Source organism: Scopulibacillus darangshiensis (assembly GCF_004341035.1).
GTDB classification, from domain to species: Bacteria; Bacillota; Bacilli; order Bacillales; family Sporolactobacillaceae; genus Scopulibacillus; species Scopulibacillus darangshiensis.
Genome location: NZ_SLXK01000011.1, coordinates 57,672 through 112,469, shown reverse-complemented (window position 1 = coordinate 112,469; position 54,798 = coordinate 57,672). Strand labels below are relative to the sequence as shown.

Here is a 54,798-nt window from a genome sequence, read left to right as displayed (position 1 = left end):
GCTAGAAAAACACCTTCAAATTCCGAAATAAATGAAGGCGTTTGCCAATTTTCATCCAAATTGCTTCTTCGGTTAGTCCTATGAATAATCCGGGTTTGGTCTTATTTTTTTTTGAACAAAGTTGTAAGACATAGCCACTCATAAGACCGAGCCGGGCAATCATACCTTGATAGAAAAAAGGAAAGCGGGTATGTGTTTATGGAATGGCTTGACCAAATAAAAAGGCATTTAAAAGGGACCGTTGAGTATTGGGTTGATAAAAGCTATGACCGTTATCATTGTGTTACTGATGAAGAAAGAAATGCGATGACACGTAAGAAGCAGGTCTTAAAGGACCGTAAAGCAAGAATAGAGAAAAGCATGATTGATGGAAAATTAATAGATGTGGAGGAGAACGGGAATAAAAGAAAGGTTGATTATCTGCTTCACATGAAATTGTTAATCAAACAGAAACAACATTTCTATGTCGAAGAGCAAATTGAAGAAAGGCAGGCCATCTTTGAGGATTCAAAATTGCTGCTTGACCGCCCCCTTGCTCAGGAACCACTTGATGGCGGGGAGAAATATCATATTGCCGTTCAGGAAGAGAGGAGCAAGAGCATGGCTTATAACCGATTGGAAGCCGTGAAGTACGCGGACCGTTGGTGGAACAGCCATAACCCGCAATTTAAAGAATTCGATGTGGATTGCACTAATTTTATTTCACAATGTATTCATGCGGGTGGTGTGCCAATGTCAGGGAAATATAATAAAACATCGGGCTGGTGGTTTGAAGGAAAAAGTTGGAGCTACAGCTGGACTGTCGCCAACGCCCTTAGGTGGTACTTAAGCAAAGATCGAAACATCATGGGGGCTGTTGCGGTCGAGCGCCCTGATCAGCTTGTCCCGGGGGATGTTATTTGTCTTGACTTTGAAGGGGACGGGAAATGGGATCACACCACATTTGTGACCGAAAGGGATGCTAATGGTATGCCGCTTGTTAATGCACATACCGTGAACTCTAGACATCGCTACTGGTCATATGAGGATTCAACAGCTTGGACCGAAAATATAAAATACAAGTTTTTTCATATCAAGGATTAGGGGTCTGACCCCTCGGGGTCAGACCCCATATGTTATAATCAAACAAAAAGAGGTGCACTTAATCATGGGGTTACATATCGTACTATATCAACCAGAGATTCCATCAAACACAGGAAATATTGCCAGGACGTGCGCGGGCACCAATACGGCGCTTCATTTAATCCGTCCGCTAGGTTTCTCTACAGATGATAAAATGTTAAAAAGGGCTGGCTTGGACTATTGGCCGCACGTTGATGTCAACTACTATGACTCATTGGATGAATTGTTTGCCAAATACGAAAATGGAGAGTATTTTTTTCTTACTAAGCATGGTGAAAAAGCTCACTCAACTTTTGAATACAGTGATTTATCTAAAGACTACTTCTTCGTATTTGGCAGGGAAACAAGCGGGCTGCCTGACGATTTACTAAAGGCTAATAAGGACCGCTGTCTAAGGCTTCCAATGTCACCTGTCATGCGGTCACTTAATCTGTCTAACACTGCAGCGGTTATGGTTTATGAAGCGCTGCGCCAGCAAAACTACCCAGAGCTAACTTAAACAAAAAAGCAGCCTGATATCAGGCTGCTTTTTTTAAATACAAATACCGCTTTTCGTATTACTTATTTGCTTCAGGCTTATCATTATATCCCGCCGTGAAAATCGATACAAGAAAAGAAATAATGACGATTAGAATCACAAATGTTTTCACTTAACGGCACGCCTCCTTTATGACTGTTACTTACAAGCTGATCTTTGTCCACCTTTATTATAACGAAAGACCACTGCATTGTGAATGTCCCTCTTTGAAATATTCGGAAAAGGATATCAATTTATCTTTCATATTTTTTTCTTATAAAAAATATATACTTGTGCGTTAACAGCCCTCCACGAGCTATTTCTGACTCCTAATTCTTAAGGATGGTTACATGTTTTATGAAAAGGTTAGGCGCATCTTGCATAGGATGTAATACACTCGCTGAAACCTTTTGGGGGGATTTTAATGAACTTTCTTGATAAAGTGAAAAATAACCGTGAACATGAGCGAAAGCTTGAGTGGCAAGGCACTTTTTCGGAGTATCTTGAATTGGTGAAAGAGCGTCCTGAAATTGCGCAATCCGCCCATGCCCGTCTTTATAATATGATTAAACACGCCGGTATAAGAGATGAAGACGGAACGAAGAAATTTCGTTTTTTTGAAAACGACATTTACGGATTAGAGGAAGCGATTGAACGGCTTGTAGAAGAATATTTCCATCCGGCAGCAAAGCGTCTAGACGTCAGAAAACGTATCTTACTATTAATGGGGCCGGTGAGTGGCGGGAAATCAACCATAGTCACATTGTTGAAGAAAGGTCTTGAGCAATTTTCCAAAACAGATGAAGGAGCGATTTATGCCATAAAGGGTTGTCCCATGCATGAAGATCCCATGCACCTCGTGCCTGATGAAATGCGTGAGGAATTCTATGAGGAATATGGGATTCGAATTGAAGGGCATTTGTCACCGCTTAATACGATGCGTCTTGAACAAGAGTACGGGGGATGCTTGGAAGATGTCATGGTCGAACGGGTCTTTCTTTCCGAGGACAAACGGGTTGGGATTGGAACCTTCAGCCCTTCTGACCCAAAATCACAAGATATTGCTGATCTAACGGGAAGCATTGATTTTTCCACAATTGCCGAGTACGGATCAGAATCCGATCCGAGAGCCTATCGTTTTGATGGTGAATTGAACAAAGCTAACCGCGGTTTAATGGAATTCCAGGAAATGTTGAAGTGCGATGAGAAGTTTCTCTGGCATCTTCTTTCATTAACGCAGGAGGGGAATTTTAAAGCAGGCCGGTTCGCACTCATTTCCGCAGATGAATTAATTGTGGCTCACACGAATGAATCAGAGTACCGCTCTTTTATCAGCAACAAGAAAAATGAAGCGCTTCATTCCAGAATCATTGTCATGCCTATTCCTTACAATTTGAAGGTCAGTGATGAAGAACTGATTTACGAAAAGATGATTAGGGAAAGTGATATGGCACATGTTCATATTGCACCGCATGCATTAAAAACGGCGGCGATTTTCTCTGTATTAACACGGTTAAAAGAATCAAAAAGCCGCGGCATTGATCTTGTCAAAAAAATGAGATTGTATGATGGGGAAAATGTAGAAGGTTTTAATGCTGCCGATCTAACTGAATTGAAAACTGAATTTCAGGATGAAGGCATGAGCGGGATTGATCCCCGTTATGTAATCAATCGGATTTCGTCGGCGATTATTCGTAAGGATGTGTCATCGATAAATGCACTGGATGTACTAAGGTCGGTTAAAGAGGGGCTTGATCATCATCCATCTATTTCCAAAGAGGATAAAGAGAGTTATATGAACTTTATTGCTTTGGCACGAAAGGAATATGATGAGATTGCAAAAAGGGAAGTACAAAAGGCATTCGTATACTCGTTTGAAGAGTCTGCGAAGACATTGATGGACAATTATCTGGATAATGTAGAAGCCTATTGTAATAAGAATAAGCTTCGGGATCCAATTACTGGCGATGAGATGGATCCGGATGAAAAATTGATGCGGTCCATTGAAGAGCAAATTGGGATCTCCGAAAATGCCAAAAAGGCCTTTCGTGAGGAAATTTTGATCCGTATATCTGCCTATGCAAGAAAAGGCAAGCGCTTCGATTATCAATCCCATGAACGGCTGAGGGAAGCGATACAGAAGAAATTGTTTGCCGACCTTAAAGACGTCGTTAAAATCACGACATCTACCAAAACACCTGATGAAACACAGCTTAAGCGAATTAACGAGGTTATTGCCAGGCTAATTGATGAGTATGGATACAATTCGACTTCAGCAAATGAATTGCTGAAATATGTCGGCAGTCTGTTGAATCGATAATTTTTTTCAGGGGTCTGACCCTTTGGGGTCAGACCCCTGAATAATTTCATCCCAAAAAGGTGAAGCTAATGGTTATCATTTTGGGGGTGGAACGATTGAATGAAAGTTTGGTTGTTATCGTCAGAGGGATTATCGCCTTTTTTTCCTTGCTGTTTTTCACCCGTATTCTCGGCAAGCAACAAATCAGCCAGCTGACGTTCTTTGATTACATAGTGGGGATCACAATCGGCTCTATCGCGGCGACGCTGACGACTGATTTGACGAGCAGGGCATTGCCCCATTGGATCGGCTTGGTTGTATGGACAGTGCTGTCATTATCCATGCAATTGATAACGATAAAATGGCGGCGGGCTGGGAAATTTATCGGCGGAGAACCGACAGTTGCTATAATGAACGGAAAGATTATGGAGAGCACAATTAAAAAAATGAGATTCCGGGGAGCCGACCTTATGGAACAGCTTCGTGAAAAAGGGGTATTCAGTCCCCAGGAAGTTGAATTTGCCATATTAGAAACAGATGGACGGCTTTCTGTTCTGAAAAAGGCAGAAAATCAGCCGGTGACGCCAAAAGATTTGAATATGCCTGTTGGGAAGAAAGGCGTCAATACAGAGCTGATCTATGATGGCGTTGTCTATCATCAAAATCTAAAACAGGTAAATCGCGACCGCAAATGGTTAGATACCCAATTGCAGATGCATGGGATTAAGGATGAGTCGGAGGTGTTCCTTGCCGTCTTTGACCCTGAGAGCGGTCAGTTTTATATAGACAGGTATGAAGATAAGGTAAAGAATCTGACAGATATGAGTGATTATCCGGAGCATGAGTAAGGAGGCTAATGTATGTTGAGGCGGATTATTGTTATAGGGATACCAGTTCTCTTAATGGTTATTTTTATCTTTATCATGATGAGCGGCATATTTTTAAAAAAACCAATGGGCAAGGATGATCACGTAGTAAAAAATATCAATATCCTTTATAACGACATTCAACAAAGGAAATGGAAGGCCGCCTCAACCGATCGTGACGATTTGGAGTCTGCATGGAAAAGGGTCGTCCCGCGAGTCCAATTCAGCGCGGAAAGGGACGAAATGAATAAGATCAGCAACAGTCTTGCCAAGCTGGATGGTTTTATTGACGGCAAAGAAAAGGCTGGGGCGCTTGCGGAATTAAAGGATTTAGAAAATAACTGGAGGAACATTGGGAAATAAAATAATATAGATGATAGATGAAAACCGTTCCTGAACCTATCGGGAATGGTTGTTTTTTGGATCATTATGTTGGTATCCTTGTTAAATCGTTTATAATCATGTACATTTATTATAACGCGAGGACATTTGGAGGTACGCAGATGAAGAAAAAACAGAAGAACGAAGCTTTTGAATGGATCAAGGCCCTGGGCATTGCTGTCATCATTGCCGTCCTTGTCCGCAGTTTTATTTTTACTAATTATGTTGTTGAAGGGAAGTCAATGATGCCGACTCTCCAAGATGGCAACCGCTTAATTGTTAATAAAATCGATTACGATATCAGCAAGCCCGACCGATTCGATGTGATTATCTTCCATGCCACGAAAACTGAGGACTATGTAAAGCGGGTCATCGGCCTTCCGGGTGATAAAATTGTTTATAAGAATGACAAATTATACGTCAATGGCAAATATATTAAAGAACCTTATTTAAAGCCTTACAAGGATAAACTTGTAAGCGGGCAGCTGACACAGGATTTTACCTTAAAAGGAAACACTGGACGGGCGACAGTCCCTAAAGGCAAGCTCTGGGTCATGGGTGACAACAGACAAAACAGTGTGGATAGCCGCGTCTTCGGTTTTGTAGACATGGACCAGGTTGTCGGTAAAGTGGATCTCCGCTATTGGCCAGTTTCAGAATTTAATTTCGGACTATAATTCGGCAAAGAACAGAGAACATTATGTTTTCTGTTTTTTTGATTTTTGCAATTGAAGAAATGTGCGGCCGAACAGTTTTTTTAAGAGGCAGCAGCCATTTTCTTAATAAATCCAATCAATTCTCAGTTTGACGTGCATAGGATAGAGTAATCAACCCTCTTGACGAAAAATTTTGACTTATGGTACAGCTTTTTGACCCGACTGATGATTATAAGGAGGGAGTCCTATGAAGAACTTTCTGGTCTCTGAGGAATCTTGGGATTTGCACAGAAAAGGCCATCAAGATCAACAGCGTCATACAGAAAAGGTTAAAGATGCGATCAAAAATAATTTACCAGACCTTGTGAGTGAAGAGAATATTGTCATGTCCAACGGCCGAAGCATAACAAGGATCCCGATTCGGTCTCTTGATGAATATAAACTCCGCTACAATTATGATAAATCCAAACACGTTGGGCAAGGAGAAGGTGACAGTCAGGTTGGTGATGTCATTGGCAGGCTGCCGCCCAAACAAGGCAAGCAAGGAGCGGGTAAGGGCGAAGGCGCGGGTGAAAAGCCCGGCATCGATTACTATGAAGCGGATGTCTCAATGATGGAGATAGAAGAACTATTTTTTAAGGAGCTTGAGCTGCCTAACTTAAAGCAGAAGCAGGATGCCAATATTTTTACCGAAGATATTGAATACAGGGATATCCGTAAAAAGGGGCTAATGGGCAATATTGATAAACGGCGGACGATCCTTTCAGCTATAAAGCGGAACGCCATGAAGGGCAAAACGCAAATCAATCCCATACTAGAAGATGACTTGCGATTCAAAACATGGGAAACAATTGTTAAGCCTGAAAGCAGGGCTGTCGTCTTGGCATTAATGGACACGAGCGGCAGTATGGGGAATTGGGAAAAATATATCGCCCGAAGTTTTTTCTTCTGGATGACCCGATTTCTAAGAACCAAATATGAAAGCGTCGATATTGAATTTATTGCACACCACACCGAAGCCAAGGTCGTGACAGAGGAAGCCTTTTTCTCTAAGGGGGAAAGCGGCGGTACGATCTGTTCCTCGGCCTATCGCAAAGCTCTGGAGGTCATAGAAGAAAGTTACCCGCCATCAAGGTATAATATCTATCCTTTTCATTTTTCCGACGGTGACAATCTCACTTCAGATAACAAAAGATGTGTTAAGCTGGTGGATGAAATCATGTCGATCTCGAACTTTTTTGGATACGGTGAGATAAATCCTTACAATAGGAAGAGCACTCTAATGAACGCCTATCAGAATTTCAACGATGAAAAATTTCAGTATTTCATACTAAAACAAAAAAGTGATGTCTATTATGCGATGAAGCATTTTTTTGCAAAAAAGGAAGCGGAGCTGGTATAGCAGCCTAACATAAAACCGGTGCCAAATAATGGCGCCGGTTTTTTAACTTTGTGTTTTTTCTATTCATCAATAAATAAACATCAAACAAAATGGTGAACCTAACTAAAAAACACCCGGCAAAATTGAAAAGAGGTTGCACTGATGAAAAAATGGGTGATGCTCTTTATTTCAGTTTTTATACTTTTTGGTACGATTCGCCCTGTGAATGCTGAAGAAGAAAAATTAATGCGAGTCCATTTTATTGATGTCGGTCAGGCTGACAGCATTCTCATTCAAACCCCAAAGCACAAAAATATTCTTATTGACGGGGGTGACAAGCCGTCCGGGCCAAAGCTAGTTCAATATTTAAAATCACATGGGGTTGTGACCCTGGACGCTATTATTGTCACCCATCCGCATCATGATCATATCGGGTCAATACCCGAAATATTGTACAATTTTAAGGTGAAATCCTTTTATATGCCAAATCTCAATATCAAAACACACGCTTTCGGGCGTCTAAATAAAGCGTTAAAAGAAGAGGAAGTGATGGTCTTTAAAGCAAAGGCCGGTGACAAAATTGAAGTTGAGCCAAAAATTTGGGTAAAGATTATCGCCCCGCTTAAAGGGCGTTACGATATGTTGAATGATTACAGTTATGTGCTTAAATTGGTACACAAGGAGAACACCTTTCTGCTAATGGCTGATGCCGGCGAGCAAAGCGAAACAGCCCTTTTAAGCAATGATGTCAATGTGAAGGCTGATATTATTAAAATAGGCCACCATGGAGCGGATACGGGGTCAACGCTGCCATTTTTGAAAAGAGTCGATCCCGATGCCGCTATCATATCAGTGGGCAGGCATAACCGCTATGGCTTTCCGACAAGAGCAGTGATTAACCGCTTAAAGTATTTAAAGATCCCAACATACAGGACGGATTTGTTGGGCACGATTGTAGCGATCAGTGACGGGAAAAGAGTGTTGTTCACCTATGAAGATGATAAGAACACATTAGGGGTGCATGCACCTTATTTTGACCCATTTGGTCTTTAAGAGCGGAATAAATATGTGATGATGTCATAATGTACCTTCTGAAAATCTTGTCCTTTTTGTAATGATGTCCTCCTTTCCGGGTCAAAATATATCAGGAAAGGAGGCTTTTCTAATGACACAAAAACTCGGAAGCATTATGACATCAAACGTCATTTCAGTTGCACCTAATCAGTCGATTAAGGAGGCAGCGGAATTAATGAGCCAATATAACGTTGGTTCACTCCCTGTCGTTGAAAATGGCCAGCTAAGGGGTATGATCACCGACCGTGATATCACACTCCGTTCAACCGCAAAAGGCGGCCAAGAAAACACCTCTGTTTCACAATGCATGACAAGCCAAAACCTCGTCTCCGGTACTTCAGAAATGGACGTCCACGAAGCGTCAGAAATTATGGCTCAGAATCAGATTCGCCGCCTGCCTGTTGTTGACAATAACAAAATGGTGGGAATGGTCTCACTCGGCGACTTTGCAACGCAGAACGACTATCAGAATGAAGCCGGAGAAGCTCTGACAAACATCTCCACTCCTTCAGAGCCTAAATAAGGAAAAGAGAACCCGTTCCGGGTTCTCTTTTGGTTTTATCTCTGCCTCCGTTTTTTAACGGAGGTTCTTTTGTATTTTCTTTCGTTTTAACTAACATGATAAAATACAAGATAAGTCAGGATGTTAAGGGGCGCAATTATATGAAAGGCTTCAATCATTTGACGATGATCCTGATGGCAACATGATTGAGCTGCATACAAGTAACTTGACTGAACGCATGAGTGTATGGAAATAAAATGAAGGAGCAATTGCTATGCCAAAAATAGATACTTCTCAGTTTGAAACAAAGATCGAGCTGCGCAACCTGAAAGAAGATGATATAGCTGACGTGCTAACGCTCGGCAAGCTGTGCTTTCCAGGCATGGAGCCATGGAAGCGCGAGCATTTAATCAGCCACCTCAGTATTTTCCCTGAAGGCCAATTTTGTGTCACGTTTGATGGCAAGATTATCGGTACCTGTTCAAGTTTAATCGTTAATTTCGATGAATATGACAATGAGCATACATGGGATGAGATTACGGATAAAGGCTATATCACTAATCATGATCCTGATGGCGATAACCTCTACGGGATAGAGGTGATGGTCCATCCCGATTTCCGCCGCATGAAAATCGGTCGCCGCTTGTATGAGGCAAGGAAGGACCTCGCTCGCCGTTTGAACCTGAAGAGCATTCTTATCGGCGGCCGTATTCCGAACTACAGGGATTATGGTAAAGAGATGACACCGCGAGAATATGTTGCTGAAGTCATAGAACACAACATCTATGATCCTGTCCTGACTTTCCAATTAATGAACGGATTTACGGTCAAGCGGCTTAATTCTGACTATCTCCCAGATGATAAAGCATCGCAATCGTATGCCACGCTAATGGAATGGAATAACATGGAATATCGCAAAAGGGCGAGCAAACGTCAATTTAAGACGTCTTTTCCCGTCCGGATGTGTGTCATTCAATATGAAATGAAGAAGATCAACAGTTTCGATGAATTTGCTTCGCAAGTGGAATATTATGCTGATGTTGCCGCTGATTTCGGCTCAGATTTTGCTGTCTTCCCTGAAATCTTCACGACCCAGCTGATGTCTTTCCTAGATGAGAAAAGCCCAAGCGAGGCTATCCGAAAATTGACCGAATACACACCGCAGTACTTAGAGCTTTTCACAGGGCTAGCTGTTAAGTATAATATCAACATCATTGGCGGTTCCCATTTCGTTGAGGAGAACAATCATATCTATAATGTTGCCTATCTATTCCGCCGTGATGGCACGATTGACAAGCAATACAAAATCCATATTACACCGAATGAACGCAAATGGTGGGGGATTACCGGCGGTGACGAAGTAAAAGTCTTCGATACGGACTGCGGTAAAATTTCTATTTTAATTTGTTATGACATTCAGTTTCCGGAACTGGCCCGTTATGCCACTGATCGTGGGGCAAATATCATCTTCACGCCATTTTGTACCGATGAGAGAAAAGGGTACTTGAGAGTTCGCTATTGTTCCCAAGCCAGAGCGATCGAAAATGAAGTTTTCACTGTCATTTCCGGAACGGTCGGCAACTTGCCGCAAGTTGAGAACATGGATATTCAATATGCCCAATCCGGGATTTTCACACCGTCAGATTTCAGCTTCCCTAGGGACGGGATTATCGGTGAATGCCCGCCGAATATCGAAACCGTTGTCGTTGGTGATGTTGATCTGGAAATTTTGCGAAGGCAGCGTAAAATCGGCAGTGTCACCCAATTGAAAGACCGCCGTAAGGATTTATATGACATCCAGTGGAAAAAATAAGCCTCTTATGGGGCTTTTTTTTGTTGTCAGGATAACTGGTGCCAGATGGTTAAATTTATAGTGATTTTTGGATAAATTACAATGATTATTGAACAAATTATGATTTGGGTAAACACGTTCTGTTGAAAGCTTTTTTGGTCTTAAAACGTAAGATTCAGGAGGACTTCCGTAAAAATCGCATGTCCATCCGAAAAAAATGCGGGTTTGTCCGTAACTTTTGACTTTTATACAGATGGGAAGTTACTTCTCTTTTAAATTGTAAAAATTAAGGAGCCGACCATCTGCACATTACCGTAAGTTTATTGTTAGGAATTTTATCGGACTGTGGTTCCGTTATATTCGGTCATTCAAGAGGTCATTTGAGTTAATTCTTAGCAAATAGAGGAATCTGAGTCCTATAATGAATCAGTGAAGCTTCTTATTGCAGTTTGTACGTTCTTCCGCGCTCTTTTCCATTTGCTATAACTAGGATTTTCCCGTCAACCATATTATGCAAAATTCGTTTAGAATGGTGATTCCCGCATAAAAGATTTGATATAATAAATGAGTTGAAAAATAATTTGATACGGAAATGTAAGATTGATGTGATATTTTGGGAGGAATATGTATGGGTTGGGAAGCATCCTATAAAAAGTGGGCGCAAAAGGCGGATTTGGACGGTCATATGCGAAGCCGAATGGATAAAATGGCCGGCGATGACAGTCAATTAGAGGACTGTTTTTATAAAAATCTCGAGTTTGGGACAGGCGGGATGCGGGGCGAGCTCGGGCCGGGAACGAACCGGATGAACCGCTATACGATCCGAAAAGCTTCGGAAGGTTTGGCACAATATATTCTTCATCATGGGAAGGAAGCTATAAAGCGCGGCGTAGCGATCGCCTATGATTCCAGACACTTTTCACCGGAATTTGCCATGGAAGCAGCGAGAACGATAGCTAAGCACGGCATCCAAACATATGTCTTTGAATCTTTAAGGCCGACACCGGTCTTGTCTTTTGCGGTAAGACATTTATATGCGTTTTCCGGCATCGTGATTACCGCGAGCCATAATCCGCCCCAATATAATGGTTATAAAGTATATAACGACCAAGGCGGGCAGCTGCCGCCAAAAGAAGCCGATCTAGTCATCAACTATGTCAATCAGGTTGAAGATGAACTTTCGATCTCTATTGGCGATGAGGCTGAACTAAAGGACTCTGGTTTATTAAAAATGATTGGCCAGGAAATTGATGAGGCTTACCAGGAAAAACTAAAAACGATTTCGGTCAATCCCAATGTAATCAAAGATGCGGGCAAGGACCTGAAAGTTGTTTTCACTCCGCTGCATGGGACAGCCCTTCAGCCGGTAATGGACGGGTTTAAAAACTGGGGTTTTTCGAATGTGACGGTCGTCAGAGAACAAGCAAAGCCTGATCCGGAATTTTCAACCGTTGAATTGCCTAACCCGGAAGAGCATGAAGCCTTTACCTTGGCCGCTCAATACGGAAGTAAAATCGATGCGGATATTTTGCTTGCAACTGACCCTGACGCTGATCGGATGGGTGTTGCCGTCAAAAATAATGATGGCGTGTATCAGGTTTTAACAGGGAACCAAACCGGAGCAATTTTACTGCATTATCTTTTAATGGAAAAGAAAGAAAAGGGGCAGCTTCCGGACAATGGTGTTGTGTTAAAAACGATTGTCACATCTGAACTCGGCCGGGTTATTGCCGAAAGTTATGGCATGCAGGCTGTCGATACTTTGACGGGTTTTAAGTTTATTGGTGAAAAAATTCATGAGTATGAAGAAAACAAAGCACATACATTCCTTTTTGGCTACGAGGAAAGCTACGGCTATTTAATCGGTGATTTTGTCCGTGATAAAGACGCCGTTCAGGCGTGCCTCCTGGCTGCAGAGGCCGCGGCCTATTATAAAGGTCAAGGAAAATCACTTTTTGATGCACTGCAAGAAATTTATCAGGAGTACGGGTTTTTCCGTGAGGGCCTTGAATCACTGACCTTAAAAGGTATACAGGGATCAGAGCAAATTCAAGGGATTCTCCGGAATTTCAGGGAGGATCGGCCCGATGCGGTTGCAGGGATTGGTGTCGCTGTTTCTGAGGATTATCAGTCTTCCGAAAGACATGTCGTTCAGACTGGAGTAACGGAAAAAATTATTTTGCCGGTCTCTAATGTCTTAAAATATCATCTTGAGGATGGCTCATGGTTTTGTCTGCGGCCATCGGGAACCGAGCCGAAAATTAAGTTTTATTTCGGTGTAAGAAGCGAAAGTGCCGAAGACAGTGCACATAAGCTTGATACAATTAAAAATGACGTTATGACACGCGTCAAATCAGCTGTACAGTAAGAAAGCTACTTTTAGTAAAGAAAGGGAACTTGGCATGAGTCAATTAAAACAGGAAACACAAAGGCGACGAACCTTTGCGATTATTTCTCACCCGGATGCCGGGAAAACAACACTGACTGAAAAATTATTATTGCTCGGCGGGGCGATTCGTACGGCAGGGGCCGTTAAATCAAGAAAGTCAGAAAAGTTCGCGACATCTGACTGGATGGAGCTTGAAAAACAAAGGGGTATCTCGGTGACCTCGAGTGTCATGCAATTTTCTTATGACAATTTTAAAATTAATATTTTGGATACACCGGGTCACCAAGATTTTAGTGAAGATACCTACCGGACACTAATGGCGGTTGACAGTGTTGTGATGATTATCGATGTCGCAAAAGGTGTTGAACCCCAGACAATCAAATTATTTAAAGTTTGCCGTGATCGGGGCATTCCAATTTTCACGTTCATAAATAAACTTGATCGCCAAGGGAAAGACCCGCTGGAATTATTTGAAGAAATTGAGGACGTTCTTGGCATTGAATCTTTTCCGATCAACTTTCCAATTGGAATGGGCCAATCGTTCAAGGGCGTCTATGACCGGTTTGAACATAAAATTGAATGGTATAACGAGAAAAAAGAAAGACAGACGCTGGCGCTTGATTCTGCCGAAGAGCTTGGTGAGGCACTGAAGGATGTTGCCGATGAAGCGGCGATCAATCAGCTTGAAGAAGAGTTAATGTTGCTTGATGAGGCGGGGAATAGCTTCGATATTGAAGCGGTAAAAGCCGGGAAACAAACACCCGTGTTTTTTGGCAGTGCGATCTCAAGCTTCGGCGTTCCGTCATTCCTGGAACATTACTTACAAATGGCTCCTCCTCCGGCACCAAGGGAATCAAGTATCGGTACGATTGAGCCTGACCAAAAAGGTTTCTCTGGATTTGTCTTTAAAATTCAAGCCAATATGAATCCGGCGCACCGTGACAGAATTGCCTTTCTGCGCATCTGCTCCGGAAAATTTGAGCGAGGAATGTCAGTAACATTAGACCGGACAAAAAAGCAGCTTAAGCTTGCACAGCCGCAGGCATTTTTTGCCGACAGCAGGGAGATTATCGATGATGCTTACCCGGGTGACATTGTCGGTTTATACGATCCGGGCTTTTATCAAATTGGTGATACTGTTTGCGCTGCAAAGGATACCTTTAATTTCGGTGAGCTGCCGCAATTCCCGCCTGAGCATTTTGCCAAAGTCCGGGCAAAAAATGCTATGAAGCAAAAGCACTTTCTAAAAGGTGTAAACCAATTAGCGCAAGAAGGTGCGATCCAGGTCTATCGGACAAAATATGAGGAAACTATCTTGGGTGTGGTAGGCAAGTTGCAATTTGATGTGTTTATCTACCGGATGAAGGCTGAATATGGTGTGGATCTTGATATGCAACCGATGCCGCACCAAATAGCAAAGTGGATCCCAAACAAAGAGGATGCGGAGAAGCTGCAAAAATCATCAAACAATCTCATAGTAACGGACCATCAGGAGCGTCAGGTTATCATCTTCGAAAATGACTTCGGTCTTCGCTGGTTCCAACAGAAATATCCAGATGTTTTGCTTGCGGATTCTGGAAAATAAAATAAGGAGTGGTGTGAGTAGCAACACACCATTCTTTTTACTAGTTAATCAGAAAGTATAAACTTTCTGACGCACATAAGGGCATTGGCTAAAGGCGTAACATCCTGTTACAACGCCAGTACTAGCACGTCCTGTGCGTCGCAACTACGCCTCTGTCTTCGCCAATCGGCAAGTTTCCTTTAGTGGATAAAAGTGCCAACCAAACACTTGAAACCTTTTTTATGCCGCCATCGTAAATTAAACAAGCAAAAAACATGATATAGATACAGGAGGAAACAATACATGATGAAAAAAATCGTTGCAGCTCTTACTGTTCTGACTTTTCTTTTCACACCTGTCGGAAATGTTATTTTCCACGATGATACAACAACAGCGAGTGCTAAAGGATACAGATCCGGGATAAAATCCTTTAACACGAATAAAGGCAGCAACAAGTCAATTTTTCAAAACAAGTCACAAACAAATAAGCAAAAGTCAAACAGTCTATTTCAAAACAGGAAGACATCCAAAAAAGGCGGTTTGATGAAAGGCTTGCTATATGGCGGCTTGGCCGGTCTCCTTTTCGGGAGTCTATTAGGTAACCTAGGCGGACTTGGCTCAATCCTTGGTTTAATGGTTAATATTTTCGCAATTATAGCGGTGATTTCCATCATCCGCATGATCTTTACGAGCTTTAGGAAGAAGCGAAGGAGAGAAGATCCAACATGGAGAGGGTAAAAGTGTCCGAGCAGGACATTATTAATGCTTTATGCCTTTATATTGCCGACAAAAAGGGTCTACCACCGCAAGAAGTTGAGATCGAACTTATGTATGATGATAAATATGGGTTCTCAGCCGAAGCTTATGCGGGCGGAAGGAAGCAGATCCTCATTACGGCTAACATGATTGAAGCCCTCAGATTCTGGCTTGATACACAAATGGACATTGATCCTGTGGCCCCCGGAATTGAGCTTGTGCTTGATGACGAGGAAGGCATTATCGCTCTCGTAAAATAAGATATGTTATTCAAGCAAGCTGGCGAAGATCATCGTCAGCTTGTTTGCACTTTTCACCAATCTATTCATACATGTATAAACTATTCGTAACATACATTGTTCCTAAAGGCAGCTTACAAAGGAGCGGTTCACTGGTGAAGCAGGAGGAAATGTTAGAGCTAGATAAAGCGATCGATGAAATTACTGAAATTGCCAAAGGGTTTGGCTTGGACTTTTATCCGATGCGATATGAAATTTGCCCGGCTGATGTGATTTATACTTTCGGCGCTTACGGCATGCCGACACGATTTTCCCATTGGAGCTTCGGCAAACAATTCCATAAGATGAAACTTCAGTATGATTTGGGCTTAAGTAAAATTTATGAGCTTGTTATTAATTCAGACCCTTGTTATGCATTTTTATTAAATACAAATAGTCTTGTTCAAAATAAAATGATTGTTGCTCATGTGCTGGCACATTGCGATTTTTTCAAAAACAATGTCCGCTTTATGAATACCCGGAGAGATATGGTTGAAAGTATGAGTTCAACGGCAGACAGAGTCCGGCATTATGAAGAGGAATATGGAAAAGATGAGGTTGAAAAGTTCATAGATGCGGTACTGGCGATTCAAGAACATGTTGATCCAAGATTAATTCGCAAAGAAAGGCCGAAAGACGAGAAAAAAAGCAAAAAGAGAACACCGATCTCGCAATATGAGGATATGCTCTCCCTCGATCAGGAGGAAAAGGATGACGTTGATAAGGAAAAACTGAAGAAATTCCCGGAGCATCCTCAAAAAGATTTGTTGCTTTTCATTCAAGAACACAGCAAGGAACTTGACGATTGGCAGCGGGATATTATGACCATGCTGCGTGAAGAAATGCTTTATTTTTGGCCGCAGCTTGAAACCAAGATTATGAACGAGGGCTGGGCATCTTACTGGCACGCGAGAATTATGAGAGAACTTGATATTACATCAGGTGAAGCGATTGAATTTGCATCGCTTAATGCCAATGTCGTTCAGCCTTCCAAGCAGAGAATTAACCCTTACTATTTGGGCTTAAAATTGTTCGAGGATATTGAGGAACGGTACGATCATCCGACTAAAGAAATGAAGGAAATGGGTGTGGAAGAAGGCTCGGGCAGGGCGAAATTATTTGAAGTCAGGGAACTGGAGTCAGATCAATCATTTATCAGGAATTATCTAAATAAGGAGCTTGTTCAGCGAGAGGACCTCTTCTTATTTGAAAGAGAAGAAAATGAATATAAAATTACGAGTAAGAAATGGAAGGACGTCAGAGATCAGCTCGTATCGACCCGCGTCAACGGAGGCTTCCCGTATATCGTCGTCGAAGACGGTGATTATATGAAAAGCGGCGAGCTGTATTTAGCTCATCGTTACGAAGGAATTGAACTGGATATCAAATATCTTGAGAAGGTGCTTGAATACCTTCATCAGTTATGGGGAAGAACTGTACATCTAGAAACGGTAGTTGAAGACCATGCTATTTTATTCACAAATGATGGAAACAGAATTCATCGAAAAAAAATAAGCTAAGTAAGAGCAGGTGCGCTTTGACAGGCACCTTTATGTTTTCTCATTCGATAAATTTTTAGTGTATAACCGAAAAAAGTTTCGAATATTAATAATTGGGTATATCGCACAATAGAATTTCGTGGTACTCTAAGAAAGTGGTTAAAAAAGATACACTTTCAACAAATTTGACAATATCTGTTGATTAGTGTAAAATATAAAATTGACCTAATATAAATGCTCTAAATACATTTCTAAGTAACTTTTTTGGAAATGAACGGTAATACTGTCTTTTGAATTATAAGGAAGTTATGGCTTGGCCGCAACACAAGGATAACTCCGATATTTGCTCTTCTTAACAAGGGCACACCTTTAAGAATGCCAAAAATATAAGGGAAAAGAGGGATGGTATGAAAATAATATTGTTGATAAGCTAATTCTCACTGGCGCGGTCATTGGAGCCGTAAGGATGGAAGAGAGGAAGGGCTTTCGTTGTTTTAGTCGTCAAAAATATTTTGATTTAGATTTTGAAGTTTGTGTTAGGTCTTTATTTAATATGAGAACAATGAAGTATATAATTCATGTATTATAAAGAGTTATCACTTCGTTTGGTACTTTTTATAATATGTGAATTTTTTATTTTCAAGGATAAAACATGAGCATATTTAAAATTTTTAGGAGGTTTTCTTTCATGAAAACAGGTACAGTAAAATGGTTTAATGCAGAAAAAGGTTTCGGTTTCATCGAAATCGAAGAAGGTAACGATGTATTCGTACACTTCAGCGCTATCGAAGGCGACGGCTTCAAGACTTTAGAAGAAGGCCAAAGCGTTCAGTTCGAAGTTGTTGAAGGCAACCGCGGACCACAAGCAGCTAACGTTACTAAATTATAATTCGAAAAGATCTTTTTCTGGGACTGTCCTTTTATAGGACGGTCTTTTTCTATATAATAAGAAATGAAAGGGAGTGGGCAAATGACACAATTATCAGAAATGCTTCTACATAATAAGGCGTTTGTTGAAGGAGAGAAATATGTGACCCTCGAAGCAGGCAAAGTGCCGGCGAAGAAAATGGTTGTGCTGACATGCATGGATGCGCGGCTCATTGAACTGCTTCCAAAGGCTTTAAACATTCAAAATGGTGAAGCGAACATTGTTAAAAATGCAGGCGGAATGGTTGAAGAATTTTATGGCAATACCATGAAAAGCTTATTGACATCAATTTATGAACTTGGAGCTGAAGAAGTCTTTGTCATCGGCCACCATGATTGCGGTATGCTTGGATTAAAAGGGAATACGATGGTTGATCATATGGTGCAAAAGGGTCTTGAGGAAGAAATGATAAATAAGGCAAAAAAGGATGGCATCGAATTAGATCATTGGCTCAAAGGGTTTGAGTCGGTTGAGGACCAAGTTCAAAAGAGTGTTGAACTCGTTCGGTCTCACCCGTTATTACCTGAGTATGTTGTTGTTCACGGTCTTGCTATTTGTCCGAAAACAGGCAAGCTTGATGTTGTTTCGGACGGCAGTAAGGCATAACACTAAACTGGTCAAATCCCCCAGTAGATAAGCAAAAATTGGCATCCCGCCTCCGTCATATTACGGCGAAATGTGCACACAATATGATTACAAGGGAGGTGAATAAAATGCCAAACAACAACCAATTATTAGTACCCGGTGTGGAACAAGCACTTGATCAAATGAAAGTCGAAATCGCACGTGAATTTGGTGTTAACCTTGGTGCTGACACAACTTCCAGAGCTAATGGTTCTGTAGGAGGGGAAATCACAAAGCGTCTTGTTGCTCAAGCTCAATCACAATTCGGCGGACAACAATAACAACTGAAAAAACAAATAAATGGCTAAGGGAAGCAGCTCATGCTGCTTCCCTTTAACTTATTGTTTGCGACAAAGGCGCCTCGCGCTTTTCTTAGTTAATCAGAAAGTATAACTTTCTGACGCACATAAGTGGACTGGCTAAAGACGTAACATCCTGTTACAACGCCAGTACTAGCACGTCCTGTGCGTCGCAACTACGCCTCTGTCTTCGCCAAAGGCTCGCCAATCGGCGAGTTTTCTTTAATTGTTATCGAATTCTCTTTTCGGTTTCAACATCGAAGAAGTGAGCCTTGTTCATATCAAAGGCGAGGGTCAGGTTTTGACCGTTTTGAACATCGTTCCTGGAATCGACCCTTGCAATAAATTCTTGACCGCTGATCATTGAATAGAGAAAAGTCTCTGCACCCATAAGCTCGGCGACATCAATTGTCGCAGTAAATGTGCTGCCTTCGGAGGCATCGATGAAAACAGGTTCATCATGAATGTCTTCAGGACGGATGCCGAGAATAATTTCTTCGCCAACATACCCTTGATCACGGAGCATTTTCATTTTGCCCTCTGGAACATGCAACTTAATATCAGCAACGTTTACATAATTGTCTCCAAGCTTTGCCTGCAGAAAGTTCATGGCTGGTGAACCGATAAAGCCGCCAACAAAAACATTTTCAGGAAGATCATAGACCTCTTTTGGCGTACCCACTTGTTGTATAATACCGTCTTTCATAACAACGATTCTCGTCGCCATCGTCATTGCTTCTGTTTGGTCATGCGTTACATAAATTGTTGTCGTCTGAAGACGCTGATGGAGCTTAGATATTTCAGCACGCATCTGTACGCGAAGTTTGGCATCAAGGTTGGAAAGTGGTTCGTCCATAAGGAAGACTTGCGGATCACGGACGATAGCCCGGCCTAATGCCACACGTTGTCTTTGTCCCCCGGATAAAGCTTTCGGTTTGCGGTCAAGGAATTGTTCAAGCCCAAGTATCCGGGCAGCATCGTTTACACGCTTTTTAATTTCCTCTTTTTTAAACTTTCGCAGCTTCAGGCCAAAAGCCATATTGTCATAGACGTTCATATGCGGGTAAAGGGCATAATTTTGGAACACCATGGCAATGTCACGGTCTTTTGGGGATACATTGTTAACAATCTTTTCGCCGATATAAAGCTCTCCGTCGGTAATCTCTTCAAGTCCTGCAATCATCCGAAGTGTTGTGGATTTACCGCAGCCTGAAGGACCGACAAAGACGATAAATTCCTTATCTTTAATATCCAGATTAAAGTTGTCCACTGCAAGGGCATTGTTATCATATCTTTTATCGATGCTTTTCATTGTGATGCCAGCCATTTTATCTCCTCCGCTTTGTTGGTGTTTATATCATTGTAAGGGTTTCCATCTTAAAGAGATATTGACCGCATGCACAAACTTTTATCTTACTTTTGTGATAATTGAACAAACTGTTCGTATTTCTGATCTAAAATGAGAAGAGATATAATAACAGCATCATGAAAATGTTTCGGGTCAAGACGTGTAGCCTCATAAAAACGGTCGATACGGTACTGCAGGCTGTTGCGATGAATGAACAAAGCCTTCGAGGCCGTCGTTAAATTTAAATTATGTTCAAAAAAGACCGAGACACTGTGAATAAGTTCCGGGTCTATATGATCCATCTGATTATTTTGTCCGAACAAGACATTGCGTTTCTCGCTTGGGAGTGTTTGAATCAGCGATAAAGGCAGTAAGTTTTCATGATAAAAGACGTGCCTTCCAGGGTAAAGCCTGCGGGCTGCAAAAAAAAGCTTTTTTTGTTCAACGTAATAGGCATGACCATTTTGCAAGGATGTCACCTGGGAAACCATTATGCTGATATCGATATAAAAGTCGGTGGCAATAATATCAGCCATTTCCTCATGCCGAGCTCTCTCATGATGATGAACGACAATAACTCCCTGAATGTGGTTTTCCCATACAATCGTAAATGAAACAGATAATAATCCATTGATGGCTTCTTCAAAATCAGCTTTATCATCCGGAGCTTCTTTTAGAAAGAAATGGATCATATAAAAAAAGTTAGAGAAGATCGTGTCGCCCTTATCCCGATCTAATATCTTGCCTTCAAGCAATAATGATGACCAGATCCGCTCCGCCTTCGTTTTTTTCAGATTTTCTGCCTCCATGGGAATAAAGGCGATTGAAAGGAGGCGTGCCTCTTTATTTGTAAGCTTACTTTTTAAAATCCCAAAAATGATATGATCCTCCGTTCGGAACCATTCATATTGTTCAGGAACGGAGGCTGCTTGGAACCCTTCAATAAATGCTTTGCCATACATCGCTTTTATTTTATCTAACATAGAAACGCCCCTAACCATGTCATCATTTTTACTTTTATAATAACAGAAAAAAGGCCCCGGTTTATCAAAACCGGGACCTTATCCGCCAAGTTTTCTTTATTCTTCTTCTGATTTCCCTGATTCATCAACATGTCGCTTAGTGGTATTATCAGCCTTTGGGGGATCCTCATCATCCAACGGCCTTGCTTCATCAATGGCTGGATGATCGTATTCAAGATTAACTGTTCCACCGCCTAATCCTTCATTAATCATGCGATCAACATCAAAAGCATAATCCTTTTTACCTTCATATTTGTTGTTTTCAATATTTTTATCAGAATGTGTCATTTTGTTCACCCCACTTACTTTAAAAGTTTCCCGATTGAAGGCAAATTAAACATAATAAGGTGAAAAAAATAATGGTTCTTTTAATTGTCATACTCGTGAAACAGCATCAATTCATGAATCTTTGATTGCAAATTATTTATATGTTGTCCTTCCGGCTTGCCTTCAAGCCACTCGATAGCACCGTTATAGCGGTATATCCCTTTATAAGCTTTCCCCTTAAAGAAAAAAGAGAAGAGGTATTCGCGGCGCCTGGATTCTGCAGATAGAAATGGTTTGTATGTAAAATGCGAAATCATATCGATGTTCCTCCTAAAAGGCTATAGAACCGATTTGTTCGTGGCTGCCTACATTATAACATGTGTTAAAGCTGGTTAAGAAGGGAATACCGTTTGCATGGCTTAATGATCAGCACTTATAATGGTGAAGTGGGTGAAACTATTGTGATTTGGAGAAAAGAGTTGACATTTTATGGCGGATTTTATTAATTTTTTCGTATTAATTATTATCGGCGCCTTTATCGGGGGGATAACAAATTCCATTGCGATAAAAATGCTGTTCAGACCATATAAGGCGATGTACTTAGGGAAATTCCGGATCCCATTTACACCAGGTGTCATTCCAAAAAGGCAGGAGGAAATTGCCAAATCGCTTGGCCGGCTGGTGATGAAACATTTAATTACAGCTGACAGCATCGAAAAAAAGTTAAAGGAAGAACGCTTTTCAAAAGTCATTATTGACCGAGTGACAAAGGAGGCAGGGAAGCTTTTTGCCAGTAATCAGACGGTAGAAAGTATTCTGGACAAGGTTGTTGACAGCCAAAAATTAGCCGTCAGGTTAGAAGGGAAAACAACGGATTGGCTGATGAATGAAGCGGAAAGTTTAATTGAAACGTATAAAAAACAATCATTGTATGATGTTCTGCCTGAAGATATGAGGAGAAAAATTGATGGGCAGCTTCCAGCTGTCGCCCAGATTCTGGCCGATAAAACGGTCGATTATTTAGAAAGCAATGAAGGCCGCATAAAGGTTAAAGAACAGCTTGACAGCTTTTTTGAAGGAAGGGGGATGCTTGGGAATATGCTTGGCATGTTCTTGGGTAATCAAAGTATCGTTGATAAAGTGTACCCTGAACTCATAAAATTTTTACAGCAGCCATCATTTAAACAAATGCTACATAAAATGTTGGAAAATGAATGGTTAGAGGTTCAGGGAAAATCAGTGAATGACATAGCTGTTTTGCTTGGTTTCAACGAAGATCGTTTTTATAAAAATATGTCCGATCAAGTTAGAGCACACCTTCCATATCAAAAACTTCTGTCAGCACCGATTGACACTCTCGCGGGTGAATGGAAGACAGATTTTCTTGATAAAACGATACCAAGCCTTGTTCATAGTGGTCTTGGATTTGCTGCCCAAAAGGCTAATGAGCTGCTTAAAAGTATGGAAATTGAAGACATGGTTACCGAACAGGTTAAAGCCTTTTCTGTTCAGGAACTGGAACAAGTCATTTTAATTATATCTAAACGGGAATTTAAAATGATTACTTATCTGGGGGCACTGCTGGGTGGACTTATTGGCCTCCTTCAAGGGGTATTCCTTCTATTTATGGGATGAATTATGATGACTATTAAGTTATAGTAAAGAGTGACAATATATTAGGAGGCTAATGATGGCAAATAATTTACATGATGTGGCTTACGATTTAGAAAAAGCGATTCGAAACAGTGAGGAATATCAAACATTAACAGATGCATATAAAGCTGTTAACGAGGATGAAATGGCGAAAAAGATGTTTGATAACTTTCGCAACCTGCAAATGACGCTTCAGCAAAAGCAAATGTCTGGCGAAACAATCACTGAGGAAGAAGCGCAGCAGGCACAACAACAAGTACAAGTCATTCAGCAGCATGAGGCGATCTCAAAATTAATGGCTTCTGAACAACGCATGAGCATGCTGATCAATGACCTTAACAATATTATCACAAAGCCTTTGGAAGATCTTTATGGTAAGCCAGAGGATTTGATGTAATTTTAAAGGGTCTGACCTTAAGGGGGTCAGACCCTTTAAAATGCCTGTTCTATATCGGAATAACCAAACATAAGTTGAAAACAGAAGGCTTAGTATAACTTTATTGATGCAAAGGGGGATTACCTTGGTATATCGCTTACTAGCTTTAGACATCGACGGCACCCTTTTAAGAAGCAATCACAAACTCGACAAGCAGACAAAGGAAGCTATAGCTTTTGCCAGAAGGAAAGGTGTGGCAATCACGCTTGTCTCAGAACGGCATTTCCACTCAGCTGCAAAAGTTGCAAAGGCATTAAAGTTAAGACATCCAATCGTTGCCCATAACGGCGCTTTTGTCTCCTCGACGATTGATGATCCTTTGTATACAAGTAAAATTGAACATGATGTCCTGCTCCAGCTTGTTGAATTTCTTGAAACATATCCAAGCCATATTAGAATTTCACACGAACGATTATCCATAAGCAATAAACCGAAACAGAAGAATCTTATTGCGAAAATGACAGTAGGTGTGAGTGAGCCATTATTTTATCCCATCACCTATGTAGATTCGTTAACGCATTATCTTCACGAAAATATTGAAAGCGCGACAGATGTGAAACTGGAGATTTATAAGAATAATATGGAGGAAGTGCTTGAAGCAGTTGGTGACTTTTTCCCAACTCTTAAAGTGCGTCAAACATCAGACACCCAGTTGGTGCTGACAAAAATGAATACATCAAAGTATGATGGATTGGTTCATCTTGCCCAAAGAATTGGCGTACCAATTTCTGAAACTGTGGCGGTCGGCGACAGCTACGATGATATGGAGATGATCACAAAGGCCGGCCTCGGTGTTGCCATGAGCCACGCACCTAAGGAAGTTCGGAATAGAGCGGGATGGGTCACACGTTCTAATGATATGAACGGTGTTGCGTATATGATTAAAGAAGTCTTCCGCAAACAGTTGCGTGTTCAGCTGTAAGAAACGCAAATAACAGGGGCCAGGCCCGGGTCTTTAGACAAGGGCCTGGCCCCTAACTATTTATTAAGCTTCCTCAATTTTATTTAAAAACTGCCTGGTCCGGTTATGACTTGTATGCTCAAATACTTCTTCGGGTGTTCCTTTTTCTACGATCACACCGTCATCGATAAAGATGACTTGGTCGGCGGCATCGCGGGCAAACCGCATTTCATGTGTCACGACAACCATCGTCATCCCTTCCTCTGACAAATCTTTCATGACCTTTAACACGTCACCAACCAGTTCAGGGTCAAGTGCTGATGTTGGTTCATCAAATAACATCACTTCGGGATCCATGGCCAACGCCCTGGCAATGCCAACCCTTTGCTGCTGTCCTCCCGAGAGCTGATGAGGATAATTGTCAGCGCGGTTTTTTAACCCGACCTTGTCAAGAATATCCAATGCCTTCTCCCTTGCCTCTTGCTTGGATTTTTTTTGGACAACAATTTGACCTTCCATAACATTTTCTAAGGCTGTTTTATGGGGAAAAAGGTGATACCCTTGAAAAACCATGCCTGTTTGCTTGCGAAAGGCGCTGATTTCTTGGGGCCTTAATTTTTTCCCAGGGCTAAACGAAAGCTCATAATTGCCAAGTGAGATCTCGCCCTGATTGGGAATCTCCAGCAAATTTAAACAACGCAGCAACGTTGTTTTTCCAGATCCGGATGGCCCGATTATCACAGTTGTTTTCCCTTTTTCCATGTTCAGGTCAATGCCTTTTAATACTTCAAGGTCCCCAAATTGTTTATGAAGATGACTAATATTAATCATGTGATCCTCCGTTACTTTTCGACATGACGCTCAAAGCGGTACTCAACTTTTGATTGAGCATATGTCAGGATCGTGCTGAAAATGAGATAAATGACTGCAACCTCAATGTAAAGCCACAGCGGTTCATAAGTCGCTGAGGCGATTTGTTGTCCTTTCTGAAACAGCTCAGAAACGGTAATCGTTGCGGCAAGAGATGTATCCTTAACAAGACTGATAAATGAATTGCCAAGCGGCGGGATCGATACCCGAGTCGCCTGCGGCAAGATTATGCGTTTCATAGCTTGAGCTTTCGTCATTCCAATTGAAAATGCGGCTTCCCATTGCCCTTTGCCGATTGACGAAATGGCTGCGCGAAGAATTTCTGAATTATAGGCCCCCATATTCAGGGTAAAGCCAATAATCGCTGAAGGCAGGGGCTTTAAGGTTAGCCCGACACTTGGAAGACCATAAAAGATAATGAATAATTGAACGAGAAGTGGTGTTCCTCTAAATATCCACACATAAAACTTTGCGATCCCAACAAGCGGTTTAATCCCCGAAAGCCGTGCAAATGCTGTCAGCAGCCCAAGAATCAATCCCAGGACAAATGTGATAAGCGTGAGCGGGATCGTAAATTCGAGACCCGCTTTTAATATCGGCCAAAAGGAGTGTATCAGGATATCAATAACTCTCTGTGCGCGATCATCCATAATAAATCACCCCAATATGCCTATTTGGAGACATCAGTTCCAAACCATTTTTTTGATATTTTCAAATATGTGCCGTCATCGTGCATATCCTTTAAGGCCTTATTAATCTTTTTAATGAGCTCATCACTGCCTTTGCGGAATAGGAATGCGCTTTTTGCTGCATTCTTTTCTTCGTATGCAACCTTTATAGGCAGATTAGGGCGCGTCTTTTTCGAGTCTAAATAAGAAAGGCTGTCATTAACTGTGGCATCAATTCGTCCTGAAGTTAGGAGATCAATTGATTGATTAAAGCCTTCTACGGGTGTTACCTTGGCTCCGTGATCCTTGGCAATTTTACTGTAGTTGCTCGTTAATGACTGTCCTGCCCGTTTCCCTTTTAAATCATCAAAGTTCTTAATCTTATTATTATCTTTACGGACAATCAATACCGCCTTTGAAACAATATATGGATCCGAAAAGTCATACTTCTTTTGACGGTCAGGACGGATACCGACCTCGTTAGCTACCATATCATAACGCTTTGAGTCAAGTCCGGCGAACATGCCGTCCCACTTTGTTTCAACAAACTTTGGCTTCACACCAATTCGTTTGGCCACTTCTCTTGCTATCTCAACATCAAAGCCTGTTAATTTTCCAGACTTTTTATCATGGAATGTGAAAGGAGCATAGGTTCCTTCCGTTCCAATGGTAATTACCCCTTTTGATTTCACCTTGTCGTACAGGCTTTTGTCAGCAGATTTATTATCATCGTTATTCCCGCAAGCCGCCAGAACAATAACGAGTGACAATGACATCAACAATGTAAGAATTTTTTTCATATCCATCCCCCAGTATTCTTATAGGAATTTATGCGTTAAAATCTTTTTTAGTGTAAAACGGTAATGACATATAGTCAAGCAAATAGAACTAAATTTAAATTGTTTTCATTTACCATATTATTTTCAATCAGCTAAATTTTATTTATTAGGTGTTTAATGGTTACTTTTGGTACAAACTAACCATCGAACAATATGAAAGGAGGAAATTGTTATGAAATTAATAAGCCGGTATGTTGTTCCATTCATGCTGATGTTCGGCCTTTTCTTACTTTCCTTCCCGAATGAAGCTTATTTACAGACTGATTATGAAAAATGGGGAAGAATAGCAGTGGAAAAGACCAAGGAAAGATATCCCGATAGCGCGGTCAGCGATTATGACTACGAAGGGCATGAAAAAATTGCGGATAATGTTGCTGCAGATTGGTTTGAATTTGAGCTCAAACGCGGACAGAAAGAGAGAATGGTTAAGGTCAGGGTTAAATATAGTCCCGAAACAAATAAACTGATTTCCGTTGATTTCTACGAATTACAACAACAGAACCAGTGACAGCCCGTGAAAATCCGCTCATCCAGAGCGGATTTTTTAGTTAATTATCTGTGAAAATGCACAAGTTTCCCCGATTCAGAAGTAACTCTGCTTGTATGTGCATCATAATTGTTTTCTTTAAGCTTATTTTCGCCCATCGTTTTCCCTTCTTGGTCATTTGCTGCGTCAAAAGATTCTTCCAGGCATTTTGATCCGTCTTTTTCATAAACTGTGAGTGTGTATTTTTGCATCAGTTGCCCCTCCTTCCGGTGCCATTATTTAAATAATTCTAAATTGCGGGGTGAAATTCCTGCTAATTGTGTTTTAATTAAAGGGTGGGGAATTTATTAACAATATGGAAATTGAATGGAAAAAAGCCTGAAAGAGGGAACGCGATCATGATGTTATCAATCAATGATGTTGTCAAACGTTTTGGTAATTATACTGCCGTCGATCACCTTACACTTGAAATACCGGAAAAGCAAATGTTTGGCTTTTTGGGAGTAAATGGTGCCGGGAAGACGACAACCTTCCGCATGATATTAGATCTGCTGAAACCGACATCAGGGGAAATCCTTTGGCAGGGCAGGAAGATCAGCTATAAAGACAGTCATATGATTGGTTACCTGCCGGAGGAGCGCGGACTATACCCGAAGCTTAAGGTAAGCGATCAGCTTGTCTATTTAGGTAAATTGCGCGGTATGGCGAAGAGTGATGCAAAAAAGGAACTAAAAGGTTGGCTGGATAGGTTCGGTGTCTCGGAGTATTATGATAAAAGAATCGAGGAATTGTCAAAAGGAAACCAGCAAAAAATCCAATTCATCGCGGCGGTCATTCATAAGCCTAAACTGCTGATTTTGGATGAACCATTCTCGGGTCTTGATCCCGTTAACGTAGAAGTGTTAAAACGTGCGGTAATTGAATTAAAGGATCAAGGTGTTTCGATCCTGTTTTCCAGCCACAGGATGGATCATGTTGAGGAGCTTTGCGAGCATCTTTGCATTATGGACCGGGGCAAACCGCTTCTGACCGGCTCTCTAAAAGGTGTGAAAGGCGCTTATAGACGAAAAACGGTGTTCGTAAACGGTGATTTTAATACTGCGGATTTGGTAGCGCTGCCAGGCGTTTTGGGGTGCCGAAAGGATAATCGCGGTGCTTATCTTAAGATTGAGAACGAGGCGGTGTCGCAGGAGATCTTTCAAGAGCTTGCCAAGAAAGGATTTGTCAGAAGTTTTGCGATCGAAGAACCATCATTAAATGATATTTTTATTGATAAGGTGGGCCGGGCAAATGAATAAATTTTGGATTATATTAACTCATACATATTTATCGAAATTAAAATCGAAATCTTTCATTGTCACCACATCAATTATGGTCGTCCTCTTGATTGGGGCAACCAATATCAATAACATTATTAATTACTTTAATAAAGATCAGCATGACAAAATAGCTGTAATTGATAAAACAGGCCATATTTATAAACCATTAGCCGCTCAAATGAAAAAGACTGCTGCTGATATAAAGTTGGTAGCCTTTAATAAAGGGGCCAACCAAGCCGAAGATAAAGTTGAAAACGGTACTTTTACGGGATATATGATCATAAAAGAAAACGATAAGGGCGTGCCAAGCGCTAATTATTATGCAATGAAAATTACAGATGAAAACACAAGCGGCCAGGTTAAGCAGGCCCTCCAGCAAATCAAAGTCATGAAGGCAACGCAAAATCTCGGTTTAGACCCCAGTAAGGTAGCTGAGGTTTATTCGCCTGTTGATTTTAATAAAACGGCACTCGATAAATCGGCTAAGAATGAAAAAGAATTAACACAAGCAAGGGTGATCGTCTATGTCCTTGTACTGCTTATTTATATGACAGTACTCATGTATGGATCGATGATTGCGACGGAAATCGCGACAGAAAAGTCCTCAAGGGTTATGGAGTTGATCGTATCAAGTGTATCGCCCGTCAAGCATATGCTTGGAAAAGTCCTGGCTATCGGCCTGCTTGGGCTGACACAATACTTAGTCTTCATCCTTGTCGGCTACAGTTCGGTGAAGGCTGGGCAGTCTCAGACCGCAAATGGCACATTTAACATAACGAATTATCTTGACATTAATAATCTCCCGACCGAGACGATCATCTTTGCAGTTGTCTTCTTTTTCTTAGGTTATTTTTTCTATGCCACACTGCTCGCAATGATCGGCTCCCTTGTCAGCCGGGTGGAGGATGTCGGGCAGGCGATATCACCAATTACGATGCTTGTCATGGCTACTTTTTTTATTGCTATGTATGGGTTGTTTTCCAATCCAGAATCACCATTCATTACCGTTATGTCGTTTATCCCGTTTTTCACACCAATCATTATGTTTTTGCGAATCGGTATGCTCTCTATACCCCTTTGGGAAATTGGCATTAGTGTAGTCATTATGCTGGCTTCGATCATTCTGTTAATTTCAATTGGAACAAGGATATATAAAGGCGGCGTTCTTACTTACAACTCGGGATCGATGATTAAATTGCTGAAAGGCGCTCTTAAAGTTACGAAAGAATCATAAAAATAAAATGCTAAGAAGGCACCTAAAGATGTTATCCTTGGGTGTCTTTTCTCTTTATTAAAAATGGAACATACGATCGCCATGCAAGATTGGATATGCTAGAATGGTAGTAACGAGAAAGTGAGGCGAATAGCGTGGCAATAAGGTTTATCCATACGGCTGATTGGCATTTGGATCGTCCTTTTAAGGGAGTGAGCCATCTGCCTGAGGTGATCCGCGGCCGGGTAAGGGAAAGCACATTTACAGCCCTTAATAATCTGGTGAATAGGGCGATTGTTGAAAAAGTTGATTTCATCGTTATTGCCGGTGACATTTTTGATCAAAGCCATCGCAGCCTTAAGGCACAGCAGCGGTTTAATAAAGCTATGTCACAGCTTAATGAACATGGCATTGTTGTTTTTTTATCGCATGGCAATCACGACCATCTCGGAGATCAATGGAATCAGCTGAAGGCGGGGGACAATGTCTGTATCTTTGGACCGAAAATTGAGATGATGCCTTATCAGAAACCGAACGGTGAACGGGTTCACCTCTATGGTTTTAGCTATCCGCAAAGACACGTTATGGAAGATCAAACACAGTTTTACAAAAAAATTGAAGGAGCAGATTTTCATATTGCCCTTTTACATGGTTCAGTACAAGGAGACACCGAGCACGATACATACGCCCCTTTTTCCGTTCAGTCATTGGCTGCAAAGGACTTTGATTATTGGGCGCTTGGCCATATACATAAACGGCAACGGCTTTCAGAGAATCCCGATGTATGGTATTCCGGCAACATCCAAGGCCTCACTATTAAAGAAACCGGTGAAAAAGGGGTTCTCCTTGTCGAATTGGATGACTCAGGCTCATCAGCAGAGTTTATACCGACAGCTGATATCCTGTGGCATGATGAAACTGTAGATATTTCCGCATGCCAAACAATCGATGACCTCCTGGATAAAATTGATGAACAAAAAGAATCATTACGGAGCCAGGCTAAAGGCATATTTCTTAGAATTGAATTAATAGGAAATGGCCCTCTTCATCATACCTTACAGAGCGGTACATTAATGGATGACATCCTCGATACAATACGGGACGGTGAAGACGACCGTGATTCTTTTGTGTGGGTTACCTTTTTAAAGGACGATACAGCGCCGGATTGGCATCGAGAGGACCTCTTGGCCGGTCCCCATTTCATAGGCGATTTACTGCGCCTTTCACAAGCGGAAGAACTGCCGGATATGAAGGAGTCCTTATCACAGCTGTTAGGACACAGAAGGGCTAAGCGATACGTTGAATCACCCAAGACAGATGATATATGTGACATTTATAAGGAAGCAGAGGCATTATTAATAGACGCCCTGTATGAAAAAAAAGGGACGGATAGGTGAAATGAAGATAACAAAGATGAGGATCAACCGATTTGGCCGCTTTTCCGATGCCGATTTTACATTGCCAGATCATCCATTCCTCATTATTTATGGACCCAATGAGGCAGGGAAATCTACTTTGAAAACCTTTATAAATCATATGTTGTTTGGGTTTCCTCAGAAAGGAAAGCTAGAACCCTACCTTGAGCGAAATGGTATTGATCCGGGCGGCTCACTGGTGCTTGATACCCAACAGTTTTCCAGCATTACTTTGGAGCGGCGGCTGGCAAACAAAAAAGAACCGCGGATTTATATGGCGAACGGTGAGATTAAGCCAATCTCTCATATACAGAAACTCTTCCACGGTATAGACAGATCTATTTTTGAAGCAATTTTTTGTTTTGATTTAGACGGGCTTCAGGGTTTGGAGAAAATTGGACCTGATGAATTGAACCATTTCTTATTCAGCGCAGGGATGATGGGCAGCACGAAGCTTTTTCAGCTAGAACAGTCATTGGATAAAAGGTTAGCCGAGTTATTTAAGCCTTCGGGACGCAGGCCCATTATAAATCAATTACTGGCTGAGTGTGATCAAAAACGCGAAGAAATGAAAAGTTGGGAGAAAAAGCTTGACCGCTATCATGACTTGCAGCATCTCATTCATGAGAATAGAAAGAAGCTGGCAACGCAACAGCGGCAGAAGAGGAATTTGGAGGAGCGGAACCAGCAGTTCGCCCAGTACATGGTACTTAAGCCGCTGATCATCGCTTTCCAAACAATTAACGATGAGTTAAAACAGTTAATACCGCAGCATACATTTCCGGAAAAAGGTCTTGAGCGCTTTGAAAAATGGCAGGCGCAAGCTATTCCTCTAGAAGGCGAAATAGCCGAGGCGGCCAGAAAGATTGAACAAATCGATCAAACGTTAACTCAGCAATCTTTTGATGAAAAATGGCTTGCAGAGGAACGGAATCTTGTCACACTAATTCAAAAGTCACGTGATATGGCTTATCTTAAAGAGGATCTTCAGGTATTAAATGAAAAATGTCATCAGGCACAGCAAAAGCTTAATGACATTCTTCAAAGGCTCGGAGGTGAATGGTCACCGGAAAAAGTCAGTCAGGCCATAACAGGTCTTGAAGTCAAGGACCACCTAAAATCCTTATTGTCTGAGAGGCAAAAGGTGACCAGTGAAAAGGGGCAGCATGAAGCTTCTGTTAATCAAAGTTTGTCCAGGCGTCGTGACAACGAAGAAAAAATTAAAAGATTAAAAAGCCGGCAGCTCAGTGATGAAAGGCGCAGGCAAATTGAAAGTAAGCTTGCACAAACGGGCGATGAAGAGGGTCTTATACGTGAAAAAGACTGGCTCGAGCAGCAGTTAGAAACTGTACGTATCCAGAAAAAACAGGCAGATAAATTGAAAAAAACAGGTCTGGTTATCGGCGTAGCAGGGACACTGTTGTCAATTTTCTTAGCATTAACAGTCTCGCTTTTCATCCAACCCATAAGCGGTTTGCTTTTAGGCGGGACGGGTTTGCTAATAAGCACCGTTTTCGTTGTCTTTATGCTTTCCTCGTCTGCAAAAACCGGACCATATCATAGCGAAGCCAAAACGGCCCAGCGCTTAAAGGATGTTGATGACCTTTTAAGTCAACCTAAGGAAGATTTAGCGGCACTCAAAGATAGTCTTGAGGAGGATCTTCAGGTTGTAACAACGCTCCATATGGAAGAAGAACGAATGAACGAGGAAAAAAGGCTTTACGAACAGGCCATTACAAAGCTTGATAAAGCCGTTCTTCATTTTGAAATGAATGAACAGGGTCTAGCCGAATGGCTCCGAGAAAATGGTTTTTTGCAAACAACAAGATACAATGTATTGGAAGATATTTATCAATTAGTTGAGGAGGGCAAAGCCGCCAGCCAATTAATTGAACAATACGGTGTACAGATTAAGGAGCGGGAACAACGGATCGGCACATTTGAAACAACAAAAAAGCAGCTTGCCCAAAGGCTTAACGTACCTGAACATGATATAGCAGCCTTGCAAAAAGAATTGGCGCTGCAAAAGGAAAAATACCAAACATATACACAGCGATTAAATCAAAAAAAATCATTAATAGAGCAAAAAGAAGCGCTTGAAGATAAGGTTGAACGCTTTTATAGGGAATGCAGAAAGATCATGGAAGTTTCCGGTGTGTCATCCGAGGAAGCCTTCCGCCAAGCAGCAGAGCGTGATAAAAGACGCAGAATGCTTTTGACGAAGCGCTCAGAGCTTAAATATCAGATGAGTCAAGCGGCATCAAGTGAGGAAGTGCTTGAGAGATGCTTTAGCTGGTTTGAGACAGGGGAGTGGACAGGCACATCGGAAGCGTCGCTTCGTGACGGGCGTGAAAAGATTGAGAGGACGATTACCGCCTTGAATCAACAATTGATTGATTGGCAGTCCGAACTAAGACATCTTGAAGAAAATCAAATGTATACCGAACTGCAATATGGATTTGAAGAGACTAAGGCATTATTAAATGAAAAAGCGAGACAGTGGACTGTCTATAAAGCTGCCCAAACGCTGCTTCACAAAGCCAAAGAAAATTACCGCCATGATAAGCTGCCAAAGGTGTTAAAACAGGCAAGTTCTTATTTCGCAAAAATAACCTCAGGTGCCTACCAATCAATTTATTTAACCGAAGACTTTGGATTTGCCGTGCAGCGTGAGGATGGGACCGGATTCCATGTCACTGAAATAAGCCGGGGAACGAAAGAACAGCTTTACCTGTCGCTCAGGCTCGCTCTTGCATCAATGTTCGAAACCAAAGATAAGTTTCCGATAATCATTGATGATAGTTTGGTTAATACCGATCCCAACCGCCACAAGCAAGTTATGACATTGCTTAATGATGTTGCCAAAAAACATCAAGTTATCCTTTTCACTTGTCATAAAGACCGGTACAAAGGACACCCCTCAGAAGCATGGGTGACATTATAAGCAGGGAGCGGTGCAATTTTCACACCCTGCCTGTCATGGTATAATTTAAGCGGTAGGAAATAAGACTTTAGTGAAAAGAAAAAGAGGGTGTGATCTTAGTGAGTGACATCACATTTCATATTAATCTTGTTGAAGACGAGGAAAAGCTTGCTTCTGTACTAAAGGCTTATCTTCAAAAAGAAGGCTGGGAAGTTTCAGTTTTTCACACGGCAGAAGACGCTTTAAAATACCTTCATAATGGTGTGCATCTATGGATTTTAGACATTATGCTGCCTGGCATGTCGGGTTATGACCTGATAAAAAAAATCAAGGAAAATCATTCTGAGCAGCCTGTCATATTTATCTCCGCAAGGGATCAGGATTTGGATAAAATTGTTGGTCTGGAAATGGGCAGTGATGATTATTTAACCAAACCCTTTTTGCCCAAGGAACTTGTTATCCGGGCCAAAAAGCTGCTTCACCGTGTCTATGGGCAAGGCCTCCGCTCCCACATTATTACGGTCTCCCAGTATCAAGTGGACATTAACCGCAGAAGGGTCACCGATGATGAAGATCAGCCGATAGAATTGACATCCAAAGAATTTGATGTCTTGCTTTATCTCATTGAAAATGTGAATGTTGCCAAATCACGGCAAGAAATACTCGAGGCTGTGTGGGGCGAAGACTATGTCGGCAGTGACCGGGCGGTTGATGATGTGATTCGCCGGATCAGAAAAAAACTTGAGCGATTGTCACTTGAAACAGTCTATGGCGCGGGTTACAGGATCGTATCATAATGATAAAATTGACGCTAACTCAGAGAATCTGGTTATCCTTTATAATCCTTATTATTATCGTCGGTGTTATTGTTGGATTAGTTTACCCTATTTCACTTCAGAGAGCACTGAGGGACGAAACCTTTACGATCATTCGGCAAGAGCAGCAAAATGTCCTTCAACAGGCTGATAATTTTTCACTGCCTGACTCAGATACCAGTTTTATTGACAGCCGCCAAGCCGAAAGGTTAGTTAATAATTTTCTTATTGTTAATGGTTACGGCCTGCCTGAAGGTGACCCTGTTCCAAAAAAGGTTCTGGGCCGGATGGCAAAGCATGCGAATGAACAAAAAGGTGAGCTTGGTCAATATAATCTGGATTATAAAGGGAAGACACTCTTTTATGTGGTCCGCAAGCTTGATGCTAAGCCTAACACAGCTTTTCTCATATCCTATATGTGGGACACCTACAGAAACACAATGATGAAAAGGCTTTGGGCAAGGCTAATCTATGTTTTGGTTCTGGCAGCTATATTAGGACTTGCTATTGCTGCGTGGATGGCTCATTATCTAAAAAGGCCTTTGGATGTATTGGGGTCGCGTTTCGAAGAAATCTCTCGAATGAACTGGAAAAAGCCGTTTGAATGGAAGAGCGGGGATGAATTTGAGAGATTATCGGCTCAATTTGAAAAAATGAGGCGCAATTTACTGCAATATGATGAATCCCAGCAGCAATTTCTCCAGCAAGCTTCACATGAATTGAAGACGCCGATCATGGTCATTCAGAGCTATGCACAGTCAGCAAAGGACGGCATATACCCCCAGGGAGGGCTTGATGATACGATGGATGTCATCATTGAAGAAGCTGAACAAATGGAGAATCGTGTTAAAAAATTATTGTATTTTACTAGGGTTGCGTCGTTAAAAGATGAAAGGCCCAATCTCACCAAAGTTCAGTTTGGCGAAATTGCTGAAAAAATGAAGGACAGGCTTGCCTATCAACGGCCGGGGATAGCCATCGATATCAAAGGTGAGAATACCGAAATGATTGTTGATCGGGAACAATGGCAAATTGTTCTCGAAAATTTGATTGAGAATGCCCTCCGTTATGCGGAATCAAATATCTGGTTAATTGCACGGGATGATAAGGGAAGTTCACAAATGATTGTGAAAAATGACGGCAGTCACATCGAAGAATCTGAAATAGAGACGTTATTTCAGCCGTTTAATAAAGGGGAAAAAGGGCAGTTTGGATTGGGCTTGGCCATTGTCCAGCGCATCGTTGATAAGCATCACGGAACAATTAAGGTAAAAAACGATGAGGACGGTGTTGCCTTTATCATACGTCTCCCCAGGCATTTTTCAGAAGAAAGATAATAGAAGAGGAGGAATCGAAAAATGAAGGGAATTGCGCATTACAATGAAGGGGAACAGGTGAATCACTATCTTTTGGTGAAATCTTCGTCTAAGGGTCTTACAAGCGGTGGCAAACCATTTCTTACTTTGATACTGCAGGACCAAACGGGTGACATCGAGGGAAAGCTGTGGGATTCATCACCGCAAGACGAACATGATTTTATTCCTGACACCATGGTTAAGGTTGAAGGGGATATCACGACTTTCCGAGGCAAAAATCAATTACGGATCAAAGGGATCCGGCTTGTGACCTCCAATGATCAGGTCAAGAAGGCGGATTTGGTCATGTCGGCTCCATTATCCGTTAATACGATGCTTGATAAGGTGACACAATATATATTTGAAATCAAAAACCCAGCGATTCAGAGGATAACAAGAGCACTTTTAAAAAAACATCAAGATGCTTTTTTTGAATTTCCCGCAGCTGTAAGAAACCATCATGAATATGTTTCAGGACTTGCCTATCACGTCGTGTCCATGTTGAACTTGGCTAAAGGAGTTGCAGGCTTATATCCCTCACTTGATACCGATCTCTTATACGCCGGCATCATCCTTCATGATATGGGAAAGGTGACGGAACTTTCTGGTGCGACGGCAGCCAGCTATACACTGGAAGGAAAGCTGCTCGGTCATATATCGATTATGGTAAATGAGATTGCCGAGACAGCTAAAGAAATTGGTGTAGATGGCGAAGAGGTTGTGATTCTTCAGCACATGGTACTGAGCCATCACTCCAAACCTGAATGGGGAAGCCCAAAACCGCCGCTTGTGAAGGAAGCAGAAATTTTGCATATGTTGGATAATCTTGATGCAAAAATGAACATGATGGACCGGGCATTGGAAAAGGCAAAACCGGGTGACTTTACGGAACGGCTTTTTGCACTTGATAATCGAACGCTCTACCGACCGCAGTTTGAAAGCAAATTGCCAGTCGAATAACATTTAATCACTCGAAATAATAAATTTCGTTGACATATTATTGCAACCTCCATCATACATTCTTTGTAAATAAGGCTTGTATATGGAGGGTTTTTACTTGAAAAATACTAAGAGGTCACTCATTATTATTGCGCTCATCATGTTTGTCTTTATACTTCAGCAATTACATCTCTTGTCAGGCATCATTAGTCATTTGGAAAGTTTGCCTTGGTGGATGTATCTTGTTTTCTTGGGAATCCTAATTAGCGCTTATCAATTTTTGACCCTCTCCAAAGAGGACAAGGAAGTCGATCAGCAGTGGATTGAAGAACAAGGTGAAGTCTTCATAAAAAGGATGAGGGAAGAGAAAAAGAGGAGACACCCTAATAATAACGAAGCCTAAAAACAGGTGCGCTCACGATGAGTGCACCTGTTTTTTCTTTAGTTAATCAGAAAGTATAACTTTCTGACGCACATAAGGGCAACTAAGCCTCTGGCTACGCCTATTAAAGGCTTGCCAATCGGCAAGTTTTCTTTAGTTAATCAGAAAGTATAACTTTCTGACGCACATAAGGGCAACTAAGCCTCTAGCTACGCCTATTAAAGGCTTGCCAATCGGCAAGTTTTCTTTATGATTGTGACTTTTCTTGGTCTTGCTTGCTATCTTTATTTTTGTCTTCATTTTTGCTCGTTTGATCCGACTTATCTTTGTTTTTGTCCTGATCTTTAGAGTCAGTTTGTGTCGGTTGAGTCGGAGCGGATGGCTGTTTGAACAAATCCTTGAATTGGTCGTCTTTAACTTTAACATCGCCTTTCTTCACGAGGTTCTGAAGAACTTCTTGTGCAGGCTTAGCTTTTTGTTCAAGGACAGCATGTTTGATTTCAGACTTTAATTGGTCATAAGTATCCTTTTTGCCGGTTACCTTTATGATATGGTAGCCGTATTGGGATTTAACAGGGTCGCTGATCTGGCCTTTTTTGAGTTCGAAGGCTTTTTTCTCAAAGTCTTTAACCATTTCGCCTTTATGGAACCAGCCAAGGTCTCCGCCTTTGTCTTTACTTGGGTCAGTTGAATACTTTTTGGCAAGCTTGGCAAAGTCTTCGCCATTTTTCAGTTTCTTTTCGATTTCGTCAGCCGTTTTCTTATCCTTGACAAGAATGTGGCTTGCTTTGACTTCTTTCAGCTTGTCCTTATTTTTGTCCCAGTAATCCTTCATTTCTTTCTCTGACACCTTAACACCGTCTGTTTGAGCTTTAAATAGCAAAAGCTGCTGCTTGACGTTTTTGCGGAAATCTTTTTCAGAAAGCTTGCTTTGCTTTAGAGCATTCTTAAATGCAGTATCATTTGGAAATTGGCTTTTAACTTCGTCAACTTTCTTGTCGACGTCTTTTTTAGATACTTTATATTTATCATTTAACAGCTTTTCGTAAACCATTTCTTGTAATACTTGATCACCGTATCGTGTTTTAAGTTCCTTATAGAATTCATCCTGAGAGACGTCTCCGCCCTTTGTTTTTACAACTGCGCTGTTACCGCATGCGGCTAGGCTGGATAGACCTAATAAAACAGCTAGAACAACAACTAATTTCTTCATGAATGTCACTCCTAGTCAAAGTTTATTAAGGAACAATGATCTTAATATAGCACATTTTACCTGACATTAGACAACTCTGTTGAGAAAATGTGAAAAATCACATGTTTTCCTAACCCTGTATTTATCAGGTATAATTTCTGAGAAATCATCTTCAGTTCTTTAGCTTAACCGGTAAAACAATTGATTATTATGTATTTTGCACTCGACGGTCGTTAACATCTTTCGAAACGGCCATCCCTATTTAGGGGTCCCTCGCGAATAATAGGGAATTAGGCCAATGCTATATTTGTGTCCAGATGTTCAGATAGCCGGAAAGCAGCAAAATAGTGAGCAGAATATTAATGGTTTGGAAAACTTTTGGCTGACGCTCTTCGGGAATATTTTTCTTAATACAAAGAGCATCTGTTAAACTATTAAATATAAATAAAGCAAACACTGCAAAAATAATAAAGGTAATTAACATGATACTGGTACCTCCAAGAAGGGTGGGTTTAATCGCATATAATAAGATTATCAAAAGTTTATATAAAATGATAGTGTAATACAATAGAGGTGATATGGTGAAAAACAAATGGAAAACAGCATTTTTTACATTGATAATTATTATATTAATCGTTGTCATCGCAATCATTGGAACATTTATTGGTCTGGTCGGCTCCCCATCTACATCGCCAAATGTAAAGAATGATGCACCGCACGTTGACTCCCCGATATTTATGGTCCAGGCAAGCAAACGGCATTTAAGTGATATGGTGAATAACGAACTGCAGAAGCACCAAAGCGGTACACTGACATATAATGTGGACTTTGATAAAGATGTCACATTATATGGTTATCTAGGTCTCTTGGGCTTAGATATCCCGTTTAATATGTCATTTTCTCCCGTCGTTAAAAATGGCGATATTATTTTAAAGGAAAAGTCGGTGCACTTGGGCAGAATCAGTCTTCCGGAAGAAGAGGTTTTAAAGTTTATTAAAAAAGGAACAGAGCTCCCGGATTGGGTGATTATTCAACCGGACAAAAAGCAAATTTATGTTAATTTAACAAAGATGAAGCTGAAAGACCGTTTTTACTTGAAAGCGAAAAAAATTAACCTTAGTGAAAACGATATTGAATTTAATGTCTATCAAAAATAAAAGCATTCAAGCGCTTGCTTGAATGCTTTTATTTAATATTTACAGTGTTTGTTTTATAAGGATCCGGCAGTCGTCACGGTCATCTTCAATATAGGCATGTGTTGGTGCCTTTGCCAGATGGGTAAGGTAAACAAAGTCCTTCATGCTTATGCCGAAGTTCAAAGCGCCTGCGAACGAAAGATAGTACAGCATGGATGGAAATTGTGAGGCCGCAACAAAAATCACTGCAGTTATGACCACGCCGGGAAAAACCGACATAATGATTGCCAGGCGTTTCGATGTTGTTCCTGGTATATTTGTATAAATTATTGGAATCGGTTTGTTAGACCGTTCTATGGACAGTGAAGCGCGTTTACCAACAAGCCATAGCGGTATACAATGGCAAATTTTATGCAATGGCCACACAATAAAAAGCATCATAATTAAAATGATAAGATTCATTGGCGAAAACGCAATCTCATGGTGATTGTTTACAAATAGCAAAGAGAAAATAATCAAGAAAAAAATCGTCCCCATAAGCGAGATAAGGGATAGCCGAATCGATCCATATTGTTTGGAAATGTTAAATGATTTCCAGCAGTTCATAACCTCACCCCATATAAAAAAATCATTGATTAAAAGATTAATTTAAAATATCCTCAATTAATGTACTGCGAATGCAAAAGAAAATCAACCCTTTTTTTAAACAGTTTCCCGAATAAAAAAAACTCGCCGATTGGCGAGCCTTTGGCGAAGACAGAGGCGTAGTGCGACGCACAGGACGTGCCAGTGTCCTTATGTGCGTCAGAAAGGCTACTGCTTGCTACACTTCTTTGCTGCCTTGCGACAAAACGAAGTGGAGGAGCATAACTATACTTTCTAGTTAACCAAAAAAAAACCGCCTTCTATTTAGAAGACGGTTCGTTGGTATTTGCCTCAAGTCTCTCTTTCGTTTTCTCCAATTCATTAACATCTTGCTTGATTTGTTTAATGTGCGGTTGGATTTCCTTTTGGAACGTTTTGACTAATTCCGCGACGTCGCTAACCGTCGATTTTATAGCCGGAACGCCGTCGTTTTTAATGGTTTTAATCTGCTGCCTAAGCCCGCCAAAAGACGATTTAAAGTCTTTTAGGGGCTCTTTTGCGTCATCGGCCTTAGTTTTAAGATCGCTGCGCATCTCTGATCCCGATTTTGGTGTGGAGAGGAGAACTGCAACGCTTCCAATCACACCGCCGATTGCCGCACCAACTGCATAAGATTTTAATTTTCCCATCTTTTTCACCTCTTCATAAATTATGTACTTAAATGCTTTTCCCTATTTCTCTAGTTAATAAAATACCTTTTTCCTTAACATTATTATAATACAGGTTGCATATCTTAGCATTATAGGAGGCGAAGAAGATGGTCGTCCTGCTCATTATTATACTTTTTATTGTGGGTGTGCTTTGCCTTTTGTATATGTTAAGTCAGCTTGGCACCCAAAGGCGCTTTGCTTTTAAAAATAAAAAAATGATGAAAAGCCAACAAATGACCATATTAATCGGTGTTGTGGGAATTATTTTGATTGTTGTGTCATGGTTTGTCATCCAGGGAAATTAAAAAAGAAACGCGGCTGGGATAGTCCTAGCCGCGCTTTGCTGTTGGTGTTGTTGAAGCAAGTCGTGATTGATCTGTGATTTTAAGAACAATCGGGAAGATAATCAATACAAAAATGGTGTTAAGTGCCGCAGCTGGCAGCACAACGGTGTCAAACAAAGCGATAAAGCTTGCTTTTGCCGGCAATGCGCCAAGAACTGTCATTGCCGATAAAAAAATCGTGCCGCTGATTAGCGTTCCGGCCGCAGCTAAAATAACAGCTGTAAGTGTTCGGTTTAAAAGATGTCTTAATGCAGCGAACAACAGAAAAATAACAGCTGATGTAATTAATTTATCAATGATATTAGGGAGAAATCCTCCGGGAATTGTCGTTGTGAGCCCTGAAAGAATCCCTGCAGCCAATCCCAAAATAACAATATTGCCCTTATCCGCAAACAAAAAGATGCAAACAAACATCATTGAGAGCAGCATATCGGGTTTCATTCCAAAAAAGAAACCGGGAATGACAGCGTGCAGGATTGTACCGATCCCTAGAAATAGTGCCATTAAAACAAGCTTTTGTACTTTCATACTCAACTCTCCTCATCTCAGGCTTTAGTCTTAACCTCCAATAATGCCCTGTGGCTTATTGCGAGGGTTGCTACTAATATACTATTTTTGGCGCCATTAAGCAATGCACATGGATCCTAATTTAGGATAACTTATTGGAAATTTGATGGGCGATGTTTTCTCTATCCTCATTGGAATAGTCGCTTTCATGTGAATGCCATACAGCGCCAAAGCCATCACCCTTACCGTAACGCGGGAGAATATGGATGTGGTAATGGAAAACGGATTGGCCTGCAAATTCCCCATTATTGTTAAGGAGATTTAAACCGATTGGATCAAAGGCATCTCTGACGGCTGTTGCAATCCTTGGAACAGCGCGAAAGAGATTCGCTGCGGTATCGGGTGTGAGATCGTAGATGTCTTTAGTGTGTTCCTTCGGTATGACCAATGTATGACCTTTCGTGTTTTGGCTGATATCGAGGAAGGCATACACATCTTCATTTTCATACACCTTCGCACTCGGAATCTCACCACTAATAATTTTACAAAAGATACAATTCGGATCGTGAGCCAATGTTATCACCTTTCCTTTCTTTATTTTAGTATAAAGAGAATTTATGCCGCACTCAAGGTTAGATGTCTTAGGAAAACTTTGATAAACTTAGAAGCAAGAATCCCTACAGGAAGAGGGTTAAACGAAAAATGAGTGCAATTCTAGATGTTAATCAATTAAAAGGCGGCTATGCTTTGAGTCAGCCTGTGTTACATAATGTGTCTTTCAAAATTGAACCGGGTGAGCTTGTTGGGCTGGTTGGCTTAAATGGTGCGGGCAAAAGTACGACGATTAAACATATTCTAGGGTTATTGGAGCCATTTGGCGGAGAAATTCGCGTCAGCGGCAAGACGATAAAGGAAGACAAACTATTTTACCGTTCGCAAATGACCTACATACCGGAAACACCTGAGCTTTATGAACAGTTGACATTAAAGGAGCATTTGGAGCTTACGGCAATGGCATATCAAATTGACCAAGCGGCATTTGAAAATAGAATGGACACGCTTCTAAAAATGTTTCGCATGGAAAAGAGGCTTAACTGGTTTCCAGGGCATTTTTCTAAAGGGATGAAGCAAAAGGTCATGATTATGTGTGCCTTTCTTGTTCGGCCAGAGCTTTATGTTGTCGATGAGCCTTTTGTCGGCCTCGATCCAATTGGCATTCAATCATTTTTGGACTTAATGAAAGAGATGAAAGAAAAAGGTGCCGCTATTCTAATGTCAACACACATCCTCTCAACTGCTGAACAATATTGCGACCGGTTTTTGATTTTGCATGACGGCAGAATTGTTATTCAAGGGACATTAAATGAAATCAAGGAGAGCTACGGCGATCCCGCAGCAACGCTTCATGATATATATATTGCTGTTGCAAAAGGGGAGTCACCATGGATAAAATAATAGCGCTGTGGTATCGCCGCCGTTCGGATTATTGGAAAATGGCACTGCGCTATTGGAAGCTGGTCGGGAAAAACAGCGGGTTAATGTTTTCGCTGTATGTAATTATTATTGTGGGGAGCTACTATTATAAACAATGGCTGGATGGGCTGCCTGATAACTTTCCAAGCGCCTTATTGATCACTGTTGTGGCGGGCATCTTTGTGATTCGCACGCCGATTCGAACGTTTGTACAAGAAGCGGATCTTGTTTTTCTCCTGCCGCTTGAGCCCCGGCTTAATGGTTATTTTAGAAAGAGCCGGCAATACAGCTTTTTGTTACAATGTGTGACGCTGCTATTTGTGATGGTCATTTTTTCCCCCCTTTATTTTAGGACAATTAATCCGGACTTTTGGGGATTTGCGGCGACACTCATATTAATTTTCGGGGTGAAATGGTGGAATGTGGATACAAGCTGGCAGGAACAATTTTTGCAGCGGCCATGGGAGTCCAAGCTGATAAGAGGATGCTTATCACTTTTGTTTTTATACAGTTTATTAAATGGGAACCATTTTATTTTTGTTCTGCTGTTAATTGCTGTTATGTTTGGTTTTTCGTTTTTTTATGCCCATAGACAGGCACAGGATCGGCTGCTAAATTGGGATCGGTTACTGGCGGTTGAACATAAGCAGCTTATGCTGCTGTTAAAGTTTGCGAATCTTATCACTGATGTGCCTGAAATGAAGACCAGGATCAAGCCACGGCTCTGGTTAAACGGTTTAACAAACCGCTTTTCCTATGGACAAGAATCAGTTTTTAAGAAATATTTCTTGAAAACTTTCATTAGGGCGCATGAATACTTTGGTATTTATATAAGGCTGACAATAATTGGCGGTATAATCGAGGTTTTATTTACAGATGGTTATGCGACTTATTTTGTTTTGATTGCGATTGTGTACATCACTGGGCTTCAGCTGCTAACCCTTTGGCACCATCCGACACCACAAGCCCTAACAGATCTCTATCCAGTCGCTGATGTATTAAAGCAGAGAAGCTTTGTTATGATTTTATTAAATTTATTAATGATTCAAGGGGTCGTGCTGGGGCTTATCGGCGCGTTTGTGATAGGAACATTTACCAGCGTCATTTTACTCGTTATCACCGGATTATTCATTGCATTTCTATTTTCATACGGCTATGTTCGGAGGAAAATTAAGAAATCACCTGCTTAGCTGCAGGTGATTTCTAAACGCTTATTTTAAACGGGGATCCTTAAGAAGGCGTTCCATTTCTTCCATATGCTTCGTTTCATCTGAAATGATGTCTTCCAATGTCACAACAAGCTCCGTTAAACCTAGCTCATCTGCCTGTTTGCGGCGTGTTTCATAGCGGTCAATGGTCGCCTTTTCAGCATTTCTTGCTTCTTCAAGCATTTCTTTGACATCAGTCACCTGCTTGACGGCTGCAGGTGTCGTTGTTGGCTGACCTCCAAAAGTTGTGATTTTCTCTGATAAATAGAGAGCGTGCTGCTGCTCGTCGGGAATTTCCTTCTCGAAAAAAGGCTTAAGCACTGAGTAGTACATCCCTGTCACTGTCGAAGCGTAGTAAGTATACTGTATGACCGCTGAATATTCACCAGCTAAGTCTTCGTTCAGTCCTTCAATAAGTTCTCTCATTTTTGCATCCATTATTAGTTGTCATCCTTTCTATTAATCATTCACATAATATTATTTACCCTAATATTCAAAGGTTAAACCTATCCTGCAAGGACTTTTAAATATCCGGGCTTGATGTGAATATTTGCAGGCGGACGATGAAGTCTTTCCCTGTCACGATCGGGAATATAGCTCGGGGAGGTCTGGATAGCCAAGTCAGGTGTTTGGAAATGGATAATATCGTCACTGAAAATAGAGGTTAATCCAGTATTTAATAGTGACGAATCATATTTGGATTCCCTAAGAATGTATACATCAAGAAGGCCGTCTTGAAGGTCTACATCCCGGAGTAAAGGAAGTCCTTCGCAAGCGTATGGATTATTTGCAACGAGGACTGACTCCGCTTTGCCAGAAAAATAGTAATGTTTGCTCGATAGCTCATAATGAAAAGGCCCATGTTCATCTGGGTTTTTAAAATCCAAAAGGTTTATAAAGTATTCGGTGCCATCGTGACCGACATCAAAACTTCTAATGTTCTTTTTGGCGATTTGCTCGGCAGCTTTTATCGGCTGGCGGCTCAAACCTAATGCCTTTGAGAAACCATTACATTTACCCCCGGGGATAATAGAAAATACGGGACGGTGTTTTAATATAGCTATCGTATTAATAATTTCGTAAACGGTACTGTCGCCACCCATGGCAATTAGGACGTCAGAATCTTTGGCAAGCCTTCGGGCAAGTCCTGTACATTCACTTTTCAGTTTTGCTTCATAGAATGCCACGGTCTCAAAAGCCGATGAAAGGATCGTGTCGATTCTATCGATATCATCCTGTTTAATCATTTGCCCGTCAGCATTTAGATTAATGATGACCGAAACTGTTTTCATTTATGACTTCCTTTCACGAACATAAAGTTGTGTGAATGTATTTCCCTGTTTTCCCGGTGGCTACACCTCTTTCTTTTGATCTATATCAAAAACATGGCAGCGATTGTGGTTACGACAAGCCCGATAATGACCGGTAATAAGTTCCGCCTTGCAAGTTCAAATGCATCGACATTACAAATGGCGGCAGCGGGAATGAGAGCCCAAGGGACGAGTGTTCCGCCGCCAACCCAAATGGCTGCGATTTGCCCAAGCGCAGTCAAAGTATCTATTCCGCTGCCGATCGCAGTGGCGAAGAGGTGGGCGATCGAACCTGCTAATGAAATTCCCGAGAAACCCGATCCATCAAGACCAGTAATCGCACCGACAATGGTTAATGTTCCGGCGGCGACCTCCGTGTTAAGCGGAGCCACATGCGCTAAAGCAAAACCGAGGTCATTCACGATGCCTTCTGAATGGGCAGGAAGAACATTGCCGAAGACCGCTTGAAATCCCGAATCCCCCATATAAAAGAAGGCAGCAATCGGAATAACCGGACCGAAAACTTTAAAGCCGAATTGGAAGCCTTCGATAAGATACTCAGTTATTTTCTCTAAACCTTTATTTTTATGTGCAGCTAGTGAGATAGCCATAAGTATGAAAATAATTGTGCCGCCGATTAATGCCGTGGCATCTCCGCCTTGCAAATGGAATAAGATCATGCCTGTTACATCTAAGAGCAGGAGTACGGGGATCAGGACAGCAAATAACACTTTGCTTTTCCTGGATAAAGTTTCCTTCCCCCTTGAGGTTTTCCTATCCAGCTCTTTAATCTCAGCTGCATCTACAACCAAAGCTCCTCGCTTTATATCCCTTTTCAATAAAATAAAGGCCGCCACAGTCGTTACCGCACCCATAATGATAACAAGCGGTACACTGGCAACCATGACGTCTGATACGGGGATGCCAGCTGCATCAGCTGTAAGCTTTGGAGCCCCCTGAATAATGTAGTCGCCCGAAAGCGCTATTCCATGGCCGAATAAGTTCATAGCAATCGCGGCGCCAATGGCTGGCAAACCGACTCTTAGCGCGACCGGAAGCAGCACTACACCAAGAAGGGCTACAGCTGGTGTTGGCCAGAAGAACAAGGAGACAACCATCATCAAGAATCCAATGACCCAAAAGGCAAGTGTAGGGGTTTTAATGAATTTAGAAAAAGGGGAAATCATGACATCATTGATTCCAGTTTTCGTCATGACATGACTCATCGCCACAATGACTGAAATTACAAGAATTGTCCCTAATAATTGAGTAATAGCATAGATCAGGCTGTTAAAAACACCGCCTAATGCGGTTGTTAATGAGGATGTAGCAAGCAAACCGAGCAGGAATATACCGATAATACACACTAGCGTCGTATCGCGCCTCATAATCATGACGGCAATAATGATAAAAATAAATAAAAGGTAGACCCAATGAAGAACTGTTAAGTCAATGCCCATCTGCCTTCCTCCTATAGATTAACGTGTTGTTTGCCTATAAAATATGCGGGGGAGGATTTGGGTGTGACTAGGGTTAACTCCGTCCAGGGGCGTAGAAATAAACCTTCTAAGGGTTATACCAAATTGTTGTTGCTTTTTGTCAATACGGGGATTATTTCCGGGGAAATAATCCCGAAGATTGTCGGCTGTTATCCTTTATTAATCTATGACGTGTTTATTTTAATAAAAAGATCGGGGGCTAATACCTCCGATCTTCTAGTATCTCTATTAACCGACCGCTTCTTTTCTTAAGTCACGCTTTAATATTTTTCCTAGGCTGTTTTTTGGCAGCTGGTCTACAAAAACAATCTCTGGAACTTTATAATCGGCGATTTTCTTTTGACAGTGCTGAATGATATCTTTATCGGTCAAGCAACCATCCGCTGATTGGACAATATAAGCTCTTGGCACCTCTCCCCAAAAGTCATCAGGAATACCGATGACCGCTGCTTCGAGGACACCATCACATTCGTAAATGACTTCCTCGACTTGGTCAGGATAGATGTTGTCACCGCCGCAGACAATCATATCTTTATAACGGCCAGTAATGTACAAATAGCCATCCTCATCAAGATAGCCGGCGTCCCCGATATGATACCAGCCATTAATTAGGACGCTGTCAGTTGCCGAAGGGTTATTCCAGTAGCCTCTGAAGAGAAAAGGACTTTTAATAATAATTTCCCCGATTGTACCTGCCTGAAGCTCATCCCCGCTTTCAGGGTCAACAATTTTGACTTCGACATGATTAAAGGGTTTTCCGGCCGAGCTCACCTTTTCAAAACCCATTTGCGGATGCCAGTAGCTGACACCCCAGGCCTCTGTGCTGCCAAAACCTTGTCCCATCATGATGCCAGCATCAGCATACTGTTTGATAAGTTGTTCCGGAACAGGTGTCCCGCCGGCTGAAACTGATTTTAAGGAAGGGGCTTCCCAGTTGTTTTGTTTGAATTCTTCCATCATGTAGGTGTAAAGCGATGGGAATGCCATCATGGTTGTTATTTTTTCTTCGTTAATGATCGCCCATATTTTTGCAGGATCTTGATCAGGCAGGCAAACAATCGTCAGGCCATAGTGGATAGCGTTCAATATGTTAAGAAAACCGCTCATATGAAAGAGAGGATGGACGGCAAGATAACGTCCGCCTGATTGTCTGAAGCTTAAATTTTCCATTTGATTGAAGTAGCTTGCCACTTGGTGATGACCGATAATGCAGCCCTTTGGGTTCCCAGTTGTCCCCGAAGTAAATAGGATGGCAGCGGGATCTTCCGGTTCTGCAGCCACGGTTGGATCAGTAATAGGTTGCCCAGCAAATAAGTTATCAAATTCAGCTGTTGTTTCCATGCCAATACAGGTTTTAATGATGTTGGTTATCATGCTAGTATTTTCGGAGGCATTCACTGTATTGGAAAATTCATCGTCATAAAAGAAAACCTTTGGTTTGCTGTTCAAGATAATGCCGTCAAGCTCATAGGAGGTCAAGTGAGTATTTAAAGGGACAGCGATAGCTCCTATTTTTATTGCCGCTTGAATAATAGTTGGAAAGGTATGATTGTTTTTGCCGAGAATCGCTATGCGATCTCCTTTTTGGACATCAGCTGTTAACAAATAATGCGCAAGCTTCCTCGCGCGTTCATTGTATTCTTGGAAAGTATAACGCTTCCCGCCGGCCACTAAGGCCTCTAACTCAGGGGTTTGTTCTGCTCTAGTGGTAAGAATATGCTGGATAGTATCCATTTTGTATCATCTCCGTCAAAGTTGGTTTGCAGAGAGGGATTTTACTCTTATAAAAAAAGAAAAACAATTATATGTGTTTAAGGACTGCTGGTATTAATATCCTTAAAATGGCGTTTTGCCGGGAAGGAGAGGGTTTTCATTACAGTTTCGTTACAATTTTTTCAGTTGACGGAATCCCTTTTATAGCTTATTATGAGGTTAAATGAATAACTCTCAAAGGGGAGTAGCTGTACAACAAGGTCGTCATTACGGGATCAATGTCCCCGGCTTTGTTGGCAACTTAAATGTTGTTAGCAAGACCTTTGCCTGAACGTTTCGGGGTAAAGGTTTTTTATATTTTATAAGGCAACCTTTACCCAATCCGAAAGGAGGGTGAAGGTTGCTTTTTTTGTTTATAAGAAGTAGAAAAAGTTCGGCAAAGTAAACGGCAATATTAAAAAAGAAATTATTGTTTGGTCTTACAACAAATCTTAAATTGGGGAGAGTGGGATATTGGATATTTTTACTTTAGAATTCTGGACAACGCTGTTATTGATTGTTGGCTTGGATTTAATTCTTGCCGGAGACAATGCCATAGTCATAGCACTTGCTGCTCGCAGGCTGCCTGAAAAACAGCAAAAGAAAGCAATTCTTTGGGGAACGATAGGCGCGGTGGCAATACGGGCGACGGCCACTTTAATTGTGGTGTGGCTTCTCAAGATTCCAGGGCTGCATTTGGTTGGCGGGATCCTGCTCATCTGGATTGCGTATAAGCTCTTAATTGACAATAAAGGGCATGATGGTATAAAAGCGGGGACGAGTTTAACAGAGGCGATTCGGACGATTGTTATAGCTGACGCCTTAATGGGTCTGGATAATGTCTTAGCCATTGCTGGTGCCTCTCATGGCAGTTACTTCATGGTTATATTAGGGCTAATCATTAGCATTCCTATGATCATGTGGGGAAGCACCTTGTTCTTAAAACTCGTCGATCGTTATTCTTGGATCATCTATGCCGGTTCGGCCGTCTTGGCATTCACCGCAGCAAAAATGTTGTTCAGCGAACCATTCATGGAAGACTTCTTCACAGGCCATGCCATCTGGAAGTGGTGCATTGAAGGGTTGATCATTATAGGTGTTTTGTTTATCGGACTCAGGAAAAACAAAAAAGGAAACAACACTGCCTGCGAAAACAATGATGAAAATAGCGTAGGCAATGAATCCGAACGGCAATCGTCTTAAAAAAAAGATAAAAACAGCCGCCAATTTGGCGGCTGTTTTTATCTTGACAAACAAATTTTCTTCTATAACATTTGGTTAGGTATTATGTGACTGGGATAGCAGGGTTCGAACCTGCGAATCACGGAGTCAAAGCCCGTTGCCTTACCGCTTGGCTATATCCCAACGACAATTATTAATGTAACCTTAAAGTTAAGGTTTATACATTCGAAAAAGAAAAATCAATCACTCATTTTTTATTCTTTTTTGCGGAAGATAAAGAAAAGAAAAACAGCCCAAAGGGGGTGTGTTTGTTTTGCTAAAAAAAGTGCTTATTGCTGTCAATGTTATTTTGGGGATGCTGATACTCGGACTTATTGGCTATATCATTATTATTTTTGCAGGTAATTATGTGATTGACAAAAAAGATCTCGTCATGGACACAACAACTAAAATAGTCGATACGGAGGGACACGAAATCTCCAAGCTTTATTTGGAAAACCGAGAGCTTGTCTCGATCGAAAAAATCCCGAAGTCAGTCCAGGAAGCGTTCATCGCAACAGAGGATTCGCGTTTCTATCAGCATTATGGCATAGATTTTCGCGGGACCTTTAGAGCCGCATTTAGGGACATCATATCCGGCAGCAAATCTGAAGGCGGCAGCACGATCACACAACAGCTCGCAAAAAGAGTTTTTCTCTCAAATGAAAAATCCTGGCTGCGGAAGATAAAGGAAGCGGTTATTGCTATAAACCTTGAACGAAAATACAGCAAACAGCAGATCCTCGAGATGTATCTTAATGACGTCTATTTTGGCCATGGCGCATATGGGATTGGATCTGCTGCAAAGTTCTATTTCAATAAGGATGTCAGTGAATTAACCGTCGACGAAGGGGCGATGCTTGCAGCCATGCTCAAAGCGCCGTCAACTTATTCGCCGATTCTTCATCCAAAGAAAGCACTGAAACGCCGTAATCTTGTCTTATCCTTAATGGAAGAACAAGGTTATATCAGCTCAAAGGATGCTGTCAGATTGCAGGGAAAAACTCTTGGATTGGATCTGAAAAAGCATGAAAGTCATCCTGAATTCTATACATATGTCGATATGGTTCTAGATGAAGCTAAGAGGAAATACCACCTGTCGAATGAAGAAGTGTTGAGCGGGGGGTATAAAATCATCGTCCCAATGGATATTAAAGCGCAAAAAGCATCCTACAAGCATTTTAAAGATGACAGCTATTTCAAGGGCTCTAATCCAAATAAAACCCCCAACGGCGCTTTTGTCCTAATGGATCCGAAAACAGGCGGTGTACTTGCAGTACAAGGAGGACGCCATTATGTCAAAAAAGGGCTGAACCACGTTACGATGAAACGCCAGCCCGGATCGACATTTAAGCCCTTGGCGGTTTACGGCCCTGCGCTTAATTCCGGGAAATATAAACCTTATTCTTTGCTTACCGATAAAAAGCTGACATATGCCAAATACGATGATTACACACCTGAGAATTATAATCACAAGTATGCCGGAAAGATCACCATGTATGATGCCTTAACGCACTCAACAAATGCCCCTGCAGTTTGGCTTTTTAATAAAATTGGCATTGAAAAAGGCAAAGCCTATCTGAAAAAGCTGGGATTTAAGCTTCCGGATAAAGGCCTCGCAATTGCCCTTGGCGGCTTGCGAAAAGGGGTCACTCCGCTCTCAATGGCTTCTGCTTACAGTGTGTTCCCTAATAATGGTGAAAAAGTTGAACCTTATTTTATTAAAGCCATTTACAACCATGATGGTGAACTGATCGGCCATGCGAAGCCCAAGGCAACAAAGGTCTTTAAAAAACAAACAGCATGGTATATGACAAAAATGCTTGAATCGGTTGTTCAAAATGGTACGGGCAAGGCAGGAGAGGTACACACTGCATTGGCAGGTAAAACTGGATCTACTGGTTACGAAAAGGTGAAAGACGGACTACGGGATGCCTGGTTTGTCGGTTACACACCGAAAGCCGTCGGCGCGGTCTGGATTGGTTATAATACAACCACCGAGGATCAATATGTGACAAGCGGAAGCGGTGATGCCACCAGGCTATTCAAGGATATCATCAATGATATCCCGAAGCAGCAGCATTTGACATTCCATAAGCCGAGAGGTGTGAAGGATTTGGAGCCGCCGATCCGGTTGGGCAGTATCAAAAATCTAGAAGCATCGGTGACATTAGGCAGGTATGGTTTGCCCGCGGTAAGGCTCACATGGACGCCGCTTGAGGATGACCGTGTCATTTACCGTATCTACGAAATGAAGGACGGACAAAGGCAGCAGATTGGAGAAGTCACAGGTAAAGGCGAATATGTTGTTGATTTCGCCAACCCATTATCTACGGGCTCCTTTGTGGTCGTACCTTATAACGTACAAACCAAACAGGAAGGGGCCCCGTCACCCGGGGCGGCTGTGGATTGGTTTCCGGGCTTTTAATTAAGACATTTTCTTGAACAATTGATGTTGGGGAGGAAATCGAGCGTTTATCAATGCAATTCATCCGGCTTTTAGATAAAATAGAAATGAATATGTTACGGACGAGGAAGGGTGTCGTGTTTTGGCGAATAGGTTTAATGATGTATTTTTAAAGGCATGCCGCGGTGAGGATGTCCCGTATACGCCTGTATGGTACATGAGACAGGCGGGACGTTATCAGCCTGAGTACCGAAAAATCAGAGAGAAATACAGCTTCTTTGACATTAATGAAAACCCGGAAGTGTGTGCTGAGGTAACAAAGCTCCCGGTAGATCAATTAGGTGTCGACGCTGCTATTCTGTTCGCGGATATCATGACACCGCTGAAACCGATCGGTGTCGATGTTGAAATTGTAGAAGGAGTCGGACCGGTCATTTCAAATCCTGTTTCAACAATAGAAGATATACAAAATCTGAGAAGCCTGGATCCGAATCGCGATGTTCCTTTCATATTAGATACGGTGAAACTTCTTAGGGAGCAATTGAATGTGCCGTTAATCGGGTTCTCAGGAGCACCGTTCACTTTGGCAAGCTATATTATTGAAGGCGGCCCATCCAAAGGCTACCATAAGACGAAAGGGTTCATGTATGCCAAGCCCAGCGTTTGGCAAGCGTTAATGGACAAGCTTGCTGAACTCACGATCGTATATCTTAAAGCACAAATTAAGGCCGGTGCACAAGCCGTCCAGGTTTTCGATTCATGGGTCGGTGCCTTGGAGGAACAGGATTACCGTATCTATATCGCTCCTGCAATGGAGAAGATCTTCACAGCTTTGAAAGAAACGGGCGTTCCAACCATCTATTTCGGCAGCGGATCGGGCCATTTATTAAAGGAATGGAATAAGCTGCCTGTAGATGTGTTATCGATTGACTGGCGAACATCGATTAAGGATGTCAGAGCAATGGGCATACAGAAAGGTCTTCAAGGAAATCTTGATCCATCTTTATTACTCGCACCCTTTGATATGCTAAGGGACCGAACAAAGACCATTCTGGATCAAGGCAAAGAGACAACCGGCCATATCTTTAACCTTGGCCACGGTATATTCCCGGCAGCAAGCGTTGCAACACTGAAAAAGTTAACGGATTTTGTGCATGATTACACTAGTAAATAAAATGGGGGAGAAAAGATGGCAAAAAAGAAGATTGGTTTACTAGTCATGGCTTACGGCACACCATACAGTTCTGAAGACATTGAACCATATTATACACATATTCGGCATGGCCGAAGACCTACGGATGACCTTCTTCAGGATCTTAAGGGCCGATATGAAGCGATTGGCGGGACATCTCCTTTAGCGAAAATCACGAAAGAACAAGCGGAAGGTTTGGAGAAACGTTTGAATGAACGGCAAAATGATGTCGAATTCAAAGCTTACCTCGGTCTGAAACATATACACCCTTTTATAGAGGATGCTGTCAAACAAATGCATGAAGACGGTATTGATGAAGCGGTGAGCCTTGTGTTGGCACCTCATTTCTCCACATTCAGTGTGAAAGCATACAACGAACGAGCCATCCAAACGGCCAAAGAGCTTGGCGGTCCATCTATCACATCAGTTGAAAGCTGGTACCGTGAGCCAGCGTTTATTTCATACTGGGCAGATCAAATCAGG

Annotated in this window: 57 protein-coding genes and 1 tRNA gene (1 of these 58 cut by a window edge); 39 read left to right on the top strand and 19 right to left on the bottom strand. The window is 41.6% G+C overall.

Annotated features, from left to right (window positions below):
* Window positions 1-198 precede the first annotated feature (198 nt).
* The 18 genes from EV207_RS09745 to EV207_RS09660 all read left to right on the top strand — a co-directional run bounded on the left by EV207_RS09745 (window position 199) and on the right by EV207_RS09660 (window position 18,909).
* The gene (locus tag EV207_RS09745; RefSeq protein WP_132745971.1) at window positions 199-1,083 is read left to right on the top strand and encodes an amidase domain-containing protein; all 885 of its coding nucleotides are present in this window, start codon (window positions 199-201) and stop codon (window positions 1,081-1,083) included.
* A 64-nt stretch (window positions 1,084-1,147) separates the two neighbouring features.
* On the top strand, window positions 1,148-1,621 hold the full coding sequence (gene trmL / locus EV207_RS09740; protein WP_132745970.1) for a tRNA (uridine(34)/cytosine(34)/5-carboxymethylaminomethyluridine(34)-2'-O)-methyltransferase TrmL: 474 nt from the start codon (window positions 1,148-1,150) through the stop codon (window positions 1,619-1,621).
* 442 nt (window positions 1,622-2,063) lie between these two features.
* Window positions 2,064-3,959, top strand: a complete 1,896-nt coding sequence (locus tag EV207_RS09735; protein WP_132745969.1) for a PrkA family serine protein kinase — start codon at window positions 2,064-2,066, stop codon at window positions 3,957-3,959.
* A gap of 95 nt (window positions 3,960-4,054) precedes the next feature.
* Window positions 4,055-4,786: a DUF421 domain-containing protein gene (locus EV207_RS09730; RefSeq protein ID WP_132745968.1), complete on the top strand. Its 732-nt coding sequence runs from the start codon at window positions 4,055-4,057 to the stop codon at window positions 4,784-4,786.
* 12 nt (window positions 4,787-4,798) lie between these two features.
* Entirely contained in the window at window positions 4,799-5,167 is a 369-nt protein-coding gene (locus EV207_RS09725; protein WP_132745967.1) for a DUF4363 family protein, read from the top strand.
* 140 nt (window positions 5,168-5,307) lie between these two features.
* Complete coding sequence (gene lepB, locus EV207_RS09720) at window positions 5,308-5,862, top strand: signal peptidase I (protein WP_132745966.1); 555 nt, start codon at window positions 5,308-5,310, stop codon at window positions 5,860-5,862.
* A gap of 226 nt (window positions 5,863-6,088) precedes the next feature.
* Window positions 6,089-7,243 carry a sporulation protein YhbH gene (yhbH, locus tag EV207_RS09715; protein ID WP_132745965.1) on the top strand — a complete coding sequence of 385 codons (1,155 nt, stop codon included), beginning with the start codon at window positions 6,089-6,091 and terminating at the stop codon, window positions 7,241-7,243.
* Window positions 7,244-7,384: 141 nt separating this feature from the next.
* Window positions 7,385-8,275, top strand: a complete 891-nt coding sequence (locus tag EV207_RS09710; RefSeq protein WP_132745964.1) for a ComEC/Rec2 family competence protein — start codon at window positions 7,385-7,387, stop codon at window positions 8,273-8,275.
* Window positions 8,276-8,387: 112 nt separating this feature from the next.
* A complete protein-coding gene (locus EV207_RS09705) occupies window positions 8,388-8,819 on the top strand; it encodes a CBS domain-containing protein (RefSeq protein WP_132745963.1) in 432 nt (143 codons plus the stop codon).
* Between the two features lie 253 nt (window positions 8,820-9,072).
* Window positions 9,073-10,611, top strand: a complete 1,539-nt coding sequence (locus EV207_RS09700) for a bifunctional GNAT family N-acetyltransferase/carbon-nitrogen hydrolase family protein (protein WP_132745962.1) — start codon at window positions 9,073-9,075, stop codon at window positions 10,609-10,611.
* A 607-nt stretch (window positions 10,612-11,218) separates the two neighbouring features.
* Window positions 11,219-12,958 (top strand): phospho-sugar mutase, encoded by a 1,740-nt coding sequence (locus tag EV207_RS09695; protein WP_132745961.1) that lies wholly within the window; start codon window positions 11,219-11,221, stop codon window positions 12,956-12,958.
* Window positions 12,959-12,992: 34 nt separating this feature from the next.
* On the top strand, window positions 12,993-14,564 hold the full coding sequence (locus EV207_RS09690) for a peptide chain release factor 3 (protein ID WP_132745960.1): 1,572 nt from the start codon (window positions 12,993-12,995) through the stop codon (window positions 14,562-14,564).
* 282 nt (window positions 14,565-14,846) lie between these two features.
* Window positions 14,847-15,281, top strand: a complete 435-nt coding sequence (locus EV207_RS09685) for a hypothetical protein (RefSeq protein WP_341539799.1) — start codon at window positions 14,847-14,849, stop codon at window positions 15,279-15,281.
* Window positions 15,269-15,559 (top strand): YxcD family protein, encoded by a 291-nt coding sequence (locus tag EV207_RS09680; protein ID WP_132745959.1) that lies wholly within the window; start codon window positions 15,269-15,271, stop codon window positions 15,557-15,559. Before EV207_RS09685 ends, EV207_RS09680 begins: the two co-directional genes overlap by 13 nt.
* Window positions 15,560-15,693: 134 nt before the next feature.
* Window positions 15,694-17,097: a SpoVR family protein gene (locus tag EV207_RS09675; protein ID WP_424511358.1), complete on the top strand. Its 1,404-nt coding sequence runs from the start codon at window positions 15,694-15,696 to the stop codon at window positions 17,095-17,097.
* Between the two features lie 667 nt (window positions 17,098-17,764).
* Window positions 17,765-17,965, top strand: a complete 201-nt coding sequence (locus tag EV207_RS09670; RefSeq protein ID WP_132745958.1) for a cold-shock protein — start codon at window positions 17,765-17,767, stop codon at window positions 17,963-17,965.
* Between the two features lie 81 nt (window positions 17,966-18,046).
* A complete protein-coding gene (locus EV207_RS09665) occupies window positions 18,047-18,610 on the top strand; it encodes a beta-class carbonic anhydrase (RefSeq protein WP_132745957.1) in 564 nt (187 codons plus the stop codon).
* A 107-nt stretch (window positions 18,611-18,717) separates the two neighbouring features.
* Window positions 18,718-18,909, top strand: a complete 192-nt coding sequence (locus EV207_RS09660) for an alpha/beta-type small acid-soluble spore protein (RefSeq protein WP_132745956.1) — start codon at window positions 18,718-18,720, stop codon at window positions 18,907-18,909.
* Between the two features lie 247 nt (window positions 18,910-19,156).
* Here the strand turns inward: EV207_RS09660 and EV207_RS09655 are convergent, their stop codons facing one another.
* The 4 genes from EV207_RS09655 to EV207_RS09640 form a co-directional block, all read right to left on the bottom strand.
* Complete coding sequence (locus EV207_RS09655) at window positions 19,157-20,254, bottom strand: ABC transporter ATP-binding protein (protein WP_132745955.1); 1,098 nt, start codon at window positions 20,252-20,254, stop codon at window positions 19,157-19,159.
* An 86-nt stretch (window positions 20,255-20,340) separates the two neighbouring features.
* A complete protein-coding gene (locus EV207_RS09650; protein WP_165886894.1) occupies window positions 20,341-21,258 on the bottom strand; it encodes a PucR family transcriptional regulator in 918 nt (305 codons plus the stop codon).
* Between the two features lie 96 nt (window positions 21,259-21,354).
* The gene (locus tag EV207_RS09645; RefSeq protein ID WP_132745953.1) at window positions 21,355-21,585 is read right to left on the bottom strand and encodes a hypothetical protein; all 231 of its coding nucleotides are present in this window, start codon (window positions 21,583-21,585) and stop codon (window positions 21,355-21,357) included.
* Between the two features lie 80 nt (window positions 21,586-21,665).
* On the bottom strand, window positions 21,666-21,881 hold the full coding sequence (locus EV207_RS09640) for a DUF5342 family protein (RefSeq protein ID WP_132745952.1): 216 nt from the start codon (window positions 21,879-21,881) through the stop codon (window positions 21,666-21,668).
* 172 nt (window positions 21,882-22,053) lie between these two features.
* On the opposite strand from EV207_RS09640, the gene EV207_RS09635 reads away from it, so the two are divergent.
* From EV207_RS09635 to EV207_RS09625, 3 genes are all read left to right on the top strand, one after another.
* Window positions 22,054-23,199: a DUF445 domain-containing protein gene (locus EV207_RS09635; RefSeq protein ID WP_132745951.1), complete on the top strand. Its 1,146-nt coding sequence runs from the start codon at window positions 22,054-22,056 to the stop codon at window positions 23,197-23,199.
* A 55-nt stretch (window positions 23,200-23,254) separates the two neighbouring features.
* The gene (locus EV207_RS09630) at window positions 23,255-23,614 is read left to right on the top strand and encodes a YlbF/YmcA family competence regulator (protein WP_132745975.1); all 360 of its coding nucleotides are present in this window, start codon (window positions 23,255-23,257) and stop codon (window positions 23,612-23,614) included.
* 124 nt (window positions 23,615-23,738) lie between these two features.
* Window positions 23,739-24,575, top strand: a complete 837-nt coding sequence (locus EV207_RS09625) for a Cof-type HAD-IIB family hydrolase (protein ID WP_132745950.1) — start codon at window positions 23,739-23,741, stop codon at window positions 24,573-24,575.
* A 63-nt stretch (window positions 24,576-24,638) separates the two neighbouring features.
* Here EV207_RS09625 and EV207_RS09620 read toward each other — a convergent pair whose 3' ends face one another.
* The 3 genes from EV207_RS09620 to EV207_RS09610 are packed head-to-tail and all read right to left on the bottom strand — an operon-like array spanning window position 24,639 to window position 26,892.
* The gene (locus EV207_RS09620) at window positions 24,639-25,385 is read right to left on the bottom strand and encodes an amino acid ABC transporter ATP-binding protein (RefSeq protein WP_132745949.1); all 747 of its coding nucleotides are present in this window, start codon (window positions 25,383-25,385) and stop codon (window positions 24,639-24,641) included.
* 11 nt (window positions 25,386-25,396) lie between these two features.
* Complete coding sequence (locus EV207_RS09615; RefSeq protein WP_132745948.1) at window positions 25,397-26,074, bottom strand: amino acid ABC transporter permease; 678 nt, start codon at window positions 26,072-26,074, stop codon at window positions 25,397-25,399.
* A 20-nt stretch (window positions 26,075-26,094) separates the two neighbouring features.
* Window positions 26,095-26,892 carry an amino acid ABC transporter substrate-binding protein gene (locus EV207_RS09610; RefSeq protein ID WP_132745947.1) on the bottom strand — a complete coding sequence of 266 codons (798 nt, stop codon included), beginning with the start codon at window positions 26,890-26,892 and terminating at the stop codon, window positions 26,095-26,097.
* 211 nt (window positions 26,893-27,103) lie between these two features.
* Here EV207_RS09610 and EV207_RS09605 point away from each other — a divergent pair, with 211 nt between their 5' ends.
* The gene (locus EV207_RS09605; protein ID WP_132745946.1) at window positions 27,104-27,439 is read left to right on the top strand and encodes a DUF3889 domain-containing protein; all 336 of its coding nucleotides are present in this window, start codon (window positions 27,104-27,106) and stop codon (window positions 27,437-27,439) included.
* Window positions 27,440-27,483: 44 nt separating this feature from the next.
* Here the strand turns inward: EV207_RS09605 and EV207_RS09600 are convergent, their stop codons facing one another.
* Window positions 27,484-27,669 carry a YhzD family protein gene (locus EV207_RS09600; protein WP_132745945.1) on the bottom strand — a complete coding sequence of 62 codons (186 nt, stop codon included), beginning with the start codon at window positions 27,667-27,669 and terminating at the stop codon, window positions 27,484-27,486.
* Between the two features lie 147 nt (window positions 27,670-27,816).
* On the opposite strand from EV207_RS09600, the gene EV207_RS09595 reads away from it, so the two are divergent.
* From EV207_RS09595 to EV207_RS09560, 8 genes are all read left to right on the top strand, one after another.
* A complete protein-coding gene (locus EV207_RS09595; protein WP_132745944.1) occupies window positions 27,817-28,716 on the top strand; it encodes an ABC transporter ATP-binding protein in 900 nt (299 codons plus the stop codon).
* Window positions 28,709-29,971, top strand: coding sequence for an ABC transporter permease (locus tag EV207_RS09590; protein WP_132745943.1), 1,263 nt, complete (start codon window positions 28,709-28,711; stop codon window positions 29,969-29,971). The genes EV207_RS09595 and EV207_RS09590 overlap by 8 nt, the downstream gene beginning before the upstream one ends.
* Before the next feature lie 134 nt (window positions 29,972-30,105).
* Complete coding sequence (locus tag EV207_RS09585) at window positions 30,106-31,347, top strand: metallophosphoesterase family protein (protein WP_132745942.1); 1,242 nt, start codon at window positions 30,106-30,108, stop codon at window positions 31,345-31,347.
* A 1-nt stretch (window position 31,348) separates the two neighbouring features.
* A complete protein-coding gene (locus EV207_RS09580) occupies window positions 31,349-34,309 on the top strand; it encodes an ATP-binding protein (protein ID WP_165886893.1) in 2,961 nt (986 codons plus the stop codon).
* 98 nt (window positions 34,310-34,407) lie between these two features.
* On the top strand, window positions 34,408-35,085 hold the full coding sequence (locus EV207_RS09575; RefSeq protein ID WP_132745940.1) for a response regulator transcription factor: 678 nt from the start codon (window positions 34,408-34,410) through the stop codon (window positions 35,083-35,085).
* Window positions 35,085-36,440: a HAMP domain-containing sensor histidine kinase gene (locus EV207_RS09570; protein WP_132745939.1), complete on the top strand. Its 1,356-nt coding sequence runs from the start codon at window positions 35,085-35,087 to the stop codon at window positions 36,438-36,440. Before EV207_RS09575 ends, EV207_RS09570 begins: the two co-directional genes overlap by 1 nt.
* 21 nt (window positions 36,441-36,461) lie before the next feature.
* Window positions 36,462-37,418, top strand: coding sequence for a 3'-5' exoribonuclease YhaM (gene yhaM, locus EV207_RS09565; RefSeq protein WP_132745938.1), 957 nt, complete (start codon window positions 36,462-36,464; stop codon window positions 37,416-37,418).
* Window positions 37,419-37,515: 97 nt separating this feature from the next.
* Window positions 37,516-37,800, top strand: a complete 285-nt coding sequence (locus EV207_RS09560) for a sporulation YhaL family protein (protein WP_132745937.1) — start codon at window positions 37,516-37,518, stop codon at window positions 37,798-37,800.
* A gap of 226 nt (window positions 37,801-38,026) precedes the next feature.
* Here EV207_RS09560 and EV207_RS09555 read toward each other — a convergent pair whose 3' ends face one another.
* Together EV207_RS09555 and EV207_RS09550 are read right to left on the bottom strand one after the other, a co-directional pair.
* A complete protein-coding gene (locus tag EV207_RS09555) occupies window positions 38,027-38,992 on the bottom strand; it encodes a peptidylprolyl isomerase (protein WP_132745936.1) in 966 nt (321 codons plus the stop codon).
* Between the two features lie 280 nt (window positions 38,993-39,272).
* Window positions 39,273-39,455: a hypothetical protein gene (locus tag EV207_RS09550; RefSeq protein ID WP_132745935.1), complete on the bottom strand. Its 183-nt coding sequence runs from the start codon at window positions 39,453-39,455 to the stop codon at window positions 39,273-39,275.
* A 94-nt stretch (window positions 39,456-39,549) separates the two neighbouring features.
* On the opposite strand from EV207_RS09550, the gene EV207_RS09545 reads away from it, so the two are divergent.
* Complete coding sequence (locus EV207_RS09545; RefSeq protein ID WP_132745934.1) at window positions 39,550-40,128, top strand: YpmS family protein; 579 nt, start codon at window positions 39,550-39,552, stop codon at window positions 40,126-40,128.
* A 39-nt stretch (window positions 40,129-40,167) separates the two neighbouring features.
* Here EV207_RS09545 and EV207_RS09540 read toward each other — a convergent pair whose 3' ends face one another.
* Window positions 40,168-40,713 (bottom strand): DUF3267 domain-containing protein, encoded by a 546-nt coding sequence (locus EV207_RS09540; RefSeq protein ID WP_132745933.1) that lies wholly within the window; start codon window positions 40,711-40,713, stop codon window positions 40,168-40,170.
* Window positions 40,714-41,012: 299 nt separating this feature from the next.
* Window positions 41,013-41,381 (bottom strand): YtxH domain-containing protein, encoded by a 369-nt coding sequence (locus EV207_RS09535; RefSeq protein WP_132745932.1) that lies wholly within the window; start codon window positions 41,379-41,381, stop codon window positions 41,013-41,015.
* 128 nt (window positions 41,382-41,509) lie between these two features.
* Here EV207_RS09535 and EV207_RS09530 point away from each other — a divergent pair, with 128 nt between their 5' ends.
* Window positions 41,510-41,707 (top strand): hypothetical protein, encoded by a 198-nt coding sequence (locus tag EV207_RS09530; RefSeq protein ID WP_132745931.1) that lies wholly within the window; start codon window positions 41,510-41,512, stop codon window positions 41,705-41,707.
* Window positions 41,708-41,731: 24 nt separating this feature from the next.
* On the opposite strand, the gene EV207_RS09525 is transcribed toward EV207_RS09530, so the two are convergent.
* Together EV207_RS09525 and EV207_RS09520 are read right to left on the bottom strand one after the other, a co-directional pair.
* Window positions 41,732-42,274, bottom strand: a complete 543-nt coding sequence (locus EV207_RS09525; protein ID WP_132745930.1) for a tryptophan transporter — start codon at window positions 42,272-42,274, stop codon at window positions 41,732-41,734.
* Window positions 42,275-42,395: 121 nt separating this feature from the next.
* Window positions 42,396-42,827: an HIT family protein gene (locus tag EV207_RS09520; RefSeq protein ID WP_132745929.1), complete on the bottom strand. Its 432-nt coding sequence runs from the start codon at window positions 42,825-42,827 to the stop codon at window positions 42,396-42,398.
* A gap of 128 nt (window positions 42,828-42,955) precedes the next feature.
* Between EV207_RS09520 and EV207_RS09515 the strand changes: the two genes are divergently transcribed.
* Window positions 42,956-43,708 carry an ABC transporter ATP-binding protein gene (locus EV207_RS09515; protein ID WP_132745928.1) on the top strand — a complete coding sequence of 251 codons (753 nt, stop codon included), beginning with the start codon at window positions 42,956-42,958 and terminating at the stop codon, window positions 43,706-43,708.
* On the top strand, window positions 43,696-44,916 hold the full coding sequence (locus tag EV207_RS09510) for an ABC transporter permease (protein ID WP_132745927.1): 1,221 nt from the start codon (window positions 43,696-43,698) through the stop codon (window positions 44,914-44,916). The genes EV207_RS09515 and EV207_RS09510 overlap by 13 nt, the downstream gene beginning before the upstream one ends.
* A 21-nt stretch (window positions 44,917-44,937) precedes the next feature.
* Here EV207_RS09510 and EV207_RS09505 read toward each other — a convergent pair whose 3' ends face one another.
* From EV207_RS09505 to EV207_RS09495, 3 genes are all read right to left on the bottom strand, one after another.
* Window positions 44,938-45,372, bottom strand: coding sequence for a ferritin-like domain-containing protein (locus tag EV207_RS09505; RefSeq protein WP_132745926.1), 435 nt, complete (start codon window positions 45,370-45,372; stop codon window positions 44,938-44,940).
* 68 nt (window positions 45,373-45,440) lie between these two features.
* The gene (locus EV207_RS09500) at window positions 45,441-46,226 is read right to left on the bottom strand and encodes a diacylglycerol/lipid kinase family protein (protein ID WP_132745925.1); all 786 of its coding nucleotides are present in this window, start codon (window positions 46,224-46,226) and stop codon (window positions 45,441-45,443) included.
* 80 nt (window positions 46,227-46,306) lie between these two features.
* On the bottom strand, window positions 46,307-47,704 hold the full coding sequence (locus tag EV207_RS09495; protein WP_132745924.1) for a hypothetical protein: 1,398 nt from the start codon (window positions 47,702-47,704) through the stop codon (window positions 46,307-46,309).
* Between the two features lie 63 nt (window positions 47,705-47,767).
* Between EV207_RS09495 and EV207_RS09490 the strand changes: the two genes are divergently transcribed.
* On the top strand, window positions 47,768-47,995 hold the full coding sequence (locus tag EV207_RS09490) for a hypothetical protein (protein ID WP_132745923.1): 228 nt from the start codon (window positions 47,768-47,770) through the stop codon (window positions 47,993-47,995).
* Here EV207_RS09490 and EV207_RS09485 read toward each other — a convergent pair.
* Window positions 47,972-49,477 carry a class I adenylate-forming enzyme family protein gene (locus EV207_RS09485; protein WP_132745922.1) on the bottom strand — a complete coding sequence of 502 codons (1,506 nt, stop codon included), beginning with the start codon at window positions 49,475-49,477 and terminating at the stop codon, window positions 47,972-47,974. The two genes, EV207_RS09490 and EV207_RS09485, sit on opposite strands and share 24 nt — an antisense overlap.
* 492 nt (window positions 49,478-49,969) lie before the next feature.
* On the opposite strand from EV207_RS09485, the gene EV207_RS09480 reads away from it, so the two are divergent.
* Window positions 49,970-50,698, top strand: coding sequence for a TerC family protein (locus EV207_RS09480; protein WP_132745921.1), 729 nt, complete (start codon window positions 49,970-49,972; stop codon window positions 50,696-50,698).
* Window positions 50,699-50,788: 90 nt separating this feature from the next.
* Here the strand turns inward: EV207_RS09480 and EV207_RS09475 are convergent.
* Window positions 50,789-50,860: transfer RNA gene (locus EV207_RS09475), tRNA-Gln, on the bottom strand.
* 172 nt (window positions 50,861-51,032) lie between these two features.
* Here EV207_RS09475 and EV207_RS09470 point away from each other — a divergent pair.
* From EV207_RS09470 to hemH, 3 genes are all read left to right on the top strand, one after another.
* The gene (locus EV207_RS09470) at window positions 51,033-53,144 is read left to right on the top strand and encodes a transglycosylase domain-containing protein (RefSeq protein ID WP_132745974.1); all 2,112 of its coding nucleotides are present in this window, start codon (window positions 51,033-51,035) and stop codon (window positions 53,142-53,144) included.
* Window positions 53,145-53,265: 121 nt separating this feature from the next.
* Entirely contained in the window at window positions 53,266-54,297 is a 1,032-nt protein-coding gene (gene hemE / locus EV207_RS09465; RefSeq protein WP_132745920.1) for a uroporphyrinogen decarboxylase, read from the top strand.
* Window positions 54,298-54,312: 15 nt separating this feature from the next.
* Window positions 54,313-54,798, top strand: the 5' portion of a protein-coding gene (gene hemH, locus EV207_RS09460; RefSeq protein ID WP_132745919.1) for a ferrochelatase. The gene runs 468 nt beyond the window's last position; only the first 486 of its 954 coding nucleotides appear in the window; its start codon is at window positions 54,313-54,315; its stop codon lies beyond the right edge, outside the window.

What these genes read in the sequence shown, in the direction of transcription:
- EV207_RS09745 (WP_132745971.1), top strand. Translation starts at nt 199, where the DNA reads ATGGAATGGCTTGACCAAATAAAAAGGCATTTAAAAGGGACCGTTGAG.
- trmL (WP_132745970.1), top strand. Translation starts at nt 1,148, where the DNA reads ATGGGGTTACATATCGTACTATATCAACCAGAGATTCCATCAAACACA.
- EV207_RS09735 (WP_132745969.1), top strand. Translation starts at nt 2,064, where the DNA reads ATGAACTTTCTTGATAAAGTGAAAAATAACCGTGAACATGAGCGAAAG.
- EV207_RS09725 (WP_132745967.1), top strand. Translation starts at nt 4,799, where the DNA reads ATGTTGAGGCGGATTATTGTTATAGGGATACCAGTTCTCTTAATGGTT.
- lepB (WP_132745966.1), top strand. Translation starts at nt 5,308, where the DNA reads ATGAAGAAAAAACAGAAGAACGAAGCTTTTGAATGGATCAAGGCCCTG.
- yhbH (WP_132745965.1), top strand. Translation starts at nt 6,089, where the DNA reads ATGAAGAACTTTCTGGTCTCTGAGGAATCTTGGGATTTGCACAGAAAA.
- EV207_RS09710 (WP_132745964.1), top strand. Translation starts at nt 7,385, where the DNA reads ATGAAAAAATGGGTGATGCTCTTTATTTCAGTTTTTATACTTTTTGGT.
- EV207_RS09705 (WP_132745963.1), top strand. Translation starts at nt 8,388, where the DNA reads ATGACACAAAAACTCGGAAGCATTATGACATCAAACGTCATTTCAGTT.
- EV207_RS09700 (WP_132745962.1), top strand. Translation starts at nt 9,073, where the DNA reads ATGCCAAAAATAGATACTTCTCAGTTTGAAACAAAGATCGAGCTGCGC.
- EV207_RS09695 (WP_132745961.1), top strand. Translation starts at nt 11,219, where the DNA reads ATGGGTTGGGAAGCATCCTATAAAAAGTGGGCGCAAAAGGCGGATTTG.
- EV207_RS09690 (WP_132745960.1), top strand. Translation starts at nt 12,993, where the DNA reads ATGAGTCAATTAAAACAGGAAACACAAAGGCGACGAACCTTTGCGATT.
- EV207_RS09685 (WP_341539799.1), top strand. Translation starts at nt 14,847, where the DNA reads ATGATGAAAAAAATCGTTGCAGCTCTTACTGTTCTGACTTTTCTTTTC.
- EV207_RS09680 (WP_132745959.1), top strand. Translation starts at nt 15,269, where the DNA reads ATGGAGAGGGTAAAAGTGTCCGAGCAGGACATTATTAATGCTTTATGC.
- EV207_RS09670 (WP_132745958.1), top strand. Translation starts at nt 17,765, where the DNA reads ATGAAAACAGGTACAGTAAAATGGTTTAATGCAGAAAAAGGTTTCGGT.
- EV207_RS09665 (WP_132745957.1), top strand. Translation starts at nt 18,047, where the DNA reads ATGACACAATTATCAGAAATGCTTCTACATAATAAGGCGTTTGTTGAA.
- EV207_RS09660 (WP_132745956.1), top strand. Translation starts at nt 18,718, where the DNA reads ATGCCAAACAACAACCAATTATTAGTACCCGGTGTGGAACAAGCACTT.
- EV207_RS09655 (WP_132745955.1), bottom strand. Translation starts at nt 20,254, where the DNA reads ATGGCTGGCATCACAATGAAAAGCATCGATAAAAGATATGATAACAAT.
- EV207_RS09650 (WP_165886894.1), bottom strand. Translation starts at nt 21,258, where the DNA reads ATGTTAGATAAAATAAAAGCGATGTATGGCAAAGCATTTATTGAAGGG.
- EV207_RS09645 (WP_132745953.1), bottom strand. Translation starts at nt 21,585, where the DNA reads ATGACACATTCTGATAAAAATATTGAAAACAACAAATATGAAGGTAAA.
- EV207_RS09640 (WP_132745952.1), bottom strand. Translation starts at nt 21,881, where the DNA reads ATGATTTCGCATTTTACATACAAACCATTTCTATCTGCAGAATCCAGG.
- EV207_RS09635 (WP_132745951.1), top strand. Translation starts at nt 22,054, where the DNA reads ATGGCGGATTTTATTAATTTTTTCGTATTAATTATTATCGGCGCCTTT.
- EV207_RS09630 (WP_132745975.1), top strand. Translation starts at nt 23,255, where the DNA reads ATGGCAAATAATTTACATGATGTGGCTTACGATTTAGAAAAAGCGATT.
- EV207_RS09620 (WP_132745949.1), bottom strand. Translation starts at nt 25,385, where the DNA reads ATGATTAATATTAGTCATCTTCATAAACAATTTGGGGACCTTGAAGTA.
- EV207_RS09615 (WP_132745948.1), bottom strand. Translation starts at nt 26,074, where the DNA reads ATGGATGATCGCGCACAGAGAGTTATTGATATCCTGATACACTCCTTT.
- EV207_RS09610 (WP_132745947.1), bottom strand. Translation starts at nt 26,892, where the DNA reads ATGAAAAAAATTCTTACATTGTTGATGTCATTGTCACTCGTTATTGTT.
- EV207_RS09605 (WP_132745946.1), top strand. Translation starts at nt 27,104, where the DNA reads ATGAAATTAATAAGCCGGTATGTTGTTCCATTCATGCTGATGTTCGGC.
- EV207_RS09600 (WP_132745945.1), bottom strand. Translation starts at nt 27,669, where the DNA reads ATGCAAAAATACACACTCACAGTTTATGAAAAAGACGGATCAAAATGC.
- EV207_RS09595 (WP_132745944.1), top strand. Translation starts at nt 27,817, where the DNA reads ATGATGTTATCAATCAATGATGTTGTCAAACGTTTTGGTAATTATACT.
- EV207_RS09590 (WP_132745943.1), top strand. Translation starts at nt 28,709, where the DNA reads ATGAATAAATTTTGGATTATATTAACTCATACATATTTATCGAAATTA.
- EV207_RS09580 (WP_165886893.1), top strand. Translation starts at nt 31,349, where the DNA reads ATGAAGATAACAAAGATGAGGATCAACCGATTTGGCCGCTTTTCCGAT.
- EV207_RS09570 (WP_132745939.1), top strand. Translation starts at nt 35,085, where the DNA reads ATGATAAAATTGACGCTAACTCAGAGAATCTGGTTATCCTTTATAATC.
- yhaM (WP_132745938.1), top strand. Translation starts at nt 36,462, where the DNA reads ATGAAGGGAATTGCGCATTACAATGAAGGGGAACAGGTGAATCACTAT.
- EV207_RS09555 (WP_132745936.1), bottom strand. Translation starts at nt 38,992, where the DNA reads ATGAAGAAATTAGTTGTTGTTCTAGCTGTTTTATTAGGTCTATCCAGC.
- EV207_RS09550 (WP_132745935.1), bottom strand. Translation starts at nt 39,455, where the DNA reads ATGTTAATTACCTTTATTATTTTTGCAGTGTTTGCTTTATTTATATTT.
- EV207_RS09545 (WP_132745934.1), top strand. Translation starts at nt 39,550, where the DNA reads ATGGTGAAAAACAAATGGAAAACAGCATTTTTTACATTGATAATTATT.
- EV207_RS09540 (WP_132745933.1), bottom strand. Translation starts at nt 40,713, where the DNA reads ATGAACTGCTGGAAATCATTTAACATTTCCAAACAATATGGATCGATT.
- EV207_RS09535 (WP_132745932.1), bottom strand. Translation starts at nt 41,381, where the DNA reads ATGGGAAAATTAAAATCTTATGCAGTTGGTGCGGCAATCGGCGGTGTG.
- EV207_RS09530 (WP_132745931.1), top strand. Translation starts at nt 41,510, where the DNA reads ATGGTCGTCCTGCTCATTATTATACTTTTTATTGTGGGTGTGCTTTGC.
- EV207_RS09525 (WP_132745930.1), bottom strand. Translation starts at nt 42,274, where the DNA reads ATGAAAGTACAAAAGCTTGTTTTAATGGCACTATTTCTAGGGATCGGT.
- EV207_RS09515 (WP_132745928.1), top strand. Translation starts at nt 42,956, where the DNA reads ATGAGTGCAATTCTAGATGTTAATCAATTAAAAGGCGGCTATGCTTTG.
- EV207_RS09510 (WP_132745927.1), top strand. Translation starts at nt 43,696, where the DNA reads ATGGATAAAATAATAGCGCTGTGGTATCGCCGCCGTTCGGATTATTGG.
- EV207_RS09505 (WP_132745926.1), bottom strand. Translation starts at nt 45,372, where the DNA reads ATGGATGCAAAAATGAGAGAACTTATTGAAGGACTGAACGAAGACTTA.
- EV207_RS09500 (WP_132745925.1), bottom strand. Translation starts at nt 46,226, where the DNA reads ATGAAAACAGTTTCGGTCATCATTAATCTAAATGCTGACGGGCAAATG.
- EV207_RS09495 (WP_132745924.1), bottom strand. Translation starts at nt 47,704, where the DNA reads ATGGGCATTGACTTAACAGTTCTTCATTGGGTCTACCTTTTATTTATT.
- EV207_RS09485 (WP_132745922.1), bottom strand. Translation starts at nt 49,477, where the DNA reads ATGGATACTATCCAGCATATTCTTACCACTAGAGCAGAACAAACCCCT.
- EV207_RS09470 (WP_132745974.1), top strand. Translation starts at nt 51,033, where the DNA reads ATGCTGATACTCGGACTTATTGGCTATATCATTATTATTTTTGCAGGT.